The sequence below is a fragment of the Bradyrhizobium genosp. P genome (assembly GCF_049949265.1).
GTDB lineage: Bacteria > Pseudomonadota > Alphaproteobacteria > Rhizobiales > Xanthobacteraceae > Bradyrhizobium.
In genome coordinates, this window is sequence record NZ_CP188195.1 from 4,179,264 (window position 1) to 4,236,934 (window position 57,671).

At 59.4% G+C, this 57,671-nt stretch carries 46 protein-coding genes and 7 pseudogenes (1 of these 53 only partly in view); 28 read left to right on the plus strand and 25 right to left on the minus strand.

Annotated elements, in window-relative coordinates; translation table 11 throughout:
• Positions 1-450: 450 nt before the first annotated feature.
• Positions 451-1,821 (plus strand): group II intron reverse transcriptase/maturase, encoded by a 1,371-nt coding sequence (gene ltrA, locus ACP2YO_RS20285; protein ID WP_426442383.1) that lies wholly within the window; start codon positions 451-453, stop codon positions 1,819-1,821.
• 286 nt (positions 1,822-2,107) lie between these two features.
• On the opposite strand, the gene ACP2YO_RS20290 is transcribed toward ltrA (ACP2YO_RS20285), so the two are convergent.
• Entirely contained in the window at positions 2,108-2,704 is a 597-nt protein-coding gene (locus ACP2YO_RS20290) for a hypothetical protein (RefSeq protein ID WP_426442384.1), read from the minus strand.
• A gap of 1,937 nt (positions 2,705-4,641) precedes the next feature.
• On the opposite strand from ACP2YO_RS20290, the gene ACP2YO_RS20295 reads away from it, so the two are divergent.
• Positions 4,642-4,854 carry a hypothetical protein gene (locus ACP2YO_RS20295; protein WP_426442385.1) on the plus strand — a complete coding sequence of 71 codons (213 nt, stop codon included), beginning with the start codon at positions 4,642-4,644 and terminating at the stop codon, positions 4,852-4,854.
• Between the two features lie 13 nt (positions 4,855-4,867).
• Positions 4,868-5,272, plus strand: coding sequence for a hypothetical protein (locus ACP2YO_RS20300; protein WP_426442386.1), 405 nt, complete (start codon positions 4,868-4,870; stop codon positions 5,270-5,272).
• 778 nt (positions 5,273-6,050) lie between these two features.
• On the opposite strand, the gene ACP2YO_RS20305 is transcribed toward ACP2YO_RS20300, so the two are convergent.
• From ACP2YO_RS20305 to ACP2YO_RS20315, 3 genes are all read right to left on the minus strand, one after another.
• Positions 6,051-6,197, minus strand: a complete 147-nt coding sequence (locus ACP2YO_RS20305) for a hypothetical protein (RefSeq protein ID WP_426442387.1) — start codon at positions 6,195-6,197, stop codon at positions 6,051-6,053.
• Positions 6,194-6,412 carry a hypothetical protein gene (locus ACP2YO_RS20310; RefSeq protein WP_426442388.1) on the minus strand — a complete coding sequence of 73 codons (219 nt, stop codon included), beginning with the start codon at positions 6,410-6,412 and terminating at the stop codon, positions 6,194-6,196. Before ACP2YO_RS20310 ends, ACP2YO_RS20305 begins: the two co-directional genes overlap by 4 nt.
• Before the next feature lie 547 nt (positions 6,413-6,959).
• Positions 6,960-7,274: an SHOCT domain-containing protein gene (locus ACP2YO_RS20315; RefSeq protein WP_426442389.1), complete on the minus strand. Its 315-nt coding sequence runs from the start codon at positions 7,272-7,274 to the stop codon at positions 6,960-6,962.
• A 310-nt stretch (positions 7,275-7,584) separates the two neighbouring features.
• Between ACP2YO_RS20315 and ACP2YO_RS20320 the strand changes: the two genes are divergently transcribed.
• The gene (locus tag ACP2YO_RS20320; RefSeq protein WP_426442390.1) at positions 7,585-7,779 is read left to right on the plus strand and encodes a hypothetical protein; all 195 of its coding nucleotides are present in this window, start codon (positions 7,585-7,587) and stop codon (positions 7,777-7,779) included.
• Between the two features lie 246 nt (positions 7,780-8,025).
• On the opposite strand, the gene ACP2YO_RS20325 is transcribed toward ACP2YO_RS20320, so the two are convergent.
• Positions 8,026-8,796, minus strand: coding sequence for a DUF2182 domain-containing protein (locus tag ACP2YO_RS20325; RefSeq protein WP_426442391.1), 771 nt, complete (start codon positions 8,794-8,796; stop codon positions 8,026-8,028).
• A gap of 60 nt (positions 8,797-8,856) precedes the next feature.
• A complete protein-coding gene (locus ACP2YO_RS20330; RefSeq protein ID WP_426442392.1) occupies positions 8,857-9,498 on the minus strand; it encodes a DUF1326 domain-containing protein in 642 nt (213 codons plus the stop codon).
• A 294-nt stretch (positions 9,499-9,792) separates the two neighbouring features.
• Here ACP2YO_RS20330 and ACP2YO_RS20335 point away from each other — a divergent pair, with 294 nt between their 5' ends.
• The 4 genes and pseudogenes from ACP2YO_RS20335 to ACP2YO_RS20350 all read left to right on the plus strand — a co-directional run bounded on the left by ACP2YO_RS20335 (position 9,793) and on the right by ACP2YO_RS20350 (position 13,339).
• On the plus strand, positions 9,793-10,746 hold the full coding sequence (locus tag ACP2YO_RS20335) for an SDR family NAD(P)-dependent oxidoreductase (protein ID WP_426442393.1): 954 nt from the start codon (positions 9,793-9,795) through the stop codon (positions 10,744-10,746).
• 225 nt (positions 10,747-10,971) lie between these two features.
• Positions 10,972-11,247 (plus strand): DUF3303 domain-containing protein, encoded by a 276-nt coding sequence (locus tag ACP2YO_RS20340; RefSeq protein WP_426442394.1) that lies wholly within the window; start codon positions 10,972-10,974, stop codon positions 11,245-11,247.
• 343 nt (positions 11,248-11,590) lie between these two features.
• A pseudogene (locus ACP2YO_RS20345) lies at positions 11,591-12,790 on the plus strand (IS1182 family transposase); the annotation flags it as partial.
• A 249-nt stretch (positions 12,791-13,039) separates the two neighbouring features.
• On the plus strand, positions 13,040-13,339 hold the full coding sequence (locus tag ACP2YO_RS20350) for a hypothetical protein (protein ID WP_426442395.1): 300 nt from the start codon (positions 13,040-13,042) through the stop codon (positions 13,337-13,339).
• Between the two features lie 214 nt (positions 13,340-13,553).
• On the opposite strand, the gene ACP2YO_RS20355 is transcribed toward ACP2YO_RS20350, so the two are convergent.
• A complete protein-coding gene (locus tag ACP2YO_RS20355; RefSeq protein WP_426442396.1) occupies positions 13,554-14,105 on the minus strand; it encodes a hypothetical protein in 552 nt (183 codons plus the stop codon).
• A complete protein-coding gene (locus ACP2YO_RS20360; RefSeq protein ID WP_426442397.1) occupies positions 14,077-16,164 on the minus strand; it encodes a hypothetical protein in 2,088 nt (695 codons plus the stop codon). The genes ACP2YO_RS20355 and ACP2YO_RS20360 overlap by 29 nt, the downstream gene beginning before the upstream one ends.
• Positions 16,165-16,682: 518 nt before the next feature.
• Here ACP2YO_RS20360 and ACP2YO_RS20365 point away from each other — a divergent pair.
• Entirely contained in the window at positions 16,683-16,898 is a 216-nt protein-coding gene (locus tag ACP2YO_RS20365; RefSeq protein ID WP_426442398.1) for a hypothetical protein, read from the plus strand.
• 13 nt (positions 16,899-16,911) lie between these two features.
• The gene (locus ACP2YO_RS20370; protein WP_426442399.1) at positions 16,912-17,316 is read left to right on the plus strand and encodes a hypothetical protein; all 405 of its coding nucleotides are present in this window, start codon (positions 16,912-16,914) and stop codon (positions 17,314-17,316) included.
• Between the two features lie 1,563 nt (positions 17,317-18,879).
• Here the strand turns inward: ACP2YO_RS20370 and ACP2YO_RS20375 are convergent.
• Positions 18,880-19,296, minus strand: a complete 417-nt coding sequence (locus ACP2YO_RS20375) for an ester cyclase (RefSeq protein ID WP_426442400.1) — start codon at positions 19,294-19,296, stop codon at positions 18,880-18,882.
• 311 nt (positions 19,297-19,607) lie between these two features.
• Here ACP2YO_RS20375 and ACP2YO_RS20380 point away from each other — a divergent pair, with 311 nt between their 5' ends.
• Positions 19,608-21,374 carry an adenylate/guanylate cyclase domain-containing protein gene (locus ACP2YO_RS20380; RefSeq protein WP_426442401.1) on the plus strand — a complete coding sequence of 589 codons (1,767 nt, stop codon included), beginning with the start codon at positions 19,608-19,610 and terminating at the stop codon, positions 21,372-21,374.
• 701 nt (positions 21,375-22,075) lie between these two features.
• On the opposite strand, the gene ACP2YO_RS20385 is transcribed toward ACP2YO_RS20380, so the two are convergent.
• On the minus strand, positions 22,076-22,420 hold the full coding sequence (locus tag ACP2YO_RS20385; protein WP_426442402.1) for a hypothetical protein: 345 nt from the start codon (positions 22,418-22,420) through the stop codon (positions 22,076-22,078).
• A 444-nt stretch (positions 22,421-22,864) separates the two neighbouring features.
• Here ACP2YO_RS20385 and ACP2YO_RS20390 point away from each other — a divergent pair, with 444 nt between their 5' ends.
• Entirely contained in the window at positions 22,865-23,554 is a 690-nt protein-coding gene (locus ACP2YO_RS20390) for a hypothetical protein (RefSeq protein WP_426442403.1), read from the plus strand.
• A 152-nt stretch (positions 23,555-23,706) separates the two neighbouring features.
• On the plus strand, positions 23,707-24,390 hold the full coding sequence (locus ACP2YO_RS20395) for a J domain-containing protein (protein WP_426442404.1): 684 nt from the start codon (positions 23,707-23,709) through the stop codon (positions 24,388-24,390).
• Positions 24,391-25,376: 986 nt separating this feature from the next.
• Here ACP2YO_RS20395 and ACP2YO_RS20400 read toward each other — a convergent pair.
• From ACP2YO_RS20400 to ACP2YO_RS20410, 3 genes are all read right to left on the minus strand, one after another.
• Positions 25,377-26,141, minus strand: a complete 765-nt coding sequence (locus ACP2YO_RS20400; RefSeq protein ID WP_426442405.1) for a hypothetical protein — start codon at positions 26,139-26,141, stop codon at positions 25,377-25,379.
• A gap of 1,510 nt (positions 26,142-27,651) precedes the next feature.
• Positions 27,652-27,819, minus strand: a complete 168-nt coding sequence (locus tag ACP2YO_RS20405) for a hypothetical protein (protein WP_426442406.1) — start codon at positions 27,817-27,819, stop codon at positions 27,652-27,654.
• A gap of 351 nt (positions 27,820-28,170) precedes the next feature.
• The gene (locus ACP2YO_RS20410; protein WP_426442407.1) at positions 28,171-28,545 is read right to left on the minus strand and encodes a hypothetical protein; all 375 of its coding nucleotides are present in this window, start codon (positions 28,543-28,545) and stop codon (positions 28,171-28,173) included.
• A 64-nt stretch (positions 28,546-28,609) separates the two neighbouring features.
• On the opposite strand from ACP2YO_RS20410, the gene ACP2YO_RS20415 reads away from it, so the two are divergent.
• The 3 genes from ACP2YO_RS20415 (at position 28,610) to ACP2YO_RS20425 (ending at position 29,374) form a co-directional block, all read left to right on the plus strand.
• On the plus strand, positions 28,610-28,873 hold the full coding sequence (locus ACP2YO_RS20415; RefSeq protein ID WP_426442408.1) for a hypothetical protein: 264 nt from the start codon (positions 28,610-28,612) through the stop codon (positions 28,871-28,873).
• A complete protein-coding gene (locus ACP2YO_RS20420; RefSeq protein WP_426442409.1) occupies positions 28,857-29,057 on the plus strand; it encodes a hypothetical protein in 201 nt (66 codons plus the stop codon). The genes ACP2YO_RS20415 and ACP2YO_RS20420 overlap by 17 nt, the downstream gene beginning before the upstream one ends.
• Before the next feature lie 113 nt (positions 29,058-29,170).
• Positions 29,171-29,374, plus strand: coding sequence for a cold-shock protein (locus ACP2YO_RS20425; RefSeq protein WP_426442410.1), 204 nt, complete (start codon positions 29,171-29,173; stop codon positions 29,372-29,374).
• A 69-nt stretch (positions 29,375-29,443) separates the two neighbouring features.
• Here ACP2YO_RS20425 and ACP2YO_RS20430 read toward each other — a convergent pair whose 3' ends face one another.
• Together ACP2YO_RS20430 and ACP2YO_RS20435 are read right to left on the minus strand one after the other, a co-directional pair.
• Complete coding sequence (locus ACP2YO_RS20430; RefSeq protein WP_426442411.1) at positions 29,444-29,656, minus strand: hypothetical protein; 213 nt, start codon at positions 29,654-29,656, stop codon at positions 29,444-29,446.
• Positions 29,657-29,813: 157 nt separating this feature from the next.
• Positions 29,814-30,095 carry a LexA family protein gene (locus ACP2YO_RS20435; RefSeq protein WP_426442412.1) on the minus strand — a complete coding sequence of 94 codons (282 nt, stop codon included), beginning with the start codon at positions 30,093-30,095 and terminating at the stop codon, positions 29,814-29,816.
• A 646-nt stretch (positions 30,096-30,741) separates the two neighbouring features.
• Here ACP2YO_RS20435 and ltrA (ACP2YO_RS20440) point away from each other — a divergent pair.
• Together ltrA (ACP2YO_RS20440) and ACP2YO_RS20445 are read left to right on the plus strand one after the other, a co-directional pair.
• Positions 30,742-31,980 carry a group II intron reverse transcriptase/maturase gene (gene ltrA, locus ACP2YO_RS20440; RefSeq protein WP_426442413.1) on the plus strand — a complete coding sequence of 413 codons (1,239 nt, stop codon included), beginning with the start codon at positions 30,742-30,744 and terminating at the stop codon, positions 31,978-31,980.
• Between the two features lie 196 nt (positions 31,981-32,176).
• Positions 32,177-33,253 (plus strand): annotated as a pseudogene (locus ACP2YO_RS20445) (IS630 family transposase).
• A 1,631-nt stretch (positions 33,254-34,884) separates the two neighbouring features.
• Here the strand turns inward: ACP2YO_RS20445 and ACP2YO_RS20450 are convergent.
• Both ACP2YO_RS20450 and ACP2YO_RS20455 read right to left on the minus strand, forming a co-directional pair.
• The gene (locus ACP2YO_RS20450; protein WP_426442414.1) at positions 34,885-35,430 is read right to left on the minus strand and encodes a hypothetical protein; all 546 of its coding nucleotides are present in this window, start codon (positions 35,428-35,430) and stop codon (positions 34,885-34,887) included.
• 398 nt (positions 35,431-35,828) lie between these two features.
• Complete coding sequence (locus tag ACP2YO_RS20455; RefSeq protein WP_426442415.1) at positions 35,829-43,046, minus strand: M10 family metallopeptidase C-terminal domain-containing protein; 7,218 nt, start codon at positions 43,044-43,046, stop codon at positions 35,829-35,831.
• 443 nt (positions 43,047-43,489) lie between these two features.
• Here ACP2YO_RS20455 and ACP2YO_RS20460 point away from each other — a divergent pair, with 443 nt between their 5' ends.
• The 4 genes from ACP2YO_RS20460 (at position 43,490) to ACP2YO_RS20475 (ending at position 48,988) form a co-directional block, all read left to right on the plus strand.
• Complete coding sequence (locus ACP2YO_RS20460; protein WP_426442416.1) at positions 43,490-44,146, plus strand: FecR family protein; 657 nt, start codon at positions 43,490-43,492, stop codon at positions 44,144-44,146.
• 107 nt (positions 44,147-44,253) lie between these two features.
• A complete protein-coding gene (locus ACP2YO_RS20465; protein ID WP_426442417.1) occupies positions 44,254-45,117 on the plus strand; it encodes a tetratricopeptide repeat protein in 864 nt (287 codons plus the stop codon).
• A gap of 235 nt (positions 45,118-45,352) precedes the next feature.
• Positions 45,353-45,805, plus strand: coding sequence for a hypothetical protein (locus ACP2YO_RS20470; RefSeq protein ID WP_426442418.1), 453 nt, complete (start codon positions 45,353-45,355; stop codon positions 45,803-45,805).
• A gap of 1,836 nt (positions 45,806-47,641) precedes the next feature.
• Positions 47,642-48,988 (plus strand): IS5 family transposase, encoded by a 1,347-nt coding sequence (locus ACP2YO_RS20475; protein ID WP_426436472.1) that lies wholly within the window; start codon positions 47,642-47,644, stop codon positions 48,986-48,988.
• Positions 48,989-49,776: 788 nt separating this feature from the next.
• Here ACP2YO_RS20475 and ACP2YO_RS20480 read toward each other — a convergent pair.
• Both ACP2YO_RS20480 and ACP2YO_RS20485 read right to left on the minus strand, forming a co-directional pair.
• A pseudogene (locus tag ACP2YO_RS20480) lies at positions 49,777-49,866 on the minus strand (IS1 family transposase); the annotation flags it as partial.
• 68 nt (positions 49,867-49,934) lie between these two features.
• Positions 49,935-50,165, minus strand: a complete 231-nt coding sequence (locus ACP2YO_RS20485; RefSeq protein ID WP_426442419.1) for a hypothetical protein — start codon at positions 50,163-50,165, stop codon at positions 49,935-49,937.
• A gap of 328 nt (positions 50,166-50,493) precedes the next feature.
• On the opposite strand from ACP2YO_RS20485, the gene ACP2YO_RS20490 reads away from it, so the two are divergent.
• Positions 50,494-50,721: a cysteine rich repeat-containing protein gene (locus ACP2YO_RS20490; RefSeq protein ID WP_426442420.1), complete on the plus strand. Its 228-nt coding sequence runs from the start codon at positions 50,494-50,496 to the stop codon at positions 50,719-50,721.
• 54 nt (positions 50,722-50,775) lie between these two features.
• On the opposite strand, the gene ACP2YO_RS20495 is transcribed toward ACP2YO_RS20490, so the two are convergent.
• Entirely contained in the window at positions 50,776-50,907 is a 132-nt protein-coding gene (locus ACP2YO_RS20495; RefSeq protein ID WP_426442421.1) for a hypothetical protein, read from the minus strand.
• A 100-nt stretch (positions 50,908-51,007) separates the two neighbouring features.
• On the opposite strand from ACP2YO_RS20495, the pseudogene ACP2YO_RS20500 reads away from it, so the two are divergent.
• Positions 51,008-52,087 (plus strand): annotated as a pseudogene (locus ACP2YO_RS20500) (IS256 family transposase); the annotation flags it as partial.
• Positions 52,088-52,099: 12 nt separating this feature from the next.
• Here ACP2YO_RS20500 and ACP2YO_RS20505 read toward each other — a convergent pair.
• The gene (locus tag ACP2YO_RS20505) at positions 52,100-52,294 is read right to left on the minus strand and encodes a hypothetical protein (RefSeq protein ID WP_426442422.1); all 195 of its coding nucleotides are present in this window, start codon (positions 52,292-52,294) and stop codon (positions 52,100-52,102) included.
• A gap of 310 nt (positions 52,295-52,604) precedes the next feature.
• On the minus strand, positions 52,605-52,751 hold the full coding sequence (locus tag ACP2YO_RS20510) for a hypothetical protein (protein ID WP_426442423.1): 147 nt from the start codon (positions 52,749-52,751) through the stop codon (positions 52,605-52,607).
• Between the two features lie 561 nt (positions 52,752-53,312).
• Between ACP2YO_RS20510 and ACP2YO_RS20515 the strand changes: the two are divergent.
• Positions 53,313-53,876, plus strand: a pseudogene (locus ACP2YO_RS20515) (IS5/IS1182 family transposase); the annotation flags it as partial.
• On the opposite strand, the gene ACP2YO_RS20520 reads toward ACP2YO_RS20515, so the two are convergent.
• Entirely contained in the window at positions 53,853-54,167 is a 315-nt protein-coding gene (locus ACP2YO_RS20520; RefSeq protein ID WP_426442424.1) for a hypothetical protein, read from the minus strand. The pseudogene ACP2YO_RS20515 and the gene ACP2YO_RS20520 overlap by 24 nt on opposite strands.
• Positions 54,168-54,589: 422 nt before the next feature.
• Here ACP2YO_RS20520 and ACP2YO_RS20525 point away from each other — a divergent pair, with 422 nt between their 5' ends.
• A complete protein-coding gene (locus ACP2YO_RS20525) occupies positions 54,590-55,111 on the plus strand; it encodes a pilus assembly protein N-terminal domain-containing protein (RefSeq protein ID WP_426442425.1) in 522 nt (173 codons plus the stop codon).
• 65 nt (positions 55,112-55,176) lie between these two features.
• On the opposite strand, the pseudogene ACP2YO_RS20530 reads toward ACP2YO_RS20525, so the two are convergent.
• Positions 55,177-55,466: pseudogene (locus tag ACP2YO_RS20530) on the minus strand (hypothetical protein).
• 251 nt (positions 55,467-55,717) lie between these two features.
• On the opposite strand from ACP2YO_RS20530, the gene rseP reads away from it, so the two are divergent.
• Entirely contained in the window at positions 55,718-56,860 is a 1,143-nt protein-coding gene (gene rseP / locus ACP2YO_RS20535; RefSeq protein ID WP_426442426.1) for an RIP metalloprotease RseP, read from the plus strand.
• A gap of 91 nt (positions 56,861-56,951) precedes the next feature.
• Positions 56,952-57,182, plus strand: coding sequence for a hypothetical protein (locus ACP2YO_RS20540; protein ID WP_426442427.1), 231 nt, complete (start codon positions 56,952-56,954; stop codon positions 57,180-57,182).
• A gap of 31 nt (positions 57,183-57,213) precedes the next feature.
• Here ACP2YO_RS20540 and ACP2YO_RS20545 read toward each other — a convergent pair.
• A pseudogene (locus ACP2YO_RS20545) lies at positions 57,214-57,671 on the minus strand (tyrosine-type recombinase/integrase) (its annotated part continues 208 nt past the right edge of the window); the annotation flags it as partial.

Below are 57,671 nucleotides of genomic sequence, written 5' to 3' on the forward strand. Positions count from 1 at the left end.
CACCCGGATAATTGTCGATTGGTCCGGAAGCTGGCAGGCGGCTCGGCCGGGTAACTGGCTGGGTCGGAGCCCTGCGACGAAGGCAGCCGTGGGCTGCTGAGCGATCTGATGGGCCGTAACAAAAGTGAAGCCCGAGCAGGCCTCGAAAGTTCTAATGCGGATGCCGACCCTCCGGTCATTTGGGGAAGGCCGCACGTGTGGGGAAGCAATCGACACGCGCACCCACGCGATCCGCCGGGGTAGTGGGCACGGCACGTCGGAAGGGTAGTTCGCAGTTACAGGGGGAGACCCGTCGCGGACGAGGGTAGCGGCCTCAGCATCGCATCAGGCGGTGGTCACGGCGGGAGTCGGACGGGGCCATAGGAGCGTTGAGGCCGGGTAATGCCGGCGGAGCAAAGGGCCCCGACTTCTGGTGCGCTTTTGAAGATGGTGAGGTGAGGGTGATTGGTGATGAGCCTGACAACGCCTGATAAGATCCGGAGCCTTCAGAGAAAGCTCTACTGCAAAGCGAAGGCGGAGCCCACCTTCCGCTTCTATCTGCTCTACGACAAGATCTGTCGCGAGGACATCCTAGATCACGCCTATCGGCTTGCCCGCGTTAATGCGGGTGCACCAGGTGTGGACGGGATGACGTTTGCTCAGATCGAGAAGCAGGGCTTGGAAGCATGGTTGGCGGGCTTGCGCGCGGAACTGGTCTCGAAGACATACAGACCTGATCCGGTGCGGCGGGTGATGATCCCGAAAGCGAATGGTGGCGAGCGTCCGCTCGGCATTCCGACCATTCGTGATCGTGTGATTCAGACTGCCGCCAAGATCGTGATCGAACCGATCTTCGAGGCTGACTTCGAGGACAATGCCTACGGCTACCGGCCCGCTCGCGGGGCGGTGGACGCGGTCAAGGAAGTGCACCGGCATTTATGCCGGGGCTATGCCGACGTAGTTGATGCTGATTTGTCCAAGTACTTCGATACGATACCGCATTCCGAGCTGATGAAGTCAGTAGCCCGGCGTGTGGTGGATCGAAACGTCCTGTGCCTCATCAAGATGTGGCTGAGGGCGCCGATCGAGGAACGGGACGCGGACGGAGCCCGGAGTATGAGTGGCGGCAAGCGAAACACGCGTGGCACGCCGCAAGGCGGTGTCGCAAGTCCACTGCTGGCCAACATCTACATGAACCGGTTCCTGAAGCATTGGCGTTTGACTGGCTGCGGCGAGAGCTTCCAGGCTCACGTCGTCTCCTATGCCGACGACTTCGTTATCCTCAGCCGCGGTCGTGCGGCGGAGGCACTAGCGTGGACGAAGGTGGTGATGACCAAGCTCGGGTTGACGATCAACGAGGCGAAAACTTCGTTGAGAAACGCCCGACAGGAACGCTTCGACTTCCTCGGCTACTCGTTCGGCGCGCATCGGTTTGAGGCGAACGGGAATTGGTATCTGGGTGCAAGCCCGTCCAAGAAGAGTGTGCAACGGCTCAAGACAAGAATCGGCGACCTTCTGGTGCCGAGCAATATCGATCCATGGCCGGAAGTATGTGACAAGCTGAACAGGTCTCTGCGAGGCTGGTCCAACTACTTTGGCTACGGCTCGCGGAGCAAGGCATACCGCAGCGTCGACCAATACGTCTTTGAACGATTGCGCAGGTTCCTCGCGCGAAGGCACAAGGTGCAAGGGCGCGGCAATCGCCGATTCACATTCGATGTTATTCATCGAGAACTCGGCGTTCTGTGCCTCCAACGCCTGCCCCGAGCGGACCCCGTCGTCTGGCTCGCGGTGAAGCCAGTTGGAAAGCCGGATGCCGGAAATCGGCTCGTCCGGTTTTGATGAGCGGGGATGGGAAACGGGGCGTTGGCCATTGGCCCCAAGCTACCGCGCCCATCCTCGACTCTACCAAGGCGGACTTCGGCGCGTCCGAACGAAAATCTGGCTCGAGCCCGATGTACGAAGTCACGCGTACTTTCACGGAGGCTGGATGGCCACGCGCGCCCGTCTCATCCGGACCTCGTCCTTGTCCACCGTGATCTGGATCGCGGCGGGCAGGCGGCGTTTGGGCGTCGTCCCGACGGCTCCTCAAGTATTCGTGCCGGACGAGCCTATTGGACGCATGAAATCATTGGGAGGGGATAATGGTCGGCGTCGTCCCGGTCACCGAGTTGGTAACGATACGATTATTTCCATAACTCTGCGTGGGTCCGCTGATCCCCGTGCTGTTCGAAAGGACCCCCGAAGCGGACATTGTGGTGTTTCCGGAAGATGCTATACCCGTGGAGTTGAATGATATTTGCGACGTGTTGATATCGATGACCGAGCCAGGGTCACCCTCAATGCCCGCGACACTGTTGCCCGCGAACATCGAATTCTTGATCATGACGCGCCCGCCGCTGCTGACTGCAACGCCGTAGAGGTTGTTCGTCGATCTGACGTTATCAAGATCGACGCCGATAGTACCGCTCGCAGCCACGATAACAATCCCTGGCCCCGAAACGCCGGTGACGCTGGTGTTGTTGATCGTCAGCACACCGGGCCCGCTTCGCTTATCCCTGATTCCAGGAAAACCTCCGGAGTTGTTAGAAACGAATACGTTTTCAAGAAAAACGTTACTCGCGGCGATTATGTCGATCAGCGGAAGGTTCACGCCAAAACCATTCACGCCGAGATTTCGAAGCCTGACTATCTTGGAGGGGGCATTGATCGTAATCAATTGCACATTATCGCCACCACCTCCCGCAGCACAGTCAATCGTTACCGATATCGTTATCGCGAAGAATCCGAAAAAGCCCGCGTCTAAACATGTAATAGCACCCCCATCGAGCGTTTTGGCAGGGCTCCTGAAATGGACCCGCAGGGTACCGTTGGACCGTTACAGGCGTTGGCGTCACTCCCTGAGTGAGACACGAACGTGAAAGGACTTTGGGCTTCTGCTTCTGTGCTCCATCGGATGCTGAATAGAGCCGCTGTCAGAACGATGGCAATCAACTTGAATATGCGCTTCATGGAAATGCTCTCTTTGGTGGCAGATGGAACGGCGTGGGTCCAGTCTTCAAGTCTGTCGCTTGCCTGCATTTTCGATCAGTTGTCGAACCAGGCGCGTCCTCCCGTCGATCCTGTGACCGGGCGACGCGGGTCAATTTGGGGCGAGGCGATTTGGGGCGGAGCGATGAATGGGACACGATTTGGTGCTGCGAAGTTCGCGGGCGTGACGTTTTGCGGTACCGCGGTTCCTTGCGGGATCGTTTGTGGCGAACCCTCGACAGCGGTGGATCGCAACAGCAGTATCTCTGACCTGCCGCCCATCTCGAACCGTGCAGCGCTTCGGGTGACGGAACGCAACGTCCAGCCCTCGAGTGAGTCACCTACAGGCAGCCTCACGATCTTGTCGGATCGCTTGTCACGAAAAATGCCGCTTCGCATGGATGGACCGACCACGGTGCCGATCAGCATGAGAGACGGAGGGGCTGGTTGCTGTCGCGGCACTGGCGCAGCAGGTGGCGGCAACGTTACAGCTGCAATCACGGGCGGGGCCGGCGGGCGACGGGATGCCGAAAATATTGGCCTCGCTCGAGTGGCAGAAAGATTTTCTAGAGAAATAGCCCAAACCGGATTGCCTAAACGCGCATGATCAGGATCGACGGCCGCGACGCCGCCGGAGGGGCTGCGTTCGCGCGAATTGAATACGGGAAAATTCGACGAAGTGCCTGCCGCCAACGCAGTCACTGTCCCAAGGACGACTGTGTAGATCAGCAAAGTCAGCAAAAAGTCCGGACTGCGCGCAAGCATAGCAAAAAAAACGCCTTGAAAGCCGCAAAGCCAAATGGGAATTCGACCCTGACTTGCGTGGTCTGTCAAGGCGGGAATATCTGCAAGTAATGCTCTGCACGGGTCTGGGAGTTAGTGCGTCGCGTCTGTTGCTGCGAGTCGCTCGCCTCGATCTACAACGGGTTTACCGAAGGCTTCGACGCGCCGAATATGAAGGTGGCCCAGGCGATGCCCACCGAGCGACGTGTCTGGAGACCAACCTTAAAACCGCGAAGGCGCATCGCCCGACCGTGCTGCCGACAACGCTCACCCGCGCCGAAGCGGTGATCGAGCGATTCTGATCACTTCCGCTTGGCCCCATCGCACCGGTTAGCAGATGGCCGCTTTAGCGCCGCTTGTGGGTGTTGAGCGGACGGTCAACCAATATGGCCGAACGGTCGTGATTTACGAGTCCCCTGGTGACGTGAGGCTGCGTGTCGGGTGAATGCTTCGCCGGTCGGGCTGCTGGGCGGATGCCCTTGGATGATGACGCCACTCGATCATCGACGATTGCGACCTCGTCAACGCTCGGGAGCGGGCTGCTGATCAGCGGCTTCTCTCTGCGTCACGCGCCTGTTCGGTAGCCGCGACGATGGCTTCGCGTGTCTTCCTATCTCTGATTTCCCTAAAGGCTCGCAAGAGCCTCAACGCAACTCCTCTCATGAGGGCTCCATTTCTTTCTCCTCTCCCATAACTTATACTGCGAGGAGTGCGACGTTGGATCATAAAGTCAGAAGGTCTCTCGACTTAACGTTAAGTCGGGACACCGGGAAATCCCGGATTGCGGTTCATTCCAAAAAGGGATCGATCTCCCCCGTTGCAGGCAGTGCTTAGAGACTGAGGCGAACGATGGTAAAGGTTTTGCTGTTGCTCGTCGGACTCGCGATCCTCTTGGTCAGTTTACGGCAGATGTTTCTGATGTTTCGGGACGGTTCATTTCGCGCTCGCGGCAACCGGCTGCTTGCACGCAGCGCGCACCCCATCATCTTCTGGATGAATTTAGTTGGGCTCGTTCTTTTCGGCGTTGTCGGTGCGTTGATTTGTTGGCAATTGCTTACGTGAGAGGGCACCTTGCATGCTCAAAGACGGCACTTACGCGGCGTGGTTCAAGACCGCGCTCGGTGAAGGCACCGGCATCGCCCATGTCGCGGACGGGAAAATCTGGGGTGGCGATAGCATCATGAGCTACAGCGGCTCTTGCGAGACCGACGGGGATCGGTTCACGGCCATCGTCACGCTCAAGAGACACTCCGAAGGCCATGCAATGATCTTCGGCGCCGATGATCTCACGCTGCGGCTTGAGGGAGCGTTTATTGGCAAGATCGGTACTTACGTCGGGACGGCAGAGCAGGTGCCGGGGGTGCTCCTAGAAGGAACGCTTATTTTCAGCGAACAGCAGTCGCCAGCGCCAAGCGAGCCAGCGCCGCCGTTCAATCGTAACAGACTGCCCAAGCTACCGAGGGGGCGCCGGACACGCTGAACGCGCCTCGTCCGGCTATGCGTGGTTGGAAATCGTGCAAGCTGCGTCGGCAAAAAAGTCTCGGCCTCGAGGTGTCTTTTGGCGGCGATGGCTAGGATCGGCATTCAGTCTGCTCCAGACGGTGCGCCTATCGCTGCGCGGCATACCGAAATACGGCAAGCACAGGTCGACGTCATGAAGCGGCGTCGGAGATCGCACCGAACCCGCAGCCGACAATGGCTCGGCTACGGTCGGCGGGCTTTCTTGCGCGTTCCTATTGCGTCACACCAGATGCGAACGCTGGTTCAGCAAGACGGCAGGTCGTCACAACGAACGCGGTCTTGCTGCATTGCCATTCACCTCCGAGAGCAGCACTCGAGGTGGAGTGGGGGGCCAGCATGACTAACAGAAGAGCTGCCCCAGCAAGCGAGTTTACGATCACAAGCGTGCGCGCTTTGCGAGATAATGCAGTGATGGAATTCGACATGACCGAAATCCTCTCTGGTTGAATGACCGAGAGGCTACGCCGGATATATTTCCAGCCTGCTTCTTGCGTCCCGAAATATGGTTTCGCGCGCGGTTCATGTCGCACAGGCGGCGGCTGAACCGCTAGTCCCAATAAGATACGCCGCCGGGCTGGAAATTCGCTGTCCCGGCGGCGCCCTGCTTCAAACTGAGCCCTGCAATCCTCAGCACCATCGAATTAGCAAAGCCGATGCCAAAGCGTCGGTCCACTAGCGAACACGGGCGGCAGTGGCGGGCCGCGTCCGTCCAAATTTTGACTGGAACTACTGGCCGCTTACATGCCAATCGCGAGGTCGACGCCATATCGCGCGCAGGCAAGAGAGATCGCCAGGCCGACGAGACTGAACAGAACGACAATAGCTAACGGCGAGACCGGACGCGAAGTGGCGAGAGCGGTAGCCGGCTTTGAAAGTGCGATCATCTGAAATCTCCCAGGGTCAGCAATGGTGGAGACGATAGGGGTTTGGCGTTACCGGCCGATTTCGTAATCTGTTTCAATTTGATTTCTTCCGAGCGCTGGCGGCGAGCCTTAAAAAACTTACGCAGCCAGAGGCCCAGATCGGCCGATCGGCGAAGATGAGCTTTGTGCAAGACTTGATCGAGATCCTGGAATTGAATGCCCTTGTCTTCCTGCATGGCCTTGCTCCGGGATGCTGAGTGAAAGCAAACAGCGCTCAGTGCCACTCTACCAAACGAGCGGCGGCCTTCCTGGGATGGGCTGGTTTGGGCTGCCCGGCGACAGTCCAAACAGCGCCGTCAAAATGGCGGTTGTGATCGGGCGTTGCTTCGAGCTCGTCATGGTTCAGTGCGAAGGTTCAAGCTTCCGCATTTCCTGCAAGCGAGCCAGGCAATAGTCCCGATACAAGGCGTTGATGAAATCCAACATGACCTAATCCCCTCTGGTCCGATGAGGGAACGCTAGGTCGGGTTTGTTTCCGGCCTGCTTCGTGCGCCCCGGAAAATGGTTTCGCGAGCGGCTCGCGTGGGGTTGCTCATCATGAAAGCCGTCCTCAATGAGCCTGCGGATCGCCTCGGAGCGTGTGCGGCTTGTTCGCCTGGGTTGTAGACCACGCATCGACCGTGTGCTGCAGTTCTTTCTAGTCATGTCGCGGGGTGGATATCGGACGCCTGCGCCCGCCAACGACAACGACTTGGCGCTGATGGGTGTGTCAGGGGCAGTCGCTCACAACCGGGAGAGAAGCTCCGCCTTCTTAGCTGCAAATTCTTCCGATGAGAGAATGCCCTTTTTCTCTAATTCGGCCAGCCGCTCGATTTTCGCGAAAAGGTCCGTTTCTTGGCTAGTGTCGGGCCGATACGGCTCGCTGGCAGGCGCTACCCGCGGTTCCGGAGCCTTGGTTTGCATTCCGTCCACCGAGACGACCGGCAGAGCTGAGACACTAACCGTCCCGTGCTGGCTGGTAAGGGTGAGCGAGCCGCCGCGCCCCTGCTGCTGAGAGACGCCGCTGATCTGGTGATCTAGCGTGTCGTAGACGGTCACGTGTCCATTCAGCTCTACTGCCAATCGATGCGGTTGGTTGAAATAGGCATAGCGGACTTGGTTCTGCGCGCCAGTTCCGTTTGGGAATCCTAGTTCCACTGGCCACCATTGACCCGAAGCTCGGCCGGGTGTCTCTGGTACGAATAGGCTGACCGAATCTCGTATCCAAGACGTCGTGGCCACCCTCATGCTGCCCGCCACCCTGCCTCTGTGATTGTGACTGAAAGCTCGCGGGGAATGGTACGAAGGGTTGCATGGCCAAGAGTTGTGATAGCTCCGTACACAAGCCGTCAACCTTCGCCTTGAGGCCGTGATTGAACATGTCGCCGACCATTGTCATGCCGCCCGGCATCCACTGCCCAGCACCACCCAGTTCGCGATGGTCAAACTGCGCCATCGTGCCTTTGCTGTTCAGGAGGGCCTGCAACAACGTCATCACCGCGTCGACACTGACTCCGTAGCGCTGCGCCAGATCGTTTATCTTCTGCAAACCTTGGTCGGTTAGTCGGGGCAAGCAGTTGCTCCTTAGAGTCTGGAAGATATGACCAGCCGCACATAATAGAAACCGAGTCCGCTATCGATGCAAGAACGGACATGACGCGGTCTTTGCGCCGTGTCGCGGTTTGACCCAACTGAGACATTCTGGCCGTCATGGACGCCGCCCATTTGGTTTGTCGAATAGTATCGATAGCCGGTCCGAAATAGACATGCCGGATCACCATCGGTCAGGGAGATACAATCTATTTCTCATTCAGGCGCCGTAGGTTCCTGTTGCCACCCACAAGCCAACGAGCACCATGGCTGCGCCTGCCATCCGAGCAATCAGCTGCCCATTGGGAGCGATCTTCTCGATAAGCACATAGACCGCAAGCCCAGCAATCCACACTAGATTCATGACTCCACCGGCGAACAACAATGCCATCAGGAACCAGCAGCAACCAAGACAATAGACGCCGTGCCTCCAACCAAGACGGAATGCGCCAGCGGCGCCCGGTCTAAAGTGCTGCGCAAGATATTGGGCGGGAGATCGGCAATGTTCCAGGCATACAGTCTTCAGCGGCGTGAGCTGATAGAGGCCGGCTGCTATTAGCAGTGCGGCGGTAAAGATGGGATTGATGCTCCACATCGTCATCTGATGAATGAGAGCAACGCGCTCCAGACCCCACTGCAGCCCTGTAGCGGCCCCACTGAATGCGGCCCACGACAAAAGATAGCCGAGCACAAAGACAAATGTCGGTACGGCGCCAGCTGGCAGCTTTCCTTGGCGCTGTTCGTGGCGATACGCGTGGCCATAGAGCAGGATCGTGGGAGTCGCGCTCGGGATCATCATGGCAATCATCATGATCCACCACATGAAAAACATGACGAGCGCATAGCTGGGCGACCAAATTTCGACACTCGCCATGTATAAAGGTGGTGGAAAGCGCCAGGTTGTCATGGAATAGGCGCTCATGCCCGTGCCAGAACCGATCGCCACCCACCACCATGCAAGCGCCGTGATGAGCAGCAGACCAGCGAGCACGAGCAGTCTCTCGCGACGCAGCAATGCCTCGGTGACAGTCGTATCCCGTGCCACGGTCGACTACACAGCGCGGTTCTTTACGACCCCGTGGTTATTCAAATGTAGGCGCGCGAATTGACCGTAGCTGTCCTTCAATTTCAGCTGGATCTTTCCTTGCGTTGTTGCCGTCCCGCTTCCCATCTCGGCGATTTCGTACTCAAAACCATGCGGGATATCGATGCGTGCACGATGCTCAGCGCCGGTCACGGGGTTCTTGATCGGTTCGCCAACGCACTCAGCGACACCAGCTACGACGAACCTGCCTTTGCGGGCGTCGACGTCGACATCAAACTCAATCGGCGCAAAAATTGGGTCATAGGCTTCCGTCAAGGTAGACGCAAAGACAGCGAACACTGTGGCGAATGGATCGGTATCTTGCCCCGACATAATTTTGAGGATCGCCTCGCGTTGGGCGGGGCTCGCACGTTCGTCGACGAAAGGTTGGGCCTTGCCGTTGCCCTCGTGAATGGCTTTGGGCCACTGGAAAACACCACCGAAGCGTAGACCGTCAAGCTTGACGTCGCCGTAGTGTCCTTCGGTGATCTCATTGCACACGACGGCTTCGCATTTGCCGAAAGTCGGATAAGCGTTGAACTGGCAAGGACAACCGTATGCGCAATTGCAGTTCGCCAACTCGATAGTACGGATTTCCCAAGGCGTCATGAGTGATCTCCGTTTGCAATGACAGGCATCGCCCGCCGATGATCAAAATGGATTCTTAACGACCTAAGTAAGGTAGAGTACCAGGAAACCTCTGGCAAAGCGATGACCATATGGAGGAAATGGACCCGTATGGTACATTTGAGACGTTCCGCGATGTCCGCCGTCCGGTCGCTATTGGGGGAGAAGCGGACCTAACCCGGACATCGCATTTCGGTCGCGAATGACCCAACTGAGACATTGGCGCGTCGCCGGGATACTCTCGCTACAGCTATTCGGCTCATAGGAGAGCCGTCGTTGCCAAGCTGCCGGCCGGTAACTACGGTCGATGAGCACAGACCCACATACGATTGGCGGCTCTGGCCAGATAGAAAATGTACGGAGGAAAAGAAGCGCATGAAGGATTTGGCTGGACGGACCGCGTTCGTCACGGGCGCCGCATCGGGTATCGGACTGGGGATCGCCACCGCGCTGTCGCAGGCAGGGGTGAAGGTCATGCTCTGCGATATCGAGGAGGAGGCGCTGGCAAAAGCGGTATCGGGCTTGAAGCTCAGCAACGCCGATGTTGATGGCGTGAGAGCCGACGTCTCACTCAAGGCAGAGTTACGGGCGACCGCGGACGCCACCGTCGCGCGCTATGGCAAGGTCCACATTCTCGTCAACAATGCCGGCGTCGGCGGCGGCAGCGGCTACGGCCGATGGACCGATGCAAGCTGGAATTGGGTTATCGGCGTCAATTTGATGTCGGTGATCTGGGGGATCGAGATTTTTGGCCCTCTCATTGAAGCGCATGGCGAGGGAGGACAGATCGTTTCCACTGCATCCGTCGCCGGGCTGATTGCAGGACCAGGAGGAAGTACTGCGTACAACGTGACCAAATATGGCGTCGTGGCGCTATCCGAGGGATTGCGGGGGGTCCTTGCGCCTCGCGGGATCGGGGTATCCGTTCTGTGTCCGGGCATTATCCGGACGCAAATCATGAATTCACGGCGCAATCTCCCTGAGCGGTTCGCCGGCGCTGTTGAAAGCCCGCCGGCGGAAGGACCCATCGCCGAGTTTGTCAAAGCGTTGAGCGAACGGATATCCAGGGGTGTCGATCCGCTCTATGTCGGCGAACTGGTTCGGGAAGGCATCGAAAACGACTGGCCCTACATTTTCACCGATACTGAACACGAGCCAATCATCGACAACCGCTTCGCTGCCATAAAGCAAGGCTTCGATCGCATCCGCGGGCGACAGCCCAGGCATTAAGCGCACGCCAATGTGAACGCTGCGCGAGCAGTCGTCTCAAAATGCGCGTCGCCACTTGGCGTCGGAACGACCGCTCATGGACCCAACTCGGACATCCGTTTTGTCGAGGACGCTCGCGATCGGCTTTCTTTCCTCGCCTGAAAATTATCCCTATTCACCGTCACCGATAAGTGTTTCATTTGAAACTGCCGCAAGGCGTTTGTGTTTTTCCAATAGGAGATTTCAATGAAGTACATCTCGCACTGGAAATTACCGCCAAGCACGATCAATGCTGCAATCAAACAATTTCTTGAGACGGGTGGAGCACCTCCTGATGGTGTAAAAATGCTCGGCCGTTGGCACGGCATGAATGGTCAAGGATTTGCGATCTTCGAGAGCAATGACGCGAAGGCGATGTACGGATGGTATGCGCAATGGGCAGTTGTGATGGAGCTTACCATCACCCCCTGTGTTGAAGATGGAGAGGCAGGGCCGATTTTGGCCGCGATGGCCCAACGCTAACTTCGCACTGAAAATGCCTAACCAATAGAAGCGGGGCATTTGCCTCTCGGTTGGACCGTATGCCTTCGGCATTTCCACCCTCTCTGTGGCCGCTTTAATGAGCGGCCTCCTTTTTATCCGGACTATACCTACAAACTTCGCTTGTTGGCCCATCGCACCGGTTAACAGATGTCCGCTTTAGCGCCGCTTGGGGGCGTTGAGCGGACGGTCAACCAATATGACCGAACGGTCGTGATTTACGAGTCCCCTGGTGACGCGAGGCTGCGTGTCGGGTGAGTGCTTCGCCGGTCGGGCTGCTGAGCGGGTGCCCTGGATGATGACGCCACTCGGTCATCGCCGATTGCGACCTCGTCAACGCTCGGGAGGCCGCAACGTCGAAGTGATGTGGCTGCTCGCCCGGCTTGCGCCCGATCACAAAACGATTGCCGATTTCCGCAAGGACAATGGTCCCGGCATCAAAAAAGTCTGCGCGCGCTTCGTCGAGGTGTGCCGCAAGATGGGATTGCTCGCGACGGCCAGCGTCGCCATCGACGGCAGTAAATTCAAAGCCGTCAATAATCGCGATAAGAACTTCACGCGCGGCAAAGTCGAGCGGCGGCGCACGCAATTGGAGGAGAGTGTCGCGCGCTATCTCGCTCAGCTCGATACCGCCGACCGGCAGGAGCCGTCGGAAACGCTGGAATTAAAAAAGACGCGGATCAAAGAACGGCTTGAAAATCTGACCGTTGAAATGGCGAAACTCGCAGCCATTGAAAAACAGGTCCTGGCATCGCCCGATCAGCAGATATCGTTCACCGATCCCGACAGCCGTTCGATGGCCACGAGCGGCCGTGGTTCCGGTGTCGTCGGCTACAACGTGCAGACGGCGGTCGATACAGAAAACCATCTGATCGTCGCGCACGAGGTGACAACAAGCGGCTCAGACCGGTCGCAACTTGCAAACATGGCCCGGCAAGCCAAGGCCGTTCTTGGGGTCGACACGCTCGATGTTGTCGCCGATCGCGGCTACTTCAAGGGCGAAGAAATCCTGGCATGCGAGCAATCTGGCATCACGGTGACGTTGCCCAAGCCGATGACGTCGGGCGCGAAGGCTTGGGGGCGCTTCGGCAAACAGGACTTTGCTTATCTGCCAGACGGGGATGCTTATCGCTGCCCGGCCGGTGATAAACTCAAATATTACTATACCAACGAGGAAGATGGCCAGAAGCTGCGCAACTATTGGACGAACGCCTGCAAAACCTGTCCACTCAAATCGAAGTGCGTGCCGAACCCGCGACGCCGTATCAAGCGATGGGTGCACGAGGGCGTCCTCGAACGCGCGCAGGCGCGGCTCGACAAGAATCCAAACGCCATGCGCACACGCCGCGAGACCGTCGAGCATCCGTTCGGCACACTGAAGATGCGCATGGGCGCGACGCACTTCTTGTGCGTGACGCTGCCGAAAGTTGCGACCGAGATGGCACTGTGCGTGCTCGGCTACAATCTGACACGCGTGCTGAACATCGTCGGGATGAAACCGCTGCTGGCGGCGGTGAGGGCGTGATACGGGCGCTGGCGCGCCCCGTTGCGGTTCATAGGGCGCGATGTTGCGTCAGGATGAGTTCTGGTCGACCGGCCGTAAAATCTGCCCGAATTGATCGGATTGCGGTAGCCTGAGTTCGACCGCGCCGGTCCGTGCCATGCAACAGCGTGACCAAGACCCAACCCGGACCTTGCATCACAGGTTCCTGCGAATCTCCGCGGCCACTCCTGGACGTACCCATGGGGGGCCCCCAAACGGAGGGATTAGGTCATGGCTATTGTACAATTTACACGCTTCAAGAGCGGCAAACCTGAGGAAATGATCAAGACCGCCAAGCAGGCGAAGGCAATCTTCGAAAAGCACGGTGCTGAATTTCTTCGGCTTTCCCGGTTTCACACGGGTATGTGGGCCGGGGAGTTTCTTATCTCTACGCGCTATTCCAGTTGGGAAGTATACGGAAAGGTACAGGAGGCAGTGGCAAAGGACGAAGCATTCGCAAAGCTGTACGCGCACACAGCTACCTTTGCCGAATTGACGGGCGGTAACATCGCGGTCGGCATCGATCTCTGAGGCTCCCGCTGAGAGTTGCAGGCGGTGCTTTCGAGTATTGAGGTTTTGTGAGCCGCTCTGCGGATCATCGAGGAGTACGCGAACGACCTGCGGGAGATCATCCACAAGCTCCGTCAATGGCTGCAAGCATAGCGGACATCAAATCGAAAAAAGCCCTGGCTCGATTGGCCGGGGCTTTTCGTTGAGCGCGCCTGTCGCCCCGGGACTTTCTATTCTAAGGCCGGTTTTCCCGCTCGTAGCGGTTCGCCTCCTGCGCCGTCATCACGCGCGAACGTGACGTGGCGGGAGCCATGGCTGGCAGTGCCGGTACAACCGATTTGCTGCCGCTCGGCCCTATAATCAGCACATCGATGCCCTCCGGCGTGACCTTCATTGCGAAGTCGTAATCATCGAGGAGACGTACAATAATCCGGTGCAGCGACCCGTTGAAGTTTCCGGTCATCGGCTTGGCGAGTGCATCGCCGGTACGATAACGCATATTGAAATTGGCCTGCAGCACATCGAGCACATGTCGGAGCGGCACCGCACCTACCTCGATGTGGACAGCGTCCGGTTTCCCTTCCACTCGCACCTGAGCGTGCGCGACAATACCCCATCCCAGCATCCCAAAGGCGGTCGCTGGCACGACCAGGCGGCGGAGGAATGTGTACGATCGAGACTGCGGGGCTTTTCCACAGCAGCCGCTATGCAAAAGCCCGCTGGCATAGCCAGTGGGTTTGCGATCGTCTGTTTCGTGTTCAATGATGATCGTGTTCGTTTTTGGCAAGACCTTCCACCCGATCGATGATCTTGCGAGCCCGGCGAATCAACTCTTCCTGATGCTCATCAACCCGCTGATTTTCGAAGGCGGCCGCAGTGAGCACTTTCTTCATCTCGGCGGCCAGTTCGTCGCGATCCTCAGCAATGTCGCCGATGATCTTCAGATATTTGCCGTAAACTGTATCGTCTGCAAGGATCGAGCGGTTGGCAAGAACGAGGCTGTTCATCCCCACCGAACCGAGTGGCGCGTTGAGCTGCTTGTAGAGCTGGGCGAGTTCGACGAAGTTCTCGCTCTGCAGGGAATGAGGCAGCGCGTGATCATCGAGGAACTCGACCAGGACGCGGCCGTCATGGGTGTAGTCATCCTTCAGGCGGACCAGCAGGAGCAGGGTCGGGCGGATGTCGGTGTGGTCGGAGAACACCTCGTCATTGCGGCCAAGATGCTGCACGCCGGGTCCCACCAGTCCCAACCAGGTGCGGGTAATTTCCTGCTGCACGTCGCCGTGGTTCCACGCAAAGCCAGGATTTTCTACCACGCATGCCGGCGGCTGCGAGCAATCCGAGGTATTGCCGGCAGTCTGGTTGAAGTAGTCGGGATTACCGAACATGGTAAACGTCGGCGTGCGCAGCGGGTCTGGCGTGACCATGTGCAAGAGGCCCATTTCAGCCCGATCGGCCAGGAAGACGTTGATCTTTTCCTTATTGCCCGTGATCGGGTTCGTCACCTGCAGCGCATCCACATCGTGCTCCATCGTGCGCGTCGTCGGATCGGTCTGCCCGAGATTGCCGTGAATATAGAAGTTGGGCGCATCATCGAAGTGAATATCAAACGGGGTCGTGTTGCCACGCTGGCTCGCCAACAGTCGATCGAGGAAGGTGGTGACCTCGCCGATCTTCGCGTAGGTGCACGGCACATGAATGCCGTCGCAATTGGCCGGGCTCGGCGGACCGCCGGCGAAGTGGTCGTTCTCGTCCGCCGTCACGATGAATAAGGTGTTGTCTTTGGTGATGCCGTCCTTCGCAAGGCGGGTAAAGAATTTGGCGAACGCCGAATCATAAGCCTGGAGCTGCGCGACATACCCGGCTTCACCTGGACCGAAGGCACCGAAGGCAGCGTGGTTGTCATGTGCGTCGGCGATGTAGGCATAGACCACCGGCACGCCCGCTTCGAGCATCGTTGCGATATATCCGAGGGTCTGTGACGCCGAGGGACTAAAGCCGGGGAAGCCAACATTGCCCTTCCCGTCCGAAATTGGGTTACCGTCTAGATCTTTAATGACCAGCGAGGAGCTATTGATCACCGGAGCAACATACTTGTTGCCGAATAACGCCGGGAAACTGTTGTAGCCATTGGGCTCGTCCGGAAGAGCGTCAGTCACCGCATGGGTCGAGGCGGCGCAAAGTAGACTGTCCTTCGCACAATGGATGGCGATGCCCTCGAAATCGGCGACAGCCATATTGTGATTGCTCGCTGCTTCCGCGGCCTCAGGCGAGTTCGAGCCGAAGACGGTGCTGATGTCGGAGCTTACGTTCTCGAGCTCGATATTCGCCGTCGAGAATGCACCAACATCACAGCCGGCTCGGGTGAAGGGAACCCATGGCGCGGGAGCGATCTTGCCGTGCTCATTGACCATTTGCGGCGTGCCATCGGGGCCCGGGTCGGTCCAATATACGAACGAGGAGCTGAAGCCGACCGTACCGCCCGCTTTGAAGAAGCCGTAGCTGTTTGATACCGGCTGACCGTGCCTATCGCCATAGACGCCGGTCAGTGTTGTGACAATATCATCGGCCGTATGCGAAATCAGTGGCGTGTGGTGATTGCCGCTGACCGTGCCGTTGTTCTGCAGGAAATTGAGCAAGTTAGGCATCTGCTCAAGATCCGATGGAACATTCGGATTGTCGCGCCGCAGATGCACGTTGTCGAACTGAATATGTATGATGTGTTTGATTTTGCTAGTGCTTGCCTGCAGGCTGCATGCCGCCTGGGCGGGGGCGGATTGTCCCGCCAGCAGCACGGAGCCGAACAGCAAAGAAGTTGCAACGCCAACATTGCGCTTGAGACGCATGGCCTTCTCCCTGAATGTCAATGAGTTCGGATTTAAGGATCGCGTGTATGTAAAATATTGCCTGACTCATGACGTTCGATTGACAAGCGGGCGAACGCAGAATGACGATTGTGATTCCCGTCCGAGGTGCGACCAACGATCAGCCGGCCGTCTGCCGCCGGGGCGCCCCCGAAATAGATGATCATTTTCCGATAACCCGATTAGCGGGCGCAGATTGAATCCTTTGCGTGGGAGATGTCTGCTTCTGGCGTGCGCCGTGAAAAGGCGGCGCTTTCCAGTGGGTGCAAGCCCCACCCGGCAACCGCTCCAGCCGGAAGCAACCGGAGCAGTCATGGAGGTAACGAAGTGGCTGAAGCCTCTGGTTAGCGTGTCACGATATACGGTGACAGCGCGAGTAAGCTGAGACTGTCTCTCGACTTAACGTTAAGTCGGGACACCGGGAAATCCCGGATTGCGGTTCATTCCAAAAAGGGATCCATCTCCTGGTTGCAGGGAGCGCTTAGAGACTGAGGCGAACAGTGGTCAAGGTCTTGCTTTTACTCAGCGGGCTCGCGATCCTCTTGGTCAGCGCTGGGCAGATGTTCCTGATGTTTCGCGACGGCTCATTCCGTGCTCGCGGCAATCGGCTGATTGCACGCAGCGCGCACCCCATCATCTTCTGGAGGAATTTAGTTGGGCTCGTTCTGTTCGGAGTTGTTGGCGCTGCGTTGATTTGTCGGCAGTTGCTTACTTGAGAGGGCACCTCGCATGCTCAAAGACGGCACTTACGCGGCTTGGTTCAAGACCGCGCTCGGTGAAGGCACCGGCATCGCCCATGTTGCTGACGGGAAAATCTGGGGTCGCGATAGCATCATGAGCTACAGCGGCTCGTGCGAGACCGACGGGGATCGGTTCACGGCCATTGTCACGCTCAAGAGACACTCTGAAGGTCATGCAACGATCTTCGGCGTCGATGATCTCACGCTGCGGCTTGAGGGAACGTTCATTGGCAAGATCGGTACTTACGTTGGGACGGCAGAGCAGGTGCCGGGGGTGCTCCTAGAAGGAACGCTCATTTTCAGTGAACAGCGCTCGCCAGCGCCAAGCGAGCCAGCGCCGCGGCTCAATCCTAACAGACTTCCCAAGCTACCGAAGGGGCGCCGGACACGCTGAACGCGCCTCGTCTGGCTATGCGGGGTTGGGAAATCATGCACGCTGCGGATGACGCGCTCTACACCTTTTAAGGTCTATCGAATTCCTACGGCATATCAGCCCGGTTGTTTGGCGTCTGCGTTGTCGTCAGGCGCTGTGCGGCTTTCTGCCATCGCTTCGACCGCCTCGACGACATGAAGCCTTACCGCTCGGTCCTTGATCGCGCGAAATGCGCGTAGCAGCCGAAATATTTCCGCCGCGTCTTTGGCGAGTTCTTCCTTCGACAAGATTACCCCTCAACCCAGGGACTTGGGTGGTCCCAAGGCCACGGAAAATGAACCTAGCGGTCGTTGGCGCTGCTTCAATACCGGGGAATTGCGGGCTAACTAATCTGCGCCGATAGATTACCCGAAAATTCTGCGTGACCCGAGCTGGCCTGAGGCCGCCAACTGGGGGCGGCCTTACTTATCCAGACCCAAGGTCCTGCTGGTTCTCAAATTGACGAAATGCAGATTTGTACAGACTGGCAATTGACGGAGCGACGGCAGTCAAGACGAGCCCTCGATGGTGCGCTGGATGAGAATTCTGAGAGCGGTATGGAGCTGAGAATTTATAGGTCCATAGATTCCGAGGAGGGGGCGGGCTTGTTCTTGCTCGGAGAACTACGGACGAGCAGAACTTTAATGAAACGTTGGGGATAGGAGAGAGCGTTAGCGAAACTCAAGCGCGATTTGATGCGCTGGGGGAGTCGAGAACAATTACGGAGTCTTCTCGGCAGGACTACCGAGAGCATCCCCCAAGCGATGGCTTCCGTTCGCCTGAGGGGAACGGTCCCGGCGGGGTTAAGGGCTGGTAGGCCAGGATCGCTCCAGGTCAGACACCCCAGCGCCGGGCACCCGACCGATCCGACGGTTCATAGCCCGGAAAACGAAACGGCCCCAGCGCGGGGCTGAACCGCCGAGGCCGTCTCATTTACCGAGTCTGCAGTTCCATGACGCTACGCCACGGTTCCGCTGCCTTCAAATAAAATCGATTGTGCGTCGCGAGCGTCGCAGCGCGTGACACAAAGCCATGTGGCGGCAGGGATCGCTCAATCTCCCGTAGTCATACGGGGCCCAAAGTCATGAACCTTTATCGCATGTCGTGCGTACTCATAAAGGTCAGGATTTTGCAATCACCTTCCTGGGGCTAGAGCCGATGCCGTCCGCGCGTATTTCAAGCGGACGGCATTGTGCTTTGGGATCATCACCGCAGCGGAGGCCAACTCGCGCATGACCGATGCTGGCCCCAATGCTGACAGACCAATCAGACAACAGCCGCGCGTACTGCCGAGTCGTCAGGCCGCGGTCGGGTCCAGGATCTGGTGAGGTCTGGCAGGTACCGGCCAGCTTAAGATCGTGCTTCCTAGATCGACGCGCCGTTCTTCGAACAAGCGGACGACATTTTCAAAGACCGGATGTGGGAATGCCCGTTTTGATTTCCATTCGCAGCCTACCTTCGGAACAATCTAGAGTTCGATCATAAACTCGTTCGTTCTTGGCCCTTCGCTTCGCTGCCACGCAGCAACTGCGTCGCCGTTGTCACTCAAGCCCACCCCAGTTCCTTTAGTGCCATACCCGAATTCCAAATCTTCGTCATGTGGCTGATCTTGTCGCCAGTGAATTGCATCACGTAGACATAATCCGAAGCCGTCTTCTTGCCGGTCGGTTCACACGGACCGCCAACACCCGTATGAGTACCCGAAAAGACAGCGTAGGCAGCGACGTTGTTTCGTTCAGCATCGGTGGCGAAGGATTTCACCTCGTAGCCGCCGTCCGGCATAATCGTCATCAACCCCTTCATCCAATCCGCGTATTCCGCAAGAGTTCTAATACTCGCGAGCGGTTCGGCCTGAGCGGCGAAGGTCGCATTTGGGGCACAATACGTCTTGCAGACATCCCAACCCTTTCCAGTCTCGCAAGCGGCAAAGAAATCGTTGGCAATTGCAGTGATCGGCAACATGGGCGGCTCCTCTACAGGTTTCTGAAAAATAGCCAGGTGAACACCTCAATTATCACACTTTGTCGGCGAGACGGCAATTGGGGTGGACCCAGAGATATTCCGGCGACCGGTCGCACGCCGAATATTGGCTTGTGATCCCGAATGCGAAGTGCCGGTTGGCCCCTACGACGTCCGATCACGGCAACAAACTGGAAGCTGCCGGCGGACTGTCAAAACCGCACTTTTGACCCTACCCGGACATTGGCCCTAGCCCGACCGCAGCCTGCCGTGCTTTGATCAACTCGTTTGAGTTTCGATTTTGGGATCGGATTTTGGCTCAAGAACGGGTGGAACGGCGCCTGGCGGCTGTGTTGGCGGCGGATGTCGCCGGCTTCTCGCGCCTGTCTGGCACGGACGAGGAGGGAGTGCTGGCGCGGCTGCGAGCGCTGCGTGCCGAAGTCATCAATCCCGAGGTGGTCGCGCAAAATGGCCGCGTGTTCAAGCACACTGGAGACGGCTTTCTCGCTGAATTTCGGAGCGTTGTCGCGGCAACCCGGTGCGCGCTCGAAATCCAGCGCACGTCCGAGATGCGCAACGCAAGCCTTTCCTCCGATCAGCGGCTCGATCTCAGGATCGGTATCCATCTGGGTGACATTGTCGCAGAGGCCGACGGTGATCTGATGGGCGACGGCATTAACCTCGCCGCCCGTATCGAGGGCGTCGCGGCGGTGGGCGGCATTTCGCTTTCTCAGGCCGCATATGAGCAGGTTCGCGACCGGCTGGACGTTTTCTTTACAGACCGCGGGGAAGTGCTGCTGAAGAATATAGCGCGTCCCGTGCGCCTCTTTGACGTGGCAAACCTCGGGGCCGCGCCCGCGCGCGCGGCCGAAGTGCCCAAGACGCTCGCCCTTCCCGACAAACCGTCGATCGCGGTGCTGCCATTCCAAAACATGAGCGACGATAGTGAGCAGGATTACTTTTGTGACGGCATGGTCGAGGACATCATCACGGGGCTGTCACGGATTAAATGGCTGTTCGTGATCGCGCGAAATTCGAGCTTCATCTACAAGGGCGGCGCGGTTGATGTGAAGCGGGTGGGACGAGAGCTTGGCGTGCGATATGTGTTGGAAGGCAGCGTGCGCAGGGCCGGTAATCGCATTCGCCTGACCGCGCAATTGATCGAGGCCGAGACCGGCGTTCACCTCTGGGCCGACCGCTTCGATCGTCTGATCGAGGATATCTTCGCCTTGCAGGATGAAATCACGATGAGCATTGTCGGCGCCATCGAGCCGAACCTACGTAAGGTGGAGATCGCACGGGCCACGCGGAAGCGTCCCGAGAGTCTGGACGCCTATGATTTGGTGTTGCGGGCCTTGCCATTCACCTACAGTCACCTCGTGGAAGATGCGCAAAGGGCGATCCCTCTGCTTGAGAAGGCAATCGAGCTCGAGCCCAACTATGCAGCCTCACACGCGTTGCTGGCCTGGTGCTACCATTCCCTCTTCCGCCTGGCACTTCGACAAGAAGATTGTCGAGCGGCTATTTATCACGCTCGCGAGGCGGTGGCTGGTGGCGCCGACGATGCAACGGCGCTCGGCATTGCAGGATTCGTCATTTCCCTTGACGAGCATGACCACGGAACGGCTCGCAGCCTTTTCGACCGTGCGCTGATGCTGAGCAGTTGCAATATATTTGCGCTCCATTGCAGTGCCCTCGTCCTGTCTTTTTTGGGGGAGACGGCACGGGCGATCGAGTGCGCACAGCGGGCGCTTCGTCTGAGCCCCTTTGATTCCATGAACTATCTGTCCTTCAACGCCCTGGCGATATCCTACCTTCACAGCGGCCTGAACCAGAAGGCACGTGACGCGGCGCGCAGCTCGGTTGCGTTGAACCCGCGCTTTAGCATTTGTCACCTGTTCTTGGCGGCGGCGCTGGTGCGTATCGGGCACCACGAGGAAGCGAGGAGCGAGGCGCGAGAAGTGCTCACTCTCGATCCGACATTCACCATCGATCGTTTTTTAGCGACGGTCGGAATCGAGCCAGCGGTGTTCCTCCCCTTAGCCGACGCTTGGCGCGCAGCCGGGCTTCCGGAGAGATGAAAGCGCGCAGACCCGCTACATCCTCGACACCATGCGAGGGCTGCAACTGTTCAAGGAAACGTCGCTGGCGGATCACCTGGCAATCGTTCTCTGCAACAAAGTAAGGGACATCCTCGAGCCGCCACCGCCGCCACCGAGGCCCAGGCGGGCCTACACGAAGCGGAAGCCGAAAGCGGCCGCCAACTGAGGCGGCCTTTATATTCCAAAAGAATGCCTCATTTGAGCCGCCATGCGCTCGACGGCATCAGTGTATTGGCCGTGAGCGAATTGCTGATCGGCTATGTAGAGGGTCACAGTAACGCCCATGGCTATGAACAGCCCTTTCACTCCATATGCTCCGTTACGGACGAGGCGGCTCTAATCGCCGTGATAATTCCGGAACTCTGCTTGGGGCGTCTGTCCGCGTGGGCTCCTGCAATCGGCTCGGTTCTGTAGCTCTGTTTGAGCGTATCATCCAGGCCGCAAGACGAGCGTAGCCGCGTCGCAACGCAGGTATGAACCACTCATGGTCGCCCTGATCCATATGCGAAAGATTATTCCAGCCAACGTTTAAGGAATTGTTGCGAGCCAAGGTCGCACCGTTCTCTTACGGGCAGGCACTTCTTGCACATATCACGGACATTTGCGGGGCGATCAATTTTGGCGAGGAACGAACCGGGGACAGTGGCGAATCCACGAAGCGCGCGTCAGCCGACATGGGTTCATTGGCTACTCCACGCGCTTTGGGGTGGTTGATAGCCGCCGTTATTCCACACACTCGTCGGTGCGGCGCGTCGCGTGGCGTCATTGTTCCACCAGCTATTAGGAACCTGACTCGGCCTGCTCTGCTGGATGGACAGCCTTTGCTCGACGGTTCCAGCGGCTGCCCCCTGGCTGCGCATCCGGCGTGCACGTTGGTTCTTCGCAATTAGCTCCGGGCTGTCGAGGATCTCCCCTTTTGGTCCGTAAACGTGTTCGATGTCACCGGTGATGACTTTCACCTGGGCAAAGGAGGGCGTAGCCAAGCCCATGGCGGCGACAATCAAGAAAGCCAGCTTCTTTGTCATGATCCGGGCTCCCGTCGGGGCGAGGAGTTAAGTCTCCTGGCATAATATAGTTGGCGGGAGCGCCCCCAGTAGGGACCATCGCCTTGCGATCCGGTAGCGCTTGACGGCCTGTTCCGCGGTGCCCGCTCAACCGGTTTTCCGTGGTTCAGTGCCCGAAGCATGGCTATGCGGGCGAACATGATCCATGCGGGCTCGCGCTCTGCGGCACGGATCAAGTGCTCAATGACGATGGGATGATGCCGGACGCAATCGCCTCGATTTCTGAGGCGCTGCGCGATCTGACGGGGACTGTCTGAGCCTGATCTACGATCGATCCAAAAGCCCGCAGGTTCACGCCGGCGGGCCCCATAAATCTTTGTGCAGCCATTTGTGATCTGGCACAGGTGAATTCTAAAAATTACAACAAAATCAATGAATTCTGGCGGAGGGGGTGTCCGCTCAGAGATGCTGCGGCGTGGCATTGATCTTTCCGCGCTGGGCAGCGGCAAAACGATCTTTGGTTCGTTCGGCACCGTCACTGGCGCGGTGACGGCGTCCCTGATCAATTGCAAACTCAATGCCTCGGTGACGGTCGGCGGCAATCCGACCACGCAGGCAGGGTCCTATTTCGTCCACAATTGCGATAGCGGCGCCACAAATACCCGCAACGAAGTCTACGCCTTTGAAGGGACCGAGACCACGGAACTGACGATGGTGCGCGGCGGCGGCGCCAGCGATGGCACAACGGCGGCTGCCCGCAAGATCGTCACCACGGCCAATGCCAAGTTCAAGGATCCCTATTCGGCGTCGCCGATCGCGATCTGGAACGAGACGGTCGGATCGTCGATCACGATGACACTATTCGGCATCTGGGGCGGCGGCCCAGTACCGAACAACGACGACTTCTGGATCGAGGCCGATTATCTCGGTTCATCGTCGCAACCGATTTCGTCGCGGGCGACCTCGAGCAAGTCGGATCCGCTGGCCGCCGGCTCGGCGTTGTCGTCAAACTCGTCGAGCTGGGGCGGCTCGACCACCGCGTTCAAGACCTCGGTGACTATCACGCCGCAACTGAAGGGCTATATCTACGTGACGCCGAAAATGGCTAAGGCATCGACCACGCTCTATGTCGATCCGAAACTGATGGTGGCGTGATGGGTCAATTTCGAGACCAGCTGGCCTTGTGGTGAACCTAGCGCACCGGACGGTGCTTTTTCTACCGCCCGTATTTTTACGGGTCGCTTGCACTCGGTGGACGCTCGATCGCACGCAGTTCAGCATATCGGGGAAAAAGGGGCCAACGAGACGTGACCCCGTGCTATCAAATTCGCGAGCGCGTTCCTTTAGACATGGTTGCGCGGGGCACGAACGGAGAAGTCTCCGGCAGAGCGGGCCCCAAGGCGATTGAATATCTGATTTTTGAGGCGAACTCGATGGCTGCCGAATTCATTGACTATTACGAAGTCCTGGAAATCAGCCCGAATGCCAATCGGGACACCATTGAGCGAATATTTCGCTACTTCGCTCAACGCTACCATCCCGACAATCAGGAGACCGGTGATCGTGACCGCTTCGAAATCATCATCGAAGCTCATCGAACGCTCGCCGATCCGGCCAGGCGCGCGCAATATGACCTTGAGCACAGGAATCACGCGGCTGGGCGAAGTCGATTGGTTGAGGAGTTTCGCAACGGCAAAGTCATCGAGCATGGCGTCGAGCTTCAAAACAAGCTTCTGTCGATTCTGTGGTTGAGATGCCGACAGAATGTCCGCGAACCGGGTGTCGGCGATGTCGAACTTGAGCGATTGCTGGGATGTCCACTCGAACACCTCGAATTCCATCTTTGGTATCTCAAGGGAAAGGGCTGGATACGAAAGACCGAGGACGGCTTGCTGGCGATCACTGTGGAGGGCGTGGATCAAGCCAACTCCCAACAGCATCATCGTCGCACCGGGAATGGTTTGTTGACCGACCAGACGCCCCCTCAATAAGCGTAGGCACCCGACTATCTCAATTCGCGGCAAGTCGTGCTCCGCCTTGGGGAGTTTTCTGGATATAGGTCGCGGAGTCGTGCAGTGTGACGAGCCCGCGACCGTCCGGCAACTCTATCGGGTCACCAGCCCGGCGTCAGGGCCGACCAGTTCATCCAGTCGCGCGCTCAGATCCGGCGGGTGATTGGCGCATGACGCTAAACTTCCTGAGCTCGCGGAGGATTAGCCTCGGCTTCCTTTGATCGCGCTTCAGCCGTCGTTCGCCATCGGGCATTCGGGTTGAAGCGTCCAGCCCGAAAAATCATAGCTCTCGTGCCACGAGTGGACAACAACTCTGCATTGCTGACATCGGAATTTGCCAGAACGCTCTATGGATACATGGCGCTGCGTGGCTTTATATATTGCGCCGCATCTGGGACAGGAAAAGTAGACGATCAGATCTCGCATTGCGAAGCCCATGTTCGACTAGGTCCCATCCGCCTGTCGTCGTTTCATCAATGGTCCGGCCACAACGCTTCAGCCCATGCCACAAGCTAACGGCCTGCGCGCATGCCGCAACTTGACTCGGGTATTAAGCTTGATGTCAGCGATGCAGGTTAAATCTGGAACCTCCGACGACATCCACCACCCGATTAACCCATGCCGCCGACCGGCCCTCGACGTCCCAGGAGTAAGTTTGGTCGGACGTCGGCGCCACGCTTGCCACAGGCACCACAGACGAAGCGCGGCTCGACAGTCAGATAGGCTCACGTCGTCCGCCCAGCGATCTGCCATGAGCGCGACCGAGTGGCTGCACTGGTAATCCGCGCAGTAGACCAGCACGCCACGCACGCCCATGGAGCGCATTTCGCCGAAGGTGATCTTCTGAGGCCGCATGCCCTGTGAGAGCGCCGGCCGATCGCGCGCGCAAATTATCGATCCCTTGAGGCTCGGAACGGCGCCGAGCTACTGCGCATCGTGGGTGTGTGTTGAGGGGCTCGATATGATTAGCGTGCTGGCGCGGGCCGCGGTTGCGGCGGTTGCGGCTTTTTTGCTTGCGGCTGCGCGGTTGGTTGTTGAGCCGAGGGCTGTACCGGCTTTTGCGTCGGAGCGACGGCAGTCGGCCGCCGTGGAGGCGCTGGTATTTCGGGCCTCACTCTAGGCTCCGCAGTATTGGCAATGACGCGGGCCAGTTGTTCTTGGCTCGCATTGAGCCGCTCTGCGATAGTCTCACTTTGGAGCGTCATTTGGGTCTGGGTCGCCTTTAGCTGGTCGAGAATATTATCGTTTTTGCGAGCGACGTCTTCCTGGTTCGTCTTCAACTGCTGGGCCATATTCGCACTGTCGCGAGCCAATTGTTCTTGTCCCGCTCTCAGCTGGTCGAGCGCTTGCCGCAAGGTTGCGACATCGCGCGCGATGGATTGGAGTTGCTCCGCCAGTTCGGAAGACTGAACGGTGATGGTCGGATTGACGACTTGCGGCGCAGCCTGAGCCAAAGGTGCTGGGTCTAAGGGGGCTGTCTTTGCCGCCGTATGGCCGGAGGACGACCACCACCACGCTGCGACACCAATGCAGGCCACTAACAGAGAGGCGACGAAGCCACGGAGCGCCCATCCGCCGGTCGATGAATTGTTGCCAGGGCGGTGAAAAGTCCTCTTGCTGGTCGGCGGGTTGGACGGACTGATGCCCGCTTCGCTCATCAAGTTCGAAAGCTGCTCCTCCAGCCGCGCGATCTGTTCATCCTCGAGTTTGTCGTCCGTCGTGGAATTCATTTGGTACTCCGCCCCAAAGTCCCATGTCGCTCGATCAGGCGTCTACGCTATGTCGATCTGACATTCAACGGAACGGATTTCGGTCCCCGATTGGCGCAGCCTCTGGCGGGATTTCGATGGACTTCCTCCGGATGGGCATTCCCGGAACATAGGCAGTGGGCGCGGGCTTGGCGAATCCGGGGAAGCGTCAAAAAGGGACCGGAATTGTGAACCAGTTCACAATTGTGACGCGCGATAGCTGCTAACTCCCGTATGCTGGGGGATTTCAGGGGCCCAGTCACAGGCGCCGTCGGGACAGCTCATTTCGAGCCCGGCGGCGTAGCTTTCTGGGGGAGGCCCCCCAAAAACTACCGACGGCGTCGTCAGCAGTTATTCGCGCAAGGATGTTGCCGAAAGAGCAGGAGTTCTTCGAGCGCCAGCACGTCTCGGGAAATGATTGCAGCACATCAGGCGAACAAGTCCTTTCCTGCCTGCGCCATCCGCGTGAACGTTCCGCTCTCATGCACCGGCTCGAGCCAGCCCTGATCGATCGCATGTTTAAGGCCGGCGCTGTATTCCGCTAGCGTAGCCTTGGCTCTTCGGACAGGAACGGAACGTTCAATTTCTCGATGTAGATCCTGCCATCTTGGATAGGTTCGAAGGCGCGGGCGTGCTCCATCAATCGGCGCGCGGCCTTTTCAGGTTCAGCGTAAGGGCGATCGCCAACGTATTTTTTCATCCTCGCCCGATACCGTGATTCTACGCGTGGAGTGAACGCCGGTCGCCCCGCTTAACGCGCATCCGGCAACTTGATTGGAACGTGCTGCGCTTTGCTTCTCACCTTGGGTGCTCCATCCGGGTACCTGGCCGGTTCGGAGTCGTCTGTGTGGCAAATTAGGTTTTCCAGAATCAAAATAAACTTCTCGGCAAGCACGGGGTGGTCCCTCCATTGCTAATGCCTGTCATCTATACGTCACATTCGGACCACGTTTTGTGAACTAGGCAACACCTAAAGCTAATTATGCAGCCCGTAGTTCTACTTAGGACTCTGGGGGCGCGATGATCGCGCTTCAGCCGTCGCTCGCCCATCGGGGCAATTCGGATTGAAGCGTCCAGCCCGAAATCATAGCTCTCGTGCCACGGGTGGATATCAACCCTTGTTGGCCATCAGACACCCGATCGCCCATGCCGCCGGCCGGGCCTTTGACGTCCAAGGAGTAGTTTGGCCTAACGTCGGCGCCACGCCGCAAGCGGCGCAGACGAAGCGCGGCTCGACGTCGGATATCGGTCGAGCTACAAAGAACGAACTTCGTTCCTCTTCCAATTTTATGTCCCCATAAATGTTCTGCGTGTGCCGCGAGCACCCCCAGAGGCTTGCCCGGGCCAGGATGAGTCATTCCGACGGAAGAGGCGCGACCGGGGAATCTTTAGATTGGGAAATTGACTGTAACCAAAGCGATGATCGTCATCGCCAACAGCGCGCCGCCGAACCAAAGCCACTGTTGAGACGCTGTTTCAGGCTCCAGCTCGTTCATTCCTTCTTCGCTTTCAGTTGCGACAGGCTCGCGGCCAACCGCGCACGAAATCTCGCGATATCTCGAAGTAGCTCATCGCGCTCCGGCTGCGGTGCAAGCTTGCGCGCGGCGGACTCTAATTGCACTGCCATTTCTGCGAGCTGCTCCAAGCCAACGACCGTCATTTCTTCACCTTCAGCCGATCTCAACCGACCGCCGGAACGACGCCTAATCATTGCTTCTCTGCGGGGGCGCTGACGCCGCTGGGCGGTGCAGGTGGGGGTGCAGGCTCCGGAGTTTCCGCCGCGGGTGCCGCAGCAATGCAGTCACCCGCCCAGATCTTGGTGCCCCTGACAGTGCCGACTAATTTGCAGCCCATCGGCGCTTGCGGCCTGACCTGAGCGTGCGGTTTTCTAGCCCCTTTCGGTAGAGGAGCTTGAGCAAGCGCGCTGGTCGCAAAGAGCAGCGCGATAAGTCCGATTAGCGGCTTCATGGTCCATCCCCTTCGCCTTCAGCCCCCAATCTGGACCTGGGCATCATTTCTTTCCAGCGCGATCGACGCGCACAGCCTGAAACTCTGCTGGCCCCTTGACCAGCCGGCGCTTGCGTGCGGCCTTTTCCTCCGGCGCCGCGGCGGGATCGATCAGGCGGTCGACCGTCTTTCCAGCCAGCTCCTTCGCCCGCTCGGCTGAAGCCGCTGCGGTTGGTGTTACTGATGCGGACTTGCCGAGCCCGATCTCTACGAGTCTGCGGAGGGCGTCGGATCGCCCCATGTCATTTGAGGCAGCCCAAGCGTCGACGTCATCCAGGACATCCGGCGGAAGCCGAACCGCTGTGACTGGATAGCTTCCACCGACTTTCTTCGGCCGCCCACGGCCTATTTTTTTGTTTACAGAAATTGGCTTTTTCATGAATTATTGTTTACAATAATTCTGCTTGAAAAGCAAAGTATTTCCACAACAAGGGAGCCGAACCATGTCTGATACCCGCCTGAAGGTGGTCCAGTGTGACCCACCCGACTTGTTCGACTTGGGGCCGCTCGTCTGCGATGCCGCCGGACTGTCAGCCGCACTCGCCATGGCGATCCAAGGCGTCGATACGCTTGCAATGGATGACGAGCACCAAAGGCGCGCTCTGGAATATCTAGCCAGCGAAGCAATGTACGCGGCAGAGAAGGCGCGCGAGCTCTGGTGTGAGATCATCGAGGCCAGAGGGATCGATCATGCCGCACAAAATTGAGGCTTGGCATAAACGCCAAGCATTGTTGCTGGCGGGTCAATTGCCAGAAAGCACGTCCGACGTCCGGATGGTCATCCAGGCGGTTATAGAGCTTCTGGATGTGTTCGCCGCGTCCACGGGCACCGTGACTGATACGCTCGTCGCGACCGTGCTGGCGTTCAAGGGAGGCCCCCCGGTCGCATGACCCGCGACTGAAAGGGAAGGGCCCGCCGGTTCACAGCCGGCGGGTTTTTTCTTGCTTTCGATGATCGGGTGTCGTGGGATAGAAGTCTTACAATTGTTTGGGAGACGACGACCGTGGCGACAGGGACCGTGAAGTGGTTCAATCCGTCAAAGGGGTTTGGGTTTATTCAACCCGACAACGGCGGCAAGGATGTATTCGTGCATATTTCGGCCGTTGAAAAAGCCGGCCTCAGTACCCTTAACGAAGGCGCTAAGGTGAGCTTTGAAGAGAGGGAGAACCGTGGCAAAACGTCCGCGGAGAATCTAAGAGTGGGCTGAGACAATTCGATTGTCTGCCGAACCCTTTTTGTGCCCGCCGGTTCCAGCCCGGCGAGCTTTTTGCGTGCACTATCGCGTCGCACCTGATTCGAGCATGGTCTCGGCCAGACGGCACGTCGTTAAAACAAACGCCGTCTTACTGCATTGCCATTCACTGCCAAGCGCAGCACTTGAAACGGGCTGGGGAGCAGCTATCGCTAGCAGGAGAGCCGCACCGGCCAGCAAATTTACGGTCACGAGAGTGCGTGCGTTACGAGACAAGGCGTTGATGAAATTCGACATGACCGAAATCCTCTCTGGTCCAATAGTGAGAGGCTAGGCCGGATTTGTTTCCAGCCCGCTTCGTGCGCCCCGGAAAATGGTTTCGCGAGCGGCTCATGTCACACAGGCCGCGTCCGACTACCTCGTTCTGTCGGCAATCCATAAACCTAGTGGTTCATCACAGTGATTTTGACGTTTTGATACCGAGCCATTCGAGGATCGGCAAGTTTTCGGGTGGCAGGAGAATCTCGATGCTTCGGGGAACGCCGGGCTGACGGCGAATGAAACCGTTTCGTTCGAGGGTGACGATCATTTGGTGGACTGACGGCGGGCTGACGCGGAAATGGCGCTGAATGTCGGCTTCGGCGGGCGGCTTTCCGAACATGTACGAATAGGTATGGATGAAAGCGAGGTAGTGACCCTGCTTCTCGGTTAAGCGCGCGCCTGATTTTTGACTCATGGATCGATTCGTCCCGGCCTCCGACAAGGAGGCAAAGCATGAATGTACGTTATCGGGTGTGCGCCGTGAAAAGGCGGCGCTTTCCAGTGGGTGCAAGTCCCACCCGGCAACCGCTCCAGCCGGAAGCAACCGGAGCAGTCATGGAGGTAACGAAATGGCTGAAGCCTCTGGTTAGCGTGTCACGATATACGGTGACAGCGCGAGTGTGCAGGCCGTAACGCGAGTAAACGCCGAGCAAGCCTCGAAAAGGACGATGCGCAGGCCGACCCGACAACCCTTTCGGGGAAGGCTGATACGGCTGGGTGAATGAGCGAAGCAGTACGCCCAGCCGCTGCGCCGGGGTAGTGGCGACAGCATGTACACAAGGAAAGCGTACGCAACACGGGAGACCCCAGGACGTGGTCAGGGATGATCAACCGGATGCCCGTGAGGGACAGGCCGGGCGCCCTGGGGAGACGGAGAGGTTCGCAGTACCGCTGAAGCCGGGTAATGCCGGGGGAGGGAAGGGACCTCAGTTCAAGACGAACGCAAGACGTAGTGAGGGACCTGGAGATTGGGCAACCTATCAACTCCGAAAAGTGTTCAGAAGCTGCAGACGGCGTTGCACGCGAAAGCGAAGGCAGAAGCCGGCTATCGCTTCTATGCCTTGTACGACAAGATCAGCCGCGAGGACATCCTGGCCCATGCCTATGCCCAGTGCCGCTCCAACAAGGGCGCACCGGGCGTGGATGGGCAAGATTTTGCGGGCATCGACGCGTATGGGGTGCAGCGGTGGCTTGGCGAACTGGCGCTTGCGCTCAGGCAGGAGACTTACCGACCGGACCCCATCAGAAGAGTGTTCATCCCGAAGGCCAACGGCAAACTCAGGCCGCTGGGCATCTCAACCCTGCGGGATCGGGTCTGCATGACAGCAGTGATGCTGGTGCTGGAACCGATCTTTGAAGCCGACCTTCCACCAGAGCAGTACGCTTACCGTCCCGGGCGCAATGCCCAACAGGCGGTGGTCGAAGTGGAAGCGCGGCTGTTCCGAAGCCACCCGGAAGTCGTTGACGCCGACCTCGCGGACTACTTCGGGAGCATTCCGCATACCGAACTTCTAAAGTCGGTAGCGCGCCGGATTGTTGATCGGCGCGTGCTGCATCTGATCAAGATGTGGTTGGAATGCCCCGTGGAAGAAACCGACGATCGAGGAAGGAAGACACGTACGACCGAAGCCCGGGACAACCGGCGCGGCATCCCGCAAGGTTCACCGATCTCACCATTGCTGGCAAATCTCTACATGCGCCGGTTCGTGCTGGGATGGAAGATGCTCGGGCTGGAACAAAGCCTCGGCTCTCGCATCGTGACCTACGCCGACGACCTTGTGATCCTGTGCCGGAGAGGCAAAGCCGAAGAAGCCTTGCAGCGACTGCGCGAGATTATGAGAAAGCTGAAGCTCACGGTCAACGAGGAGAAGACACGAATCTGCAAGGTCCCGGAAGGGGAGTTCGACTTCTTGGGTTACTCGTTCGGGCGGATGTACTCAGCGAGGACCGGCCAGGCACGCCTGGGTTACCGGCCATCAAAGAAGAGCATTAAGCGCATGGTCGAGAACGTCCACGCGCTGACCGACCGATCGGGGACATGGCAAGAAACCACAGAGCTAGTGGGCAAGTTGAACCGCACGCTACGCGGATGGGCCAACTACTTCAACGTAGGCACCGTCAACAAGGCGTATCGAGCGATCGACAACTACACAGCTGCGCGGTTGCGCCGGTGGTTGCGCATCAAGCACAAAGTTAGGCGACGCAAGGGCGGGACTTATCCACTCTCGCACCTCTACGGGCACTTCGGGCTCGTACGCTTAACTGCGCGTGGGCGCGACGTGCCGTGGGTGAAGGCGTGAAGTCTTGTCCGAGAGCCGGATGCGAGAGATTCGCCCGTCCGGTTCGATGAGCGGGATGTGGAAACGGAGTCATGGTTGAACCACTAAGGCACCGCCAGACGAAAGAGGCGGCAACAGATATGTTCAGCCTAAAGCCACCGCGCCACATCTCGACTCTACCGAATTGAGCCAAGCCGAGCGCGACGAACTGACGGCGATGCTCGGCGGCGGCAAGCACGCCGCCCGCAAGCTCAAGCGGGCGCAGATTTTGCTGGCGGCCGATAGGGGCCGCAGCGACGAGGAGATTGCCCGGACCGTGAGTGTCAGCCTTTCCACCGTCAGCCGGACCAAGCGCCGCTTCGTGGAAGGCAATCTGGAGCGGGCCTTGAGTGAGGAGCCGCGTCCGGGCGCAGAGCGCAAGCTGACCGGAAAGGAGGAGGCCCTGCTGGTGGCGACGGCATGCGCCAAGCCGCCTGCCGGCCGCAAACGCTGGACGCTGACGCTGCTGGCCGACACGATGGTCAAGCTCACCGATCACGACAGCCTGTCGGGCGAGACCGTGCGTCGCCGGCTGGCCGAGAACGACCTCAAACCATGGCGCAGGGACATGTGGTGCATTCCCCATGTCGACGGCGAATACGTCGCCCGCATGGAGGACGTGCTCGATCTCTAGGCCGAGACGCCGGATCCCGCCCGGCCGCTGGTCTGCTTCGACGAGACCCCCGTCCAGCTGATCGGCGAGGTGCGCCAGCCGGTCCCGGCCCAACCGGGACAGCGCGAGCGCTACGATTACGAGTATCGCCGCAACGGCACCGTCAATCTCTTCGTCACCTTCGATCCGTATCGGGGCTGGCGCAACGTCAAGCTCACCGACCGCCGCGCCGCCGTGGACTACGCCCACTGCATGCGTGAGCTCGTCGACGTCCATTATCCCGACGCCGCCTGCATCCGTGTCGTGCAGGACAATTTGTCGATCCATAAGCCTGGGGCGCTGTATGAGGCCTTCGCGCCCGCCGAGGCCCGACGCATCCTGTGCCGCCTCGAATTCCACTACACCCCGAAGCACGCCAGTTGGCTCAACATGGTTGAGTGCGAGATCAGCGTGCTTCAGCGCCAGTGTCTCGGCCGCCGCATCGACGACCCCAAAAGGCTCCGAAATGAGATCACAGCATGGCAACGGCGGCGAAATAAAACCCGAGCCCGAATCAAATGGATGTTCACAACCGACAAAGCCCGCGCCAAACTCGGCCGCGCCTATCCAGCCACCGCCAAAGAGTCAAAATCACTGTGGTAGACCACTAGTGCCCCGCCGGCACCGCTGCACAGAACGCCGGCGTATGAAAGCAACTCGCCGCCCCACAGCGCGGGAACAAAGCCGCCGATCGTTGAGCCGATCAATACGGCAAGCCAATAATGTGATCGCACGCCACCCCTCCAAAGCGGCCCTGGTTCAACAATAGCCCTGTTAGGCGACATTCGTTGAACGGCGCGGGGCTACGTATAGCGCGACAATCTGGGTGGGACGCGCTTCCATCCTGATTGCCGCGCGGCAGCTACGGCCCCGCGTCGCATTCCTAGACGGTGTGGCACTCGCGACACAGCTTCAGGCGGGTCAATGATGTTTAATCGACCCCGGCATCTGAACCACGACGGGGTTGCGTCATGTCGGGATCTGATCTTTGGATCGGAGCAAATCGAGATCCTTGGTACGGTGAAACGCCGCATCGGCGCGATGAACTATTTGACGACCATCACAGCTTCCACGGCGATTTTCTGCGATCGGCGCCGCGTCTCCAAAAGACGGTGATCTTGGATCGGGACAACCCGCCCATTCGTCGATCCGGTCGCCGGCCTAGCCACTGACCCGCTAGTCCCGAAAAGATACGCCGCCGGGCTCGAAATACATTGTCCCGGCGGCGCCCTGTTTCAAACTGGGCCCTGCAATCCCAGCCGCATGAAGACTAGCAAAGACCGCGCCAGCCTTTGGTGCAGAAGTGTACACAGGCAGGGCTGCTTGCCGGTTATATACCGACCGCGATGTCGATGCCGTATCGTGCGAAGGCAAGGGAGATCGCCAGCCCGACGAGGCTAAATAGGGTCACAATGGCTAAGGTAGAGACTGGACGCGGAGTGGCGAAATCGGTTGCGGGCTTTGAAAGTGCGGTCATCTGAAATCTGCCAAGATCAAAAATGGGGAAGATGATAGGGCGGCTGACGTTACCTGCTCAGTGCGACAGCTCGAACTTCCGCATTTCCTGCAGGCGAGTCAGGCAATAGTCCCGATACAAGGCGTTGATGAAATCCCACATGACCGAATCCCCCTTTGGTCCAATGAGGAGGGACGCTAGGCCGAGTTTGTTTCCGGACTGCTTCGCGGCCTCTCGAAAATGGTTTCGTCGAAAGGAGGGGCGGGAACAAAGTGGCAATGCCAGGAATCATCTTGGTTGCTCCCCGCGGTCACATCCCCCCACTGCTGGGAGTGTTTAGGGAAATGGCGACCCCAGCGCGCCGCCCGCGTTGGGGTCGTTTTTTATTGTACGGCGATTTGTGCGCTGTAAATCAAATCCCGATAAAATGTCAATAATTTCAATTTGTTATGGCGGAAGCGGTGTCCCGTCAACACGGCCGACCCCGGCTCAATGAGCAGAAGAGGGCAGGTGCCATACGGGGACAATCTGGGCAGAGCAATGCATTGCGCAGCGTTGAGCGGGTTTAGCCGATGCCGAGTAGAGTTCGTAGGCCGAAGTGGGAGGTCGGCCGCAGCACGTACCTCCCGGCAGCTTGCCTGCCAGGCATCGAAATAATTCTCCAATGGGATGGAGCTGCGCCCTGGCCATCTGTTCAGCGCCCCAAGTGCCTCCATGGCGCTCGGAGCGCGCTCGTATTCAGTGAGTATCGCGAACTGCTATTGATTGCGCCTTGCTTTCATTCGGCGACTTGAACCCAATCGTCCTTCGTATTCTTCACATCGTGATACTTTCTCCCGGTATCCCAGTCTACGCATTCTCTCGCATCATCGGAGGTGTTGCTTTCGCAGACTTCTCGCCGCGTGATATTGCCGGTCGTATCTTGACCGATCGTGGCCAACCCGCGCCGTCCATCGCCGAGCAGATACGCCACGGTCATGATGCACTCCCTGGAATCCAGTTTGCAGAAGCGCGACATAGCCGCGCTTCCCTGATTCTGCTCGGCCGAGACCGCGATGGCCTTGTCGATGAACGCATTCCACGAATAATTACTCGGCGTTGCGCCGGGTTGCGAATTCAGGGACGACTGTGTCGATTGGTCAGGTGGCTCTGCGGTCGCGGTTTCCGTCGGCGCGCTTCTGGCCTGATCGATATTGCGGACAATCTTGACCCCCATTGAGCGAAGATCCCGGGCGTCGAGCCACTCGATCTGCCTTGGCGGCGTGGAGACCATCCGGCCTATGATGGGCGAGGGGACACCGAGCTCCCTCGCAAAGCGGGCCATCGACAGGGTCGCTGCCTCGGAGAGTGCTGTCTGTTGGCCGCCGCGGGCTGAGGCCTTGTGCACGCCGATCAGTGCATCCTCGCCGGCAAATTTGGGTTCGCCGGCGGCAAATGCCAGGAAGCAGGCCGACGCACAAGCCGCGCCCGGGCCAACGCTGGTCGAAATTCCCACGACCCTCATCACCCGGCCACCCGCTGCACAGAAGCAAACGGCGGTACCTAGCAGAATCTCCCCCTGGATCTAAATGACCACGTGGTCCTCCTGCCGGGAGGTCGTTATCTCAAAGGCATGCGGCGCGCAGGACGCCGAAGCCAGTGCCGGCGTAAGTTACAACCTGACTCCCGACCGTCGGGCAAGCAATTAAAGTCAGGGCGCACGTCAGCGCCGCGCCGGCCGGGTCATACGATCAGATCGTGGGGCAGGTGGGCGCTTGCTCCATGGTCCGGGTGTTGATCGTGCGGAGGTTGCCCAATGGCATCTGCTCCGTCTGATGCTAGGGACGCGACATTTCCTTTGTGATCGCTGGACAGCGCTGGAGTTGAATCGAGCTCTGCGAGGTTAGTGACAGATGACCCCTTGAGGTCGGATATCCCGTCCTTGAAGGTAAAGGAGTCGCCAAGCGTACCAGAAATCTCGCCTCCTTCCTGATTTACCTTTGATCCCGGAGTGACGGCAGTATCTTCCTGTTGATTGTTCGGCACGGGATCGTTGGGCTTTGCAGCGTCGTTGACCGCGGGCCCTTCAACGTCCGAAGTGGTCGCGGACTTGTGCTGCCCCTGAGGGGATGCCCCGCCATCATGCGCGCCGGCACCTTGCTGCGGTGTCGCGTTTTCGCTGGCGTCGCTTGCTATCGGGTGATTGCCATTACTGCTACTGTTGCCATTGCCGTTGGCGCTTGCTGGCGTTTTCAGGACTCCGGTATCGGGCACGGCGTCTGCGCTGGCATGGGTTGCTATCGAGTGATTACCGATACCATTGCTGCTACTGTTGCCATTGCCATTGCCGTTGGCGCTTGCTGGCGCTTTCAGGACACCGGTATCGGGCACGGCGTCTGCGCTGGCATCGGTTGCTACCGAGTGATTACCGCTACCATTGCTGCTGCTATTGCCGTTACCATCAATGCTCGCCGGCGTTTTCAGGCTTTCGGGGGCGGGCACGACGTTTGAGCTGTTGTCGATTCCCTGGGCAGAAGCGCCGCCAGTGTCCGTGAGGGCCGCATCCTTCGGGGGCGAGGCGTCATGACCTTCGTTCTTCGGGCTCGCTTCTGAATTGCCGTTCCAATCGCCCCAGGATGGCGCGATCCAGTCACTGCTCGGCGGTGCCGTCACGGCTGCATGGTCGATCGGCGTCGGATTGGCATTGTCGAGCACCGGCTTCGGATCGAACGTGAAGCCCGGCTGCATCAGCGCCGTCATGGCAATCTGTGTCTGCTCGATTGATAGTCCGCCGGGCGCAGCCATCGCGGCGCCATCGAGGCTGTTTTCGGTCGAGGGCGTCCCAGCTCCGGCAAGGCCGACCAATTTGGCATCGTCGATCATGCCAATTGTGTTCCCGATGGTATCGATGCTGTGGGGGATGCTGATTGGTTGTACTGTGCCATCCCCGTCGGCGACGGGCGCGTCGTAACTGACCTTCGTGTCGGACGATACATCGCTTGCACTCGCTGTGACGGTCGTCGTGTCGGACGCATCAGCGGCGGTGGTCGTTGCGGCGACCGTCGCGTCGTCCTGGGTCGTGACGGCATGATCGATCGAATCGCTTGTTGCGGCTACGGGCGCCGCCGTCGTCGAGGCGAGCACGAAGTCGGACAAGTGCACGTTCGCGACGCCCGGCAGATGGATGGCCACCAGGCTGGGATCGCCAATGCTCACGGCGTGGTCGGTCGGATTGGCATAGACGAGCGCCTGGTTCGCCTTGCCGTCGTAGAGCCAGGCAATGGTGTGCGCGGGCACAGACGTGCTTGTGGGTGTCAAAGCCAGGATAGAGCGGGAAAATGAGCCAAAAGCCGTCAGATCGATCTTGTCGGACCCCGATGCGAGATCCGTGATGGTGTCGGACTGGACCGCGCTGGAATCCAGTATGCGCGAGTGAACGAAAGTGTCGCCTCCGGTGCCGCCCGTGGGCAGGGTCGCCCCAAGTCCAACGATGATCATGTTGGCCAGCGTGTCGCCGGCATCCAGCGCATTCACCGCGCCGGTGTTGCCGGGCGTTGAGGCCCACAGGCCGGCCGCCGTCATCGGGGAGGGGCCGCTGCCGCCCGCGCCCCTGATCTGCGAACCCGCGAAGGTCGGACTGACCGGCAAAGTGCTTGCCGTGCCGTCGCCTGTCGATACCGCGATATGCCCAACGGCGGCACTCGGCACGACGCCGGCCGGGGGATCGCTGACTTCTGTGCCGGTACCTCCGTTGATGCTCGTGAAAGTCCAGGTCGTTCCTGTGTAGTTTCCGGACAAATGCAGTGTCACATTGTTCGCACTGCTGCCGTCGTTGAAGGTCATCGTGCTAATGTTGGTGCCGGAATTGTACGAGACCGAGACGGACATGCTTCCGCCGATGAAGGGAAGCTGCGTGAGGTCGATCACATCGGTTGACGTGAGCTGTGTACCGATGTCGGCGCCGGTGATGACCCCAGCGAATTTTCCCCAGTCATCGATGATCAGCTTGCCCGTGCCCTGCTCGAAGTAGACGGTCTGGCTGTCGGTCAGGCCCGGCGCAACCTTGCTGCCCGTGGCAAACTCGAGTGTGCTCCCGGCGTCGATCCAGAACTTCCCGGCTCCGGTAATGGTGCCTGTCACGTTGAGGTCGACATGGGGATCGACGATGATCGTGCCGTTGTTGATGATAGGCCCGATGAAACTGGCGCTGGCCGTTTCCTCCAATGTTCCGTCGTTCTCGAGTTTTCCCGAGTCGCTGACGTCGAGATTGCCGGCGAGCTGCAGGGTTCCGCTGGCGGTGATATCCGTCATCGCCGAGCCGTGCGGCATGGTCAGCGATTCCGCTTGAGAGGTGCCGTCAATGACGACCGTGTAGAGCGCAGACGCAGTGATGATTGTGTTGATGGACAAGGTGGGAACGACGTCGGCACTCCAATTGGCCGCGTCGTTCCACTCGAGTGTCGGCGCAGGGCCGCCGACGATCAGCGACTCCGAATTCGGGGTCACGGATATTGCCGTCGCCGCGGTCGCCGGCGTCGGGTAGGTGTTGGCGCCGTCGCTCGACGTCACCGACAGAAGAAACGTATCGGAGCCTTCATACTCGTCGGTCGGCGTGTAGGTCAGACCCGCCAGCAGCGCGTTCACGGCCGCAGCGGTCCCCGTCAACGTCAGCGTTCCACTGTCGTCGCCGGTCATCGTCACGCTGCCCGAGCCGGCGACGTGCAGCGTCCCGTGCGAGACCGTCAGCGTCGCGCTCACCGTGTCGTCGGCGTCCTCCGCCGGTGGTCCGACGCTGACCCCGGCAATCGCCACGCCAATGTCATCCTCGGTGAGCGTCAGCGTCGGCGGCGCGCTTGCTGTCGGCGGCTCGGCAACCGGGTTCACCGTGATCGCGGTCGCGGTGGTGGCTGGCGTCGGGTAGGTGTTGGAGCCGTCGCGCGACGTCACCGACATCCGAAGTGTGTCGGAGCCTTCGTACTCTGTGGTCGGCGTATAGGTCAGTCCCGCCAGCAGCGCGTTCACGGCCGCCGCGGTCCCCGTCAACGTCAGCGTTCCACTGTCGTCGCCGGTCATCGTCACGCTGCTCGAGCCGGCGACATGCAGCGTCCCGTGTGAGACCGTCAGCGTCGCGCTCACCGTGTCGTCGGCGTCCTCCGCCAACGGCCCGACGCTCACCCCGGCAATCGCCGTGCCGGTGGCGTTTTCGTTGAGGGTCAGTGTTGGTGGCGCACTCGCCGTCGGCGGCTCGGCAACCGGGTTCACCGTGATCGCGGTCGCGACGGTGGCTGGCGTCGGGTAGGTGTTGGAGCCGTCGCTCGACGTCACCGACAGCCGAAGGGTGTCGGAGCCTTCATACTCCGTGGTCGGCGTATAGGTCAGTCCCGCCAGCAACGCATTCACATCAGCCGCGGTCCCCGACAGCGTCAGCGTTCCACTGTCGTCGCCGGTCATCGTCACGCTGCTCGAGCCGGCGACATGCAGCGTCCCGTGTGAGACAGTCAGCGTCGCGCGCACCGTGTCGTCGGCTTCCTCCGCCAACGGCCCGACGCTCACCTCGGCAATCGCCGTGCCGGTGGCGTTTTCGTTGAGGGTCAGTGTTGGTGGCGCACTCGCCGTCGGCGGCGCGGCAACCGGGTTCACCGTGATCGCGGTCGCGACGGTAGCCGGCGCCGGGTAGGTGTTGGATCCGTCCGTCGACGTCACTGACAGCCGAAGGCTGTCGGAGCCTTCGTACTCCGTGGTTGGCGTATAGGTCAGTCCCGCCAGCAGCGCATTCACGGCCGCAGCGGTCCCCGTCAGCGTCAGCGTTCCACTGTCGTCGCCGGTCATCGTCACGCTGCTCGAGCCCGCGACATGTAGCGTCCCATGCGACACCGTCAGCGTCGCGCTCACCGTATCGTCGGCGTCTTCTGCCGATGGTCCAACGCTTACCCCGGCAATCGCAGCGCCGACGGCGTTCTCGTTGAGGGTCAATATCGGCGGCGCGCTCGCCGTCGGCGGCTCGGCAACCGGGTTCACCGTGATCGCGGTCGAGGCGTTGGCCGACGCCGGGTAGGTGTTGGAGCCGTCCGTCGACGTCACTGACAGCCGAAGGGTGTCGGAGCCTTCGTATTCCGTGGTTGGCGTATAGGTCAGTCCAGCCAGCAGCGCGTTCACGGCCGCCGCGCTGCCCGACAGCGTCAGCGTCGCACTGTCATCGCCAGTCACCGTCACGCCGCTCAGGCCGGCGACGTGCAGCGCGCCATGCGAGACCGTCAGCGTCGCGCTCACCGTGTCGTCGCTGTCTTCCGCAAGTGGACCAACGCTCACTCCGGCAATCGCCACGCCGGTGGCGTTCTCGTTGAGCGTCAGCGTCGGCGGCGCGCTTGCCGTCGGCGGCTCGGCAACAGGGTTGACCGTGATCGCGGTCGCGGCGGTGGCCAGCGCCGGGTAGGTGTTGGAGCCGTCGCTCGACGTGACCGACATCCGAAGCGTGTCGGAGCCCTCATACTCTATGGTGGGCGTATAGGTCAGTCCCGCCAGCAGCGCGTCCACCAGCGCCGCGCTGCCCGACAGCGTCAGCATTGCACCGCCATTGCCGCTTACCGTCACGCCACTCAGGCCGGCGACATGCAGCGTCCCGTGCGACACTGCCAGCGTCGCGCTCACCGTGTCGTCGGTGTCCTCCGCCAGCGGTCCAACGCTCACCCCGCCAACTGCCACGCCAGTGGCGTTCTCGTTGAGCGTCAGCGTCGGCGGCGCGCTTGCCGTCGGCGGCTCGGCAACAGGGTTGACCGTCACGACCGCGATTGCCGTCACCGTGGCGCTGAGATCGCCTTCCGGATCGCGCTCGTTCACCGCAATCGTCAGCGTGAAATTGCCCTCGAATTCTGCCGAAGGCGTGATCGTCAGGCTCGACAGGTTCCAATGGGATATTTCCTGCGCGGTGTCTCCCGCAGTCGCGGTAAAGCTATGGCCGGGCAGGCCGGTGCCGTCACTCAGCATCGCGCCCACCGGGATGCCGCTCACGAGCAGCGCGGCGATGTTGTTCGGTGACACGTCGCCAGCCAGGCTCTGGGCCGTCGCGCCGAGGTCCAGAGCAATCGCTGTGTTCTCGTTGCCCTGCGCAGCGACCGGGTGAAGGGCGGGCGCCAGGGGGGCGACCGTCACCTGCTCGCTTGTGCTCGTGGTGTTGGCATCCTGGTCGGTCGCGGTGACGGTCAGAGTGAAATTGGTGTCGTTCGGCGGGGTGATCTTCAGGTTGGAGAGCGTCCAGCCTTTCACATCGACCGAGGTGTTGCCGCTCGTCGCTACGAAGCTGTTGGTGCCGTCGGTAAGCACTGCTCCAACAGGAATGCTGCTCACCACAAGCGACTGCACACCGTTGCTGTGGCCCGGCAGGCTATTTGCGGTCGCCGTGATCGTGCCCAATGCAATCGCGGAGCCCTCAACACCACTCTCCGCCTGCGGCAACCAGGTCAGCGTCGGCAGCGTCTCGTCAACCGTGATCACTTGCGTTGCTTCCGGCGCCGGATTGCCAGCCGAATCCGAGACGTCGGCCGCCGCCGTATAGCTGCCGTCATGCAGCAATTTGGCTTCGGCCGACGTGACGTTGATCGACCAGGTGTCGTTGATCAGCTTGGTGACGAATGTATCGACGACGTGGCCGGAGCTATCAAGGATCCTGACTGTCACCGGCTGGCCGTTCTCCGCATCCGTCGTCGTGCCAACGATGGCGAACCCGGTGCTGGCCGTATCGGCGTTGACGACGTTGTTCCTCGCAACGGGGGCGATTGCGATGGTTGGCGGGGTTTCGTCCACCCTGATTACCTGCGAGGCCTCCGCCGAAAAGCCGAACAGATTCGTCACGTCCGCTTTCAGTGTGTAAATGCCGTCGGCCAGCGTCTTGGCCTCTGCCGGGCTGAGGGCAATCGACCAGCTACCGTTGTTGACTGTGGCCGTACCGCTGTAAGCAACGTTGTTGGAACCATTGATGATGAAGACCTTGACGATCTGCCCGTTCTCCACGCCCGACGTTGCGCCTGTTATCTCAACCCCGGCATCAGCTTTGGCGGCATTGATGATGTCGTCGCCGGCAACGTTGATCTGTCCCCCGATGTTGGTGATCGCCAGCGTCGCTCGAGGCAGTTCAATGAATTCGAAGCTCGCCGTCTGCAGCGGAGGAAGCTGATTGAGCGGGAGGGTGGGGTCAGGTTGAAAGAAATTGATGGGCTGCAGCAGGTTCTCCGGATTGAGGGAAGGAGGTGTGCTCGAGCCGATTGCTCCCCATCCTTTCGCGTAGTTGGCCAGCGCGGCCTGTTGCGCCATCTGCAACGCCTGCATTTGCGCAGGCGTGTTCGCGATCGCATTTACACTGATCGAGGACCCTCTTCTGCTCAAGACGACGGTCTCTCCGGGGTCCTCAACAATGATGTGTCGCGGGTTCGCCTCCTTGGTCGTGAGCTCGAATACGCCGTGATGCAGCTCCTTGTATGTGATGGTGTCGTCATCAAGGAATGTGACGTTCGGGTCCGCGGCCAGGGCTTCCCTCACGAATGAGAGGGTCAGTGCCGCAAGCGATAGTGTGGCGAAACCGCCGGCCCGGGTCCGGCTGCAAATACTGCCAAAAGGCGTTTCCACCGTCAGCGAGCCCGTGTTCGCCAATTCGCCAGCAGCGAAAGCGAAGGCGCCTCTGGTGACTGCGAGCGGGGTCGAACACAGGGGACCGGTGCAATTCCGCGCGGGTTCGCCCAACACCACGCTTGTGTCGCTGGACAGGTTGAACACAGTGCCGTCGATGAAGCGAATTTCGATCCGTCCGTCCGCCGCGGTCTCGATGATGTCACCAGGGTAAACAGGATCGCCAGCCATGACCTGAACGGGAATGCCGTTCACACGGCGGATGGTGCCGTGACCGATTGCTGACTTAATGTTGCCGATGACATCGCCCAATGCCGGGGAAAGCTGGCTCAAAACGGCCATGCTTACGCCCTCGGACTCCGCGCCGGACGCAAATAACATTGGCTTCGACCTCGCCTGCTGAGGAATTCAGGCTCAGCGCGGTGCCTCAGTCTTCTTGCTCTGGCTTGCCCCCGCCACGAGGAGAAAATATCTTGGCGCTGGCAGCCCTAAGCTTGCCCGCCGAAACGTCCTGATCGAATTGAATCTCGATAGTGAGTTGATTTCCAGCAATAAAACACAACACAGATCCGACAGGAATGCTGTCGGATCTGTCGCAAGTGCGATCTCGTAAAAGTTACTGTATAGTTTACGAGCGAGATGTCCACATCTTAATTGCACACGCAAGGCTCTTGATGAGCTGGGCCGTAACAGTCGGCTTTTTTGGCGTCAAAGCTATTTGGCTCGATGGTTGAATCACGATCGGGCAGCCAGACGATAGGATCTTCTCGAGAAGGAAGGGGATCATGCAGATCTGTTTGATTAGCGTGTTGGCGGCAAGCTTCGTTTGGGCGCTAGCGAGTGTGCTGCCGGGTCCAGCGCGAGCGCAAACCGATTTTGTGCAACCCGCGGTTCAGGACTCTTCGTCAAAGCCGATCGCGAAAGTCGTCACTGTCTTCGGTTCGGTCACGATCGAACACAAGAATGCAGTCATCGTTCAGGCAAACGTTTCCGGTCAAGCCTCCCAAACCAAGGTTGGCGATCTCGTCTATTTGAACGACGTGGTTCTGACCGGAGCCGGTGGCCGGGTCGCGATCAACTTTGCCGATGGCACCTCGTTCAACCTGTCGAGCAACGCCCGCATGGTCTTGAACGAATTCGTCTACGACCCCAACGGAAAGTCAAATTCGAGCTTGCTCAGCCTGACCAAGGGAGCGTTCACCTTTGTTGCCGGCAACATCGCGAAGACCGGCGACATGAGGGTCGACACCCCTGTCGCGACGATGGGCATTCGCGGTACCACGCCACACATCGAGATATCGGATGATGGAACGGTCCGATTTTCTACACTTATTGAAGAAGGCAAAAGCAAGCTTGTAGAAAGGGGCAGGACGCCCGCGACGCAGCAGCTTGAGCAGAAAATCGACCACACATTCGATCCCAACATCTGTCGCGGGTGCTAAGGTCGCGCCTTGAGCACAAGCCGCTCTCGGAGGGAAGCAAGGTTCTGCCACCGAATGGCGACTTGCGGAGATCGGCGGTCGCAGATTCCGGGATCGGGAAGCCTGATATGGAAGGTCGTGCAGTGACGGGAGCCATCGAGGGCTTGGCAATGCTTCTGGTCGCGCTGCTGCTCACTTCGCCGGCGGCGGCGCAAGATCCGCAACAGGATAGCAATCTCCGCAATGTTGAGCTGTGCAATGGGGTGAATCGTGCGCCATTGGAAGCTCGCGTTAATGGTTGCACGGCGTTCATCGATGCGCGTCAGGACATGACGACGACCGGCCTGGCGATTGCGTATAACAATCGCGGTAACGCCTATGCCGCCGAGCGCGACTATGATCGCGCCATTCAGGATTTCGACAGTTCGATCAAGCTCGATCCGAATTACACCAAGCCGTTTAACAATCGCGGCGTCGCCCTCCTGAAGAAGGGCGAATACGATCTCGCGATCGAAGCTCTCGACCAGGCGATCAGCCTCAACCTTGGTTACGGCGAAGCCTTCGCCAACCGCGCCGAGGCGTACCTGAAGAAGGGTGAGTACTTTCGCGCGACGCGGGATTATGATGAAGCAATTCGTCTCGAGCCCGACCTCGAAGGTGTGTGGAACGGGCGTTGCTGGACCCGCGCCGTGGTCGGTGCGTTGCAGGGGGCGCTGGCGGATTGCAACAAGGCGCTTCAGTCGGGCTCCGACAGCGCCGCGACGTATGACTCGCGCGGCCTGATCTACCTGAAGATGGGCCGGATTTCAGCGGCGATCGATGATTATGATTCTGCTCTTCGGCTGGATCCGAAGCTGGCGAGCGCGCTTTATGGTCGCGGGCTTGCCAGGCTCAAGCGGGGCGAGGAAGCTCACGGCAATGCCGATATCGCAGCCGCCAAGACAATCCGGGACAGCATAGCCGACGACTTCTTGCGGTATGGCTTGCGATAGGAATCGTCGCGCCTCGAACCTGCTTGCCGAAGTCGGTGGTGCAAGAGACATCGCATGCTTCGCTGGGTCGATACCTATACCTTTGACAGCACGACCTTGACTTACACGCTCTACGTTGGACACACATTCAGTCAAATCCAGGTCGACTACGATCAAGCGCAAGCTGGAAACGCCACCCTTCGCCGTCAACAACATCCCCTATAATGAGAAGACGACTATTCCGAGCACTGATCTATTGTTCAATGTGTCGGCGGTCGATAGGGACGGCGATTCAGCGGCGACCGGCTTTCAGGTCGACCTTCAGGGCAGCACGACCGGGGCGGCCGCCTTCACGTTTGCGGCCGTTTCGCACAGCGCGACGCCGATTGGCGGCAGCGGCACCGGCTCAACGACGACCATGTCCAGTCCCACGGTTGAGGCCACCGGCGCCACGTCCGGTACGTCGATAACGGCCGGCACGCCCACCGATCCTGCCTTCGGCAACACCTATCTCACAGCGTTCGACCAAAGCCCGGCGTGGTTCGATCATCACGAACACACCACCGGAGTTCACGTCCCGCCAGCAGATGGAGCGCGAGCGATTGAGCCGCCCGTGCCGGACCACCAACCAGACGGTAATTTCAATATCGCTCCAAACTATGGGCCAGGCGCTCTCATTGCTCATGTGCCGCACGATCTGATCTTGTGAGGGGCGTGAGAAGCCCTACGCTGGCTCCAACAGCGGTCTCGTCATCTCCCCCATCGTAGGCACCAGCGATGGAGCATCACAATCCAGCCGAGCGAGCCGATCGACGAGTTCTCGCAGCCTTGGTGGTAGATCGGCGTAATTGTCTCGCAGGGCAAAGCGGAGTCTGTCGCCAATCTCTTCACAGATTGCGCGCGCGTGCTCGGACGAAATCGGATGATGCTCAGTCATGGACGTGGACGGCTTGTGAAGATGAAGAGCCGGCAAGCTGCAGTTCCGCAACAGCAGATCCGGCATATGCGCAGGCGATCAAGACGAGGATCCGAACAATGCCGAACACGAGGCGCTCTCCTTTTTGTCTACCTTTCAATAGCAGGAGGTCGTTGCCGTGTGATTAGGGGAACTGGTTCTCACGGGCTTTAGAGAATTGGTAAATGTGAGGTTCAGGATGCGCGACCGGCCTGTTTATGCGGGGGGCATTCGAAGCGTCGTGTCCGTTGCCGGGAGGTCTGCCGTGCTGAAAGAGAGTATGTTCAGCACCGCCGATCCCCGATCAAAGCGCAACGCTTTCGAGCTTTTGACCGCGCTGATAAGCTGCGGTTGTCTCGCTCTTGTATTTGCGAGCCAGCGCGGCCTCGCGGGCGCCCTCCGGCTAGCCTGCATTCCTCTGCCTATGTCGCAAGGGTCGCTCGGAAGCCGTGCCCTTAACCTATGCGCTTGAGCACGGCCAACATGGCGTTCTCGGAAAACTCCTGGCCGTCCGGCGAAATGAAAATCAGTTCGCTTTACTGACCTTTGCCGTGCTCATCGAGAATATCGACCGCCGACCGCGAAACTCTCGTCCAACATAATCTGCCTCGAAACACAATGAACAGAAAGACCCAATCCTAGGCCGGCCCCTGAACGGGAGAAAGTGGAATCCAACAGAGGATTTGGAACCTAACGGCAATCGAGGAGGGGCTCGCTGGAACAAACAGGCACGCAAAAAAACGCCGCCCGCTTAAATGTATCGCGGGCGGCGGCTTTCCAGCCCCGGGTAGGTGATGCAAAATCCCGGCGGGAAATACTCTGCACGGCGCGTGCCAAGGTTTTGTGTCACGCGGTGGGGCACTCGGGCAGTTAGGATACCCTTAAGCCCTACAGAGTATACGTGCATCCATCACAGTTCCCGCGAGCTTCTGTGATTTGGAATGCAGGACGGTCCCGCACAGGCGCGCGGGACCGTTTTTGTTTGGGCACCCCCCCAACCCGCGCGACGCACATCCGCAGCGTCATGGAGCTACTCTTTCTAAAACGACGCGGCCTCGGCGGTTCAGCCAGCGCTGGCGGCACCGACGCCCCAGAGGGGGCTAAAGGCCAGGGCGGCGATCCCTTACCGCGCGATACGCATTGATGGGGTTTGGGCGGCGGCGTCGGCCAAATCTGCACGACGACGATATGCTAGAGTTGAAAACGCCAGGGGCAATTGCAATTCCGAACCAGCCCTAAAGGGCGTATCGGCACGAGGATGGGCATACCCAGAAGATTAGTCGCCCGGCGACGCCGGCGCGAATCCAAACCTTAAAAGAAGGCCCCAGTGCGGGGGGGGGGACGATAGCACTGAGGCCCAAGGCGTCATGGGCTGTTCAAACCCAGCGCTCAACGCTGGGCCGCGCGGCTCGTTCCTAAATAGTCGTCCGTGAAGAGCGGCTAAGCGATTGAGCTAGAATCGCATTTGTCGTTGTGGACTGTTTTGCGATTGCAGGGTTTTGATGCTTCGAGCATCGGAACCCTGCAATTTCATTTTCAGGATTCCGTCGAATCGCCAGTCATGATTCCGTCGTCGCATCGGAGGTGGCGATGCGACCGAAGAAGCACAGGACGACGGGATCGGGCGATCTGTTCCGGGCCAGGCTGGACCAGATCATCAATATGAAGCACGAGCTGGTTCAGCTCGCCGGCAAAGTCGATTGGGACTGGATCGACGGTGAGATCGCGCCACTCTATAGCGAGAACGGTCGGCCAGGCATCGCGACCCGATTCATGATCGGGCTGCTGTTGCTCAAGCACATTTATGGCCTGTCCGATGAGGGGGTGTGCGAGCGCTGGGTCCACGACCCGTACTTCCAGTTCTTCACCGGCGAAGAGTTCTTTCAGCACGCCTTCCCGCACGAGCGCTCGGACCTGAGCCACTGGCGCAAACGGCTCGGCGACAAGCTGGAGCTGTTGCTGGCCGAGAGCTTGCGGGTGGCGCACGAGGCCGGCGCGTTACGCAGCCAGGACCTCAAGCGGGTCACGGTCGATACCACCGTGCAGCCGAAGGCGATCACCTTCCCGACCGATGCCAAGCTGCTGCACGCGGCGATCAAGGGGCTCAACCGCCTGGCGAGGAAGCACGGGGTCAAGCTGCGGCAGTCCTACCTTCGCATTGCCAAGACCGCGGCAATGATGGCGGGGCGCTACGCCCATGCCAAGCAATTCAAACGGCATCAGCGGCAGTTGCGCATCCTGCGTAGCCGGCTGGGCCGGATCATCCGCGATCTCCGCCGCAAGATCGAAGGTCAGGCTGTGATCGAGAACGCGTTCGCCCTCCCGCTCAGCCGGGCTTCGCAGATCCGCTCGCAGCAGCAACGCCAGCGCGGCTGGAAGCTCTATTCCTTCCACGCCCCGGAGGTGGAGTGCATCGGCAAGGGCAAAGCAGCCGCGCCTTACGAGTTCGGCGTCAAAGCCTCCATCGTCACCAACAACCGCCTGGCTCCTGGGGGCCTGTTCGTGCTGCACGCCACGGCGCTACCCGATAACCCGTACGACGGTCATACCTTGCAGGACGTCATTGACCGCACCGAGACACTCACCGGCTGCGCGATCGAGCGGGCCTATGTCGACAAGGGATACCGCGGTCACAACGCACAAAATCCCCGCCGAATCTTCATCTCTGGCCAGAAGCGCGGCGTCTTCGGTGTCATCAAGCGCGAGCTGCGCCGCCGCTCCGCCATCGAACCCATCATCGGACACCTGAAGACCGATGGTCACCTCGGCCGCTGCTACCTCAAAGGCCGCGCCGGCGATGCGGCTAACGTCATCCTCTCAGCCGTCGGCCACAACTTCCGCCGCATCATCGCCTGGCTAAGGGCTCTTTGGTGCCTGATCCTGACCACCCTCATCGCTGCCGCCAGCGACCGCTCTCCGCTTAATTCGGTTTCTTAACGGACGACGAGATAGAAATGGGTACATAGCGAGATAGCGGTTTGCCATTCGGCCGCCCCGGATTCTTTCTTGGGGAGGCCGCCGCCATATCCATTTGATGATGAACAACCGTTCATGGAACGGGTGCTGAGTTCAGGTCGTTGATTGCCGGGGCTGGGTCTGAGGAGGAGAGTTATGAAGCACGCAATTATCGCACTTTCTACCGCCTGCATCATCGCTGCTGCCCCTGCCGCTTTTGCAAAGGGCGTATCAAGCAAGACACCTGGTCACGAAATGCAGGCGAAGGGCCCCAAGAAGGGCAGCCCCGGCGCGTCCGGTTACGCTCCGGGACAAGAGATGCAGGCGAAGGGGTCAAAGAATGGGAGCCCCGGGGCTTCCGGCTATGCTCCTGGTCAGACCACAGGTTCAAGCTCCACAAGGTCCAAGTGAGAAACGGCGGCCCCGCTGCTCGATCCCGGCGGGCTTTCGTTTGGGACGATGTTCGGGCGGAGAGCGGTCAACTCGGGCCTTCACGGTAGTGGGTCAGTTTGAAAACTGACCCCGAAAGAAATAGCTTGGTTAATCATCGAAACCCGTAGTGGGGCCGTCCGTAACTTGGAAAGCGGACGGCCCTTGCCCGCCACTTCCAATTGCCCCTGCCTCAACAGAAGCGATGGCCGACTCCAAATTTACGTGGAGTCGGCCACTTTGGTTTCAGAACGGAACAGATGTCTGGCAAGCATTAATCGGCGGAATTTTTCTGCAAGAGCCATCCTTGCGACTTTTCCCTGATCCACTCCAGCGCCTCAGCCGAGCAGCCAGCTAACGATCAGTTTGGTGTCGGCATTGATGGCGGTCCACGTCCAAACATCGCCAGCACTCGCCGGAGCGGCCTTAGCGCCCTCACGTTCGCGGCCCTAACGCCCGCGCAGCCGGGCCCTTGCCCTCTTCCTCTGGCGTGGGGTCCCTAGGGCGTTTTGGGGTCATTTCTCACCTCGCGCCTCAGCTCATCTCGCATCCTGACCAGCTCCAGTAGATGCTCCGCCGCCCCCTTGCGCTGCGCTGCAAAATCTTCCGCGTCCTCCGCTGTCCAATTCGGGCGCTCTCGATTGGCGCGTTCGTGCTCAACCTTCTCCCCAAACTTGTGATCAGCGATATCTCGCTCGATCTGGGCGAACTGCTCAGCCGGCGTTTTCATCCCCCGAATATGCGACGTTGACAGTCAACGTTCCAGTAGCGAAACCCCGCCAGAATCAAACTGACCCACTACCTAGCGCGACGCGGGATATGAAAAAATCGACAGGTGATGGAAACATCCGCAGGGGGGGTGTGGAATCAGCCTCGCCCCATCCCACGGGGCTGGGGGGTGAGATGGAGCGAGACCTCTGCGCAACGCATAGAGTCGTTGCCGTTCCAGTATTGTTTCCGATTCGAGGCAGGTTCGAGGCGGCGCTGGAACCAGAGGAACCGCACAACGGTCTGCCACTTTATCCTGGGTGCGTTTGGACGTTCATGGGAGATGATCGATGCGCCAATTATTGCTTGCCGCTGTCGGGTTACTGATCGGAGTATCATCGTCATTAGCTCAGGGGCATATGGGCACTCCGCAGGAGCAACAGGCGTGCAGGCGCGATGCGCAGCGATTCTGCCGGCAGCAACTCGGCGATGACGGAGCGGTTCAACAATGTTTGCAGCAAAACCGCACGAAACTGAGCAAGAGTTGTCAGAAGGTATTTGAGAGCCACGGCATGTAGATTGGGTTCACATGCCGCCGATCCTCGGCGCTGCATCAGCTGGAGAGCCTGCGTTCAGACGCCAAACGACCGACGCATCTCAAGAGCAATCTCCTTGAAGGCGTCGGTATATCGACCGTGCTCAAAATGTTGGTCCCAAGCGTAGAGAATAGCGACGACGCCGATGGCGACAATAATTCCCTTCATAAAAACTCCAGATCGATCCGGCTTAGAATGTTGCCCGTAGTAGCAAAAACAGCGGCACCTGGCCTCCAGAGGCGCTAGATGATGGAAACAATCCTACCGCGTGATGACCGGTATCGGTCCGGTAGCTGTCCGCCAGCCGCGCGTACGCGATCGTGAGGCGGACGCGACCGACCCCGACCGCATCCGGTTCTCTCCGTCGATCCTTCCGCCCTACATGCGCCGGTCGAAATCGATTGAGACGCTGCTGCCGATCCTTTACCTGAAGGGTATCTCCACCGGCGACTTCTCCGAGGCGCTGGCTGCGCTGCTTGGCAAGGACGCCGCCGGGTTGTCGGCATCCGCCATCGGCCGTCTGAAGGACGGTTGGCTTGACGAACACACCGCGTGGCAGAGGCGAGATCTGTCGGCGAAGCGCTACGTCTACATCTGGGCCGATGGCATCCATCTTCAGGCACGCCTCGAAGACGAAAAGCAGTGCATCCTGGTGCTGATCGGCGCGACGCCGGAAGGCCGCAAGGAACTGGTCGGCTTCACCGATGGCGCCCGCGAGAGCGTACAGGACTGGCGCGATCTGCTGCTCGAGCTGAAGCGGCGCGGGCTCGACGTGCCGCCGCGGCTCACCATCGCCGATGGCGCTCTCGGGTTCTGGAAGGCCGCCGGCGAGGTCTGGCCGAAAACGCGCGAGCAGCGCTGCTGGGTGCACAAGACCGCGAACGTACTCGCCAAGTTGCCAAAGAGCCAGCAGCCGAAGGCCAAACGCGCGTTGCAGGAAATCTGGATGGCCGAAACCAAGGCCGCCGCCGAGCTGGCGTTTGACGCCTTCATCGAGAGCTACACGCCGAAATACGAGAAGGCGGCCGACTGCCTGAGCAAGGATCGGGAAACGCTACTGGCGTTCTACGACTTCCCGGCCGAGCACTGGAAGCACCTGCGGACCACCAATCCCATTGAAAGCACCTTCGCTACCGTGCGCCACCGCACGATCCGATCAAAGGGATGCCTGTCCAACAGGACGGCGCTCGCGATGGTCTTCAAGCTGCTCGAGGCCGCGCAGAAAAGCTGGCGTCGTCTCGATGGCCACAACCAGTTGCCAAAACTCGTTCTCGGTGTGACATTCAGCGATGGGGTCGAGGTCATCGCTAAACCGGCTGACCGTCTGCCCATAACCGCCGCCGCCTAATCGGCCCGGCCGTCACCAAAAATTGGCGATAGCTCCAAGGAGCGCCCATCCGCCGGTCGATGAATTGTTGCCAGGGCGGTGAAAAGTCCTCTTGCTGGTCGGCGGGTTGGACGGACTGATGCCCGCTTCGCTCATCAAGTTCGAAAGCTGCTCCTCCAGCCGCGCGATCTGTTCATCCTCGAGTTTGTCGTCCGTCGTGGAATTCATTTGGTACTCCGCCCCAAAGTCCCCAATGTCGCCCGATCAGGCGTCTACGCTATGTCGATCTGACATTCAACGGAACGGATTTCGGCCCCCGATTGGCGCAGCCTCTGGCGGGATTTCGATGGACTTCCTCCCGCCGGCCTAGCCACTGACCCGCTAGTCCCGAAAAGATACGCCGCCGGGCTCGAAATACATTGTCCCGGCGGCGCCCTGTTTCAAACTGGGCCCTGCAATCCCAGCCGCATCAAGACTAGCAAAGACCGAGCCAGCCTTTGGTGCAGAAGTGTACACAGCGGCAGGGGCTGCTTGCCGGTTACATACCGACCGCGATGTCGATGCCGTATCGTGCGAAGGCAAGAGAGATCGCCAGCCCGACGAGGCTAAACAGGCTCACAATGGCTAAGGTAGAGACTGGACGCGGAGTGGCGAAATCGGTTGTGGGCTTTGAAAGTGCGGTCATCTGAAATCTTCCAAGATCAGAAATGGGGAAGATGATAGGGGGGCTGACGTTACCTGCTCAGTGCGACGGCTCGAACTTCCGCATTTCCTGCAGGCGAGCCAGGCAATAGTCCCGATACAAGGTGTTGATGAAATCCCACATGACCGAGTTCCCCTTTGGTCCAATGACGAGGGACGCTAGGCCGAGTTTGTTTCCGGACTGCTTCTCGGCTTCTCGAAAATGGTTTCGTCGAAAGGAGGGGCGGGAACAAAGTGGCAATCCCAGGAATCATCTTAGTTGCTCCCCGCGGTCACATCCCCCGATTGCTGGGAGTGTTTAGGGAAATGGCGACCCCAGCGCGCCGCCCGCGCTGGGGTCGTTTTTTATTGTACAGCGATTTGTGCGCTGTAAATCAAATATCGATAAAACGTCAATAATTTCAAATTGTTATGGCGGAAGTAGTGTCCTATCAACCCTGCTGTGTCAGTTCGATTTTGTGACATCAGGTCTCCAAAATCTACGGTCCAAGCCACGGCCGACCCCGGCTCAACGAGCAGAAGAGGGCAGGTGCTATACGGGGACTGGAAGCTCTATTCCTTCCACGCCCCGGAGGTGGAGTGCATCGGCAAGGGCAAAGCAGCCGCGCCTTACGAGTTCGGCGTCAAAGCCTCCATCGTCACCAACAACCGCCTGGCTCCTGGGGGCCTGTTCGTGCTGCACGCCACGGCGCTACCCGATAACCCGTACGACGGTCATACCTTGCAGGACGTCATTGACCGCACCGAGACACTCACCGGCTGCGCGATCGAGCGGGCCTATGTCGACAAGGGATACCGCGGTCACAACGCACAAAATCCCCGCCGAATCTTCATCTCTGGCCAGAAGCGCGGCGTCTTCGGTGTCATCACGCGCGAGCTGCGCCGCCGCTCCGCCATCGAACCCATCATCGGACACCTGAAGACCGATGGTCAACTCGGCCGCTGCTACCTCAAAGGCCGCGCCGGCGATGCGGCTAACGTCATCCTCTCAGCCGTCGGCCACAACTTCCGCCGCATCATCGCCTGGCTAAGGGCTCTTTGGTGCCTGATCCTGACCACCCTCATCGCTGCCGCCAGCGACCGCTCACCGCTTAATTCGGTTTCTTAACGGACGACTAAGTTCTTGCTGAGCGTCGAGCGTGGCGCGATGCTGCCCGAACAAGGTGCTGAACTCCTTCGGATTACCCTGTTCGATGGCGAGCTTGCCGTAGCGATCGACGATGTTCTGCCGATACACCGCCACCGATGCGCCGAACCTGCTATCGTCGGGGAACGGCGGGTCACGCGACCAGCTATCCGCCAGGAGGCCGAGGCCGCGCAGCGAGAGCGCCTCGACCAGGGCCTCCTCGAGCCACTGGCAGGGTCCTCCAAGCTTGGCATCCGCCGCCAGGAGTTGCAAGTCACGTGGCCGAATTGGTGGGCGAGCTTGGACCAGTCGCGCTCGCTGATGGCGACGATGATCCATGCGATGTTCGTGCCGTCCGCATGAAGCCACACCGCTGGCGGTCCCGACGTTCGCTCCTCGACCCTCAAACGGTCCGGCTGGTCGTCCGAGACAAGCCGGACGCTGTCGTAGCAGTACGTGCGCATCCGCTGCACGATGTGCATTGCGGCGTCCGCAGTCATACGGCCCCAGTCGCCGGCGAGCTCGACGGGCGGTGGCCCACAGGTGCGGTTTTGAGAGCATCAGTGCGGGATCCACCCTGATTGGGGGAGCGATCGGGGACGAAGAATAACTCCTTGATGGCGTCCTTTGGCGATTGAATTGGCTTCTAGCTGCGACTAGCATCGAAGAACTGAGTCCTAACTACAGGATCGAACATGCGTAGTTTATTGATGAGCTGCGCCATCAGCGCTACCATTATGGTCGGGCAAGCCCAAGCCCAAACCCAGCCTCAGGCCCAAGCCGAGCCACAAACCCAAGCCCCACGTGAGGTTATCGCGGTTGATACGATCGAGCTGCGAGCCGAACAGACGCGCACATTTGCCTTCGATGAGCCAGTGACTAAATTTAATCTTTCGGCTGAAGGTGTTGCGCAAATCATCCCCGAGACTGATCGGACATTTACTGTGCGGGCAGTCGCGCCAGGGAAGGTGTTGATGACCGCCTATGCTCCGGACGGCAGAGTCGTTCATCGATCCAATATCCTCGTTGCACCAAGCGAGGGCTTCGTGAAGATTTACGGCCATAGGGAGACGAAGGACTTTGCTGGCTTCTATTGCTCGAACAGCGGTTGCGGGCGAGCGGATCCGGACAAAGTGCCTTACACGGCGTCAGTGCAGCAGGCGCAGCAGAAAAGCAGAGGTGATAGCGACAACACCATGAAAGAAGAGGTGCGGTGAAAGGCCATTCCCAATGCGGCTCGAAGGTAGGCATCTCATCTAGCTAGCAGGCTATCGAAGAACTCTCAGCCGCGTTCGCAAACGAAGGCTGAATCGTCGCCATTGTGGATGTAGAAGTGGCCAACGAGCCTGCCTGCAGTGCCGATCATTCCCATGGGAACTCGGCGCAGGCCGATCTGGGTGCCGTAGCGCACGTCCAGGAAGTCGCCCCAAAGGCGATTTCGCCATCGGACTTGCCCTGGAACGTGAGATGTGCCTCTTCAACAAGATCGAGGAAGCCGCCGTCCCAGACGTCCATCTCTACGATGGGCCAGCGGCGGGCAAAGGCCTTGGCCAAGTCGGGCACCTTGGCCATCAGCCGGGCTTGGCAATCAGCCTCGGGAGCCCCACCAGATTGTAGGCTGCGGAAGAGAAGGTAGGACCCATCCGACGCGATCACGGCCCCTGGAAGGCTCCGCGCGCGGAATATCAGGCTGATTGCCTACGGCACAATCGATTTGTAGCCGGCAAGACGCGTCTGCGTATGGGTAAATTTACGAATCATGTGCTAGTTTAACGACGGAGTGCACGGGTTAGCGTAAGACACGATCATTGGATTAGGCCAACATGGATCTCATCGGTAACCTCGGCACATGGAGCATCTGGCTTGCTGGCTATGTGGTACCATTCGTATTTGTACTGACGATTGTCGTCTTTTTTCACGAACTAGGTCATTTCCTGGTTGCACGCGCGTGCGGAGTTCGGGTCACGACGTTCTCCATCGGCTTCGGTCCCGAGTTGGTGGGCTTCAACGATCGCCACGGTACGCGGTGGAAGGTCTGCTCAATCCCGCTTGGCGGATACGTCAAATTTCTGGGCGACAGTAACCCAGCCGGCGTTGGAGTGGCACAGCCATCTCAAACTGCGAGCATCAGCGATCTTCGCGAGACTTTTACGGGGGCGTCCGTAGGACGCCGGGCCGCGATCGTTGCCGCCGGTCCAATCTCCAACTTTCTGCTCGCGATCGTCGTGTTCTCGGGCACTTTCATGCTCTCGGGCAAGGAAATTGCTTCAACGCGAATCGAGACAATTCAACCAGACAGTCCCGCCGCAGCTGCAGGTTTCCAATCGGGCGACCTGGTGCTCGCAATCGACGGGTCAGCAGTCGCAAGTTTTGACGAGCTCCAGCGCATAGTTAGTGCCAGCGCGGGACGGTTCCTCAAGATCGTGGTTGATCGACACGGTGCTCGTGTCTCGCTCCATGCAACTCCGGCGGTACGCGAGGTGAAGGACGCCATCGGAGACGTTAGCCGAATTGGGTATCTCGGACTGGGCCGTTCAAGAGCCCCGGAAGACACTAAGATTGAAAAGTTTGGTCCGATTCAGGCAATCGGGCTCGGCGCGAAGCAGACCTGGTTCATCGTCGACCAAACTCTGCGCTTCCTTTTCAGTGCTGCGGCCGGCAGCGCATCGCCAGACACGCTGGCCGGTCCGATCAGAATTGCCAAGGTATCTGGCTACGTCGCAACATTCGGGATATCGGCCTTGGTTCAACTCGCCGCAATCCTGTCTGTCTCGGTCGGTCTACTTAATCTTTTGCCGATGCCTGTGCTCGATGGAGGCCATATTATGTTTTACATGATCGAGGCCGCACGGGGCCGGCCGTTGCCGGCAGTCGCGCGGGAATGGTGTATGCGGGTTGGGGGCGCCCTCATCTTGGCGTTGATGATATTCACGACCGTCAACGACATTTGGCGTTTGGCCGCGTAACACTCGCTTGGAAGCCGCGTCTGCGGAAAACAAACTCCAGCCCTTCGTTCCCCCCATTCTGCAACCTGATCCCCGCTCGAGCGGCGTAACCATGCACGTCAACAAGGTTCATCACGTCACCACCGTCAACCGTGTTGCCGAGGATCTTGGCGAAGACGAAGACTGGCTGCGAGACGTCGCCAATGAAATGGAAATCGAAGACGGCGCCATCTGGGTCTATGGCGACGGAGAACATGGCATCCAGGCCTTCACCGACTTCGGAATCGAAAACCTCATCGAGCTCGTCCGTATGTACAAGGAAAGCCCGGAGCTGCCAGAATAATCTAATGAGCTACGGCCTACGCCGGATGCGTACGGATATCGGTTCCGTTCTCGAGAAGATGTGTCGCGAAGCTGTGGCGTGCGGAGCGTGACGCGCTTGGTCAGGCCTGCAGCCTTCATCGCCGACCGGCAGGCGGCATGCAACACGGTCTGATCGATCGGATGATCTTCGTCACGACCAGGGAACAGATAAAGCCGTGGCCGGGCGAGCCGCCAGTAGGTGCGCAGGATGCCCAGCACCTGGATGACGCCGCGGGCGCTGTCGATGTCTTCGATCCTCAGTCCCGCAACCTCCGAGGCCCTGAGCCCGGCCGCATAGGCGGTGTTGAGCGTGGCGCGGCTCCTCAGGTTCGATACCGCTTCAAGAAACTGAACCACTTCGTCGGCGCTGAGCACGACCGGCAGCTTGCGCGGTTCTCGCGCATACGGAATGCGCTCTGGGACGAGCGCCTCGCCGAGCGTGACGCCGTAGAAAAAACCGTAGCGCACA

Excerpts from the sequence above, each read along its gene's own strand:
- ltrA (WP_426442383.1), top strand. The coding sequence starts at position 451 with ATGAGCCTGACAACGCCTGATAAGATCCGGAGCCTTCAGAGAAAGCTC.
- ACP2YO_RS20295 (WP_426442385.1), top strand. The coding sequence starts at position 4,642 with ATGGTAAAGGTTTTGCTGTTGCTCGTCGGACTCGCGATCCTCTTGGTC.
- ACP2YO_RS20300 (WP_426442386.1), top strand. The coding sequence starts at position 4,868 with ATGCTCAAAGACGGCACTTACGCGGCGTGGTTCAAGACCGCGCTCGGT.
- ACP2YO_RS20305 (WP_426442387.1), bottom strand. The coding sequence starts at position 6,197 with ATGATCGCACTTTCAAAGCCGGCTACCGCTCTCGCCACTTCGCGTCCG.
- ACP2YO_RS20310 (WP_426442388.1), bottom strand. The coding sequence starts at position 6,412 with ATGCAGGAAGACAAGGGCATTCAATTCCAGGATCTCGATCAAGTCTTG.
- ACP2YO_RS20330 (WP_426442392.1), bottom strand. The coding sequence starts at position 9,498 with ATGACGCCTTGGGAAATCCGTACTATCGAGTTGGCGAACTGCAATTGC.
- ACP2YO_RS20340 (WP_426442394.1), top strand. The coding sequence starts at position 10,972 with ATGAAGTACATCTCGCACTGGAAATTACCGCCAAGCACGATCAATGCT.
- ACP2YO_RS20350 (WP_426442395.1), top strand. The coding sequence starts at position 13,040 with ATGGCTATTGTACAATTTACACGCTTCAAGAGCGGCAAACCTGAGGAA.
- ACP2YO_RS20360 (WP_426442397.1), bottom strand. The coding sequence starts at position 16,164 with ATGCGTCTCAAGCGCAATGTTGGCGTTGCAACTTCTTTGCTGTTCGGC.
- ACP2YO_RS20370 (WP_426442399.1), top strand. The coding sequence starts at position 16,912 with ATGCTCAAAGACGGCACTTACGCGGCTTGGTTCAAGACCGCGCTCGGT.
- ACP2YO_RS20375 (WP_426442400.1), bottom strand. The coding sequence starts at position 19,296 with ATGTTGCCGATCACTGCAATTGCCAACGATTTCTTTGCCGCTTGCGAG.
- ACP2YO_RS20385 (WP_426442402.1), bottom strand. The coding sequence starts at position 22,420 with ATGACAAAGAAGCTGGCTTTCTTGATTGTCGCCGCCATGGGCTTGGCT.
- ACP2YO_RS20390 (WP_426442403.1), top strand. The coding sequence starts at position 22,865 with ATGCTGCGGCGTGGCATTGATCTTTCCGCGCTGGGCAGCGGCAAAACG.
- ACP2YO_RS20400 (WP_426442405.1), bottom strand. The coding sequence starts at position 26,141 with ATGAATTCCACGACGGACGACAAACTCGAGGATGAACAGATCGCGCGG.
- ACP2YO_RS20405 (WP_426442406.1), bottom strand. The coding sequence starts at position 27,819 with ATGACGGTCGTTGGCTTGGAGCAGCTCGCAGAAATGGCAGTGCAATTA.
- ACP2YO_RS20410 (WP_426442407.1), bottom strand. The coding sequence starts at position 28,545 with ATGAAAAAGCCAATTTCTGTAAACAAAAAAATAGGCCGTGGGCGGCCG.
- ACP2YO_RS20415 (WP_426442408.1), top strand. The coding sequence starts at position 28,610 with ATGTCTGATACCCGCCTGAAGGTGGTCCAGTGTGACCCACCCGACTTG.
- ACP2YO_RS20420 (WP_426442409.1), top strand. The coding sequence starts at position 28,857 with ATGCCGCACAAAATTGAGGCTTGGCATAAACGCCAAGCATTGTTGCTG.
- ACP2YO_RS20430 (WP_426442411.1), bottom strand. The coding sequence starts at position 29,656 with ATGTCGAATTTCATCAACGCCTTGTCTCGTAACGCACGCACTCTCGTG.
- ACP2YO_RS20435 (WP_426442412.1), bottom strand. The coding sequence starts at position 30,095 with ATGAGTCAAAAATCAGGCGCGCGCTTAACCGAGAAGCAGGGTCACTAC.
- ACP2YO_RS20450 (WP_426442414.1), bottom strand. The coding sequence starts at position 35,430 with ATGGCCCGCTTTGCGAGGGAGCTCGGTGTCCCCTCGCCCATCATAGGC.
- ACP2YO_RS20455 (WP_426442415.1), bottom strand. The coding sequence starts at position 43,046 with ATGGCCGTTTTGAGCCAGCTTTCCCCGGCATTGGGCGATGTCATCGGC.
- ACP2YO_RS20460 (WP_426442416.1), top strand. The coding sequence starts at position 43,490 with ATGCAGATCTGTTTGATTAGCGTGTTGGCGGCAAGCTTCGTTTGGGCG.
- ACP2YO_RS20465 (WP_426442417.1), top strand. The coding sequence starts at position 44,254 with ATGGAAGGTCGTGCAGTGACGGGAGCCATCGAGGGCTTGGCAATGCTT.
- ACP2YO_RS20475 (WP_426436472.1), top strand. The coding sequence starts at position 47,642 with ATGCGACCGAAGAAGCACAGGACGACGGGATCGGGCGATCTGTTCCGG.
- ACP2YO_RS20485 (WP_426442419.1), bottom strand. The coding sequence starts at position 50,165 with ATGAAAACGCCGGCTGAGCAGTTCGCCCAGATCGAGCGAGATATCGCT.
- ACP2YO_RS20490 (WP_426442420.1), top strand. The coding sequence starts at position 50,494 with ATGCGCCAATTATTGCTTGCCGCTGTCGGGTTACTGATCGGAGTATCA.
- ACP2YO_RS20495 (WP_426442421.1), bottom strand. The coding sequence starts at position 50,907 with ATGAAGGGAATTATTGTCGCCATCGGCGTCGTCGCTATTCTCTACGCT.
- ACP2YO_RS20505 (WP_426442422.1), bottom strand. The coding sequence starts at position 52,294 with ATGAATTCCACGACGGACGACAAACTCGAGGATGAACAGATCGCGCGG.
- ACP2YO_RS20510 (WP_426442423.1), bottom strand. The coding sequence starts at position 52,751 with ATGACCGCACTTTCAAAGCCCACAACCGATTTCGCCACTCCGCGTCCA.
- ACP2YO_RS20525 (WP_426442425.1), top strand. The coding sequence starts at position 54,590 with ATGCGTAGTTTATTGATGAGCTGCGCCATCAGCGCTACCATTATGGTC.
- rseP (WP_426442426.1), top strand. The coding sequence starts at position 55,718 with ATGGATCTCATCGGTAACCTCGGCACATGGAGCATCTGGCTTGCTGGC.
- ACP2YO_RS20540 (WP_426442427.1), top strand. The coding sequence starts at position 56,952 with ATGCACGTCAACAAGGTTCATCACGTCACCACCGTCAACCGTGTTGCC.